The organism is Pseudomonas sp. G3-39 (genome assembly GCF_054790485.1).
Genome location: NZ_CP186497.1, coordinates 5,001 through 62,671, shown reverse-complemented (window position 1 = coordinate 62,671; position 57,671 = coordinate 5,001). Strand labels below are relative to the sequence as shown.

At 61.2% G+C, this 57,671-nt stretch carries 35 protein-coding genes and 3 rRNA genes (2 of these 38 cut by a window edge); 13 read left to right on the top strand and 25 right to left on the bottom strand.

The window, feature by feature from the left end:
- From ACOYXG_RS00205 to ACOYXG_RS00175, 7 genes are all read right to left on the bottom strand, one after another.
- Positions 1-136, bottom strand: partial view of an efflux RND transporter periplasmic adaptor subunit gene (locus tag ACOYXG_RS00205; protein WP_460355209.1) — the 5' end (the start) only. The gene continues 752 nt to the left of window position 1, outside the view; 136 of the gene's 888 nt are visible here — the first part of the coding sequence; it begins with the start codon at positions 134-136; the stop codon falls past the left edge of the window.
- Positions 133-342: a DUF1656 domain-containing protein gene (locus ACOYXG_RS00200; RefSeq protein ID WP_007957657.1), complete on the bottom strand. Its 210-nt coding sequence runs from the start codon at positions 340-342 to the stop codon at positions 133-135. The genes ACOYXG_RS00205 and ACOYXG_RS00200 overlap by 4 nt, the downstream gene beginning before the upstream one ends.
- Complete coding sequence (locus tag ACOYXG_RS00195) at positions 339-2,402, bottom strand: FUSC family protein (protein WP_460355204.1); 2,064 nt, start codon at positions 2,400-2,402, stop codon at positions 339-341. The genes ACOYXG_RS00200 and ACOYXG_RS00195 overlap by 4 nt, the downstream gene beginning before the upstream one ends.
- Positions 2,399-2,827 carry a MarR family winged helix-turn-helix transcriptional regulator gene (locus tag ACOYXG_RS00190; protein ID WP_007961473.1) on the bottom strand — a complete coding sequence of 143 codons (429 nt, stop codon included), beginning with the start codon at positions 2,825-2,827 and terminating at the stop codon, positions 2,399-2,401. The genes ACOYXG_RS00195 and ACOYXG_RS00190 overlap by 4 nt, the downstream gene beginning before the upstream one ends.
- A 122-nt stretch (positions 2,828-2,949) precedes the next feature.
- A complete protein-coding gene (locus tag ACOYXG_RS00185; protein ID WP_041070983.1) occupies positions 2,950-3,195 on the bottom strand; it encodes a hypothetical protein in 246 nt (81 codons plus the stop codon).
- 87 nt (positions 3,196-3,282) lie between these two features.
- Positions 3,283-3,528: a DUF2789 domain-containing protein gene (locus ACOYXG_RS00180; RefSeq protein ID WP_460355201.1), complete on the bottom strand. Its 246-nt coding sequence runs from the start codon at positions 3,526-3,528 to the stop codon at positions 3,283-3,285.
- A 123-nt stretch (positions 3,529-3,651) separates the two neighbouring features.
- On the bottom strand, positions 3,652-4,113 hold the full coding sequence (locus ACOYXG_RS00175) for an aminoacyl-tRNA deacylase (protein WP_047290739.1): 462 nt from the start codon (positions 4,111-4,113) through the stop codon (positions 3,652-3,654).
- Positions 4,114-4,287: 174 nt separating this feature from the next.
- On the opposite strand from ACOYXG_RS00175, the gene ACOYXG_RS00170 reads away from it, so the two are divergent.
- Entirely contained in the window at positions 4,288-4,818 is a 531-nt protein-coding gene (locus ACOYXG_RS00170) for an NfeD family protein (protein ID WP_256584907.1), read from the top strand.
- Positions 4,819-4,820: 2 nt separating this feature from the next.
- Complete coding sequence (locus tag ACOYXG_RS00165; RefSeq protein WP_003220464.1) at positions 4,821-5,579, top strand: slipin family protein; 759 nt, start codon at positions 4,821-4,823, stop codon at positions 5,577-5,579.
- An 8-nt stretch (positions 5,580-5,587) separates the two neighbouring features.
- On the opposite strand, the gene ACOYXG_RS00160 is transcribed toward ACOYXG_RS00165, so the two are convergent.
- The 12 genes from ACOYXG_RS00160 to ACOYXG_RS00105 form a co-directional block, all read right to left on the bottom strand.
- Positions 5,588-7,183: a glycosyltransferase family 39 protein gene (locus tag ACOYXG_RS00160; protein WP_330206680.1), complete on the bottom strand. Its 1,596-nt coding sequence runs from the start codon at positions 7,181-7,183 to the stop codon at positions 5,588-5,590.
- Positions 7,184-7,344: 161 nt separating this feature from the next.
- The gene (locus ACOYXG_RS00155) at positions 7,345-8,892 is read right to left on the bottom strand and encodes an efflux transporter outer membrane subunit (protein ID WP_460355196.1); all 1,548 of its coding nucleotides are present in this window, start codon (positions 8,890-8,892) and stop codon (positions 7,345-7,347) included.
- Positions 8,889-9,959 carry an HlyD family secretion protein gene (locus ACOYXG_RS00150; RefSeq protein ID WP_096796930.1) on the bottom strand — a complete coding sequence of 357 codons (1,071 nt, stop codon included), beginning with the start codon at positions 9,957-9,959 and terminating at the stop codon, positions 8,889-8,891. The genes ACOYXG_RS00155 and ACOYXG_RS00150 overlap by 4 nt, the downstream gene beginning before the upstream one ends.
- A 26-nt stretch (positions 9,960-9,985) precedes the next feature.
- Positions 9,986-11,524, bottom strand: a complete 1,539-nt coding sequence (locus ACOYXG_RS00145) for an MFS transporter (protein ID WP_336837932.1) — start codon at positions 11,522-11,524, stop codon at positions 9,986-9,988.
- Positions 11,525-11,740: 216 nt separating this feature from the next.
- Positions 11,741-12,658, bottom strand: coding sequence for a LysR family transcriptional regulator (locus ACOYXG_RS00140; protein WP_460355192.1), 918 nt, complete (start codon positions 12,656-12,658; stop codon positions 11,741-11,743).
- A 176-nt stretch (positions 12,659-12,834) separates the two neighbouring features.
- Positions 12,835-13,701 (bottom strand): ABC transporter permease, encoded by an 867-nt coding sequence (locus ACOYXG_RS00135; RefSeq protein ID WP_095137828.1) that lies wholly within the window; start codon positions 13,699-13,701, stop codon positions 12,835-12,837.
- 20 nt (positions 13,702-13,721) lie between these two features.
- On the bottom strand, positions 13,722-14,582 hold the full coding sequence (locus ACOYXG_RS00130) for an ABC transporter ATP-binding protein (RefSeq protein WP_460355189.1): 861 nt from the start codon (positions 14,580-14,582) through the stop codon (positions 13,722-13,724).
- A 5-nt stretch (positions 14,583-14,587) separates the two neighbouring features.
- Positions 14,588-15,613 (bottom strand): ABC transporter substrate-binding protein, encoded by a 1,026-nt coding sequence (locus ACOYXG_RS00125; protein ID WP_285373210.1) that lies wholly within the window; start codon positions 15,611-15,613, stop codon positions 14,588-14,590.
- Positions 15,614-15,631: 18 nt separating this feature from the next.
- Positions 15,632-16,528, bottom strand: a complete 897-nt coding sequence (locus tag ACOYXG_RS00120) for a TauD/TfdA dioxygenase family protein (RefSeq protein WP_460355185.1) — start codon at positions 16,526-16,528, stop codon at positions 15,632-15,634.
- Positions 16,529-16,901: 373 nt separating this feature from the next.
- Positions 16,902-18,269 (bottom strand): HlyD family type I secretion periplasmic adaptor subunit, encoded by a 1,368-nt coding sequence (locus ACOYXG_RS00115; protein ID WP_096796933.1) that lies wholly within the window; start codon positions 18,267-18,269, stop codon positions 16,902-16,904.
- Entirely contained in the window at positions 18,259-20,415 is a 2,157-nt protein-coding gene (locus ACOYXG_RS00110) for a type I secretion system permease/ATPase (RefSeq protein ID WP_027611114.1), read from the bottom strand. Before ACOYXG_RS00110 ends, ACOYXG_RS00115 begins: the two co-directional genes overlap by 11 nt.
- Positions 20,416-20,457: 42 nt before the next feature.
- Positions 20,458-21,810: a TolC family outer membrane protein gene (locus tag ACOYXG_RS00105; RefSeq protein WP_007961502.1), complete on the bottom strand. Its 1,353-nt coding sequence runs from the start codon at positions 21,808-21,810 to the stop codon at positions 20,458-20,460.
- Between the two features lie 357 nt (positions 21,811-22,167).
- Here ACOYXG_RS00105 and ACOYXG_RS00100 point away from each other — a divergent pair, with 357 nt between their 5' ends.
- The gene (locus tag ACOYXG_RS00100) at positions 22,168-38,406 is read left to right on the top strand and encodes a LapA family giant adhesin (RefSeq protein WP_460355182.1); all 16,239 of its coding nucleotides are present in this window, start codon (positions 22,168-22,170) and stop codon (positions 38,404-38,406) included.
- Positions 38,407-38,553: 147 nt separating this feature from the next.
- Complete coding sequence (locus ACOYXG_RS00095) at positions 38,554-38,892, top strand: hypothetical protein (RefSeq protein WP_027611112.1); 339 nt, start codon at positions 38,554-38,556, stop codon at positions 38,890-38,892.
- A gap of 126 nt (positions 38,893-39,018) precedes the next feature.
- On the opposite strand, the gene lapD is transcribed toward ACOYXG_RS00095, so the two are convergent.
- Both lapD and lapG read right to left on the bottom strand, forming a co-directional pair.
- Positions 39,019-40,965 (bottom strand): cyclic di-GMP receptor LapD, encoded by a 1,947-nt coding sequence (gene lapD, locus ACOYXG_RS00090; RefSeq protein WP_139053425.1) that lies wholly within the window; start codon positions 40,963-40,965, stop codon positions 39,019-39,021.
- A gap of 14 nt (positions 40,966-40,979) precedes the next feature.
- Positions 40,980-41,672, bottom strand: a complete 693-nt coding sequence (gene lapG / locus ACOYXG_RS00085) for a cysteine protease LapG (RefSeq protein WP_096797706.1) — start codon at positions 41,670-41,672, stop codon at positions 40,980-40,982.
- A 196-nt stretch (positions 41,673-41,868) separates the two neighbouring features.
- Between lapG and ACOYXG_RS00080 the strand changes: the two genes are divergently transcribed.
- The 5 genes from ACOYXG_RS00080 (at position 41,869) to ACOYXG_RS00060 (ending at position 48,946) form a co-directional block, all read left to right on the top strand.
- A complete protein-coding gene (locus tag ACOYXG_RS00080; RefSeq protein WP_027611110.1) occupies positions 41,869-42,579 on the top strand; it encodes a GntR family transcriptional regulator in 711 nt (236 codons plus the stop codon).
- A gap of 768 nt (positions 42,580-43,347) precedes the next feature.
- Positions 43,348-44,124: a DUF3050 domain-containing protein gene (locus ACOYXG_RS00075; protein WP_346650815.1), complete on the top strand. Its 777-nt coding sequence runs from the start codon at positions 43,348-43,350 to the stop codon at positions 44,122-44,124.
- Positions 44,121-45,050 carry a diiron oxygenase gene (locus tag ACOYXG_RS00070; protein WP_097086767.1) on the top strand — a complete coding sequence of 310 codons (930 nt, stop codon included), beginning with the start codon at positions 44,121-44,123 and terminating at the stop codon, positions 45,048-45,050. The genes ACOYXG_RS00075 and ACOYXG_RS00070 overlap by 4 nt, the downstream gene beginning before the upstream one ends.
- Before the next feature lie 13 nt (positions 45,051-45,063).
- Positions 45,064-48,456: an amino acid adenylation domain-containing protein gene (locus ACOYXG_RS00065; protein ID WP_336841520.1), complete on the top strand. Its 3,393-nt coding sequence runs from the start codon at positions 45,064-45,066 to the stop codon at positions 48,454-48,456.
- A 22-nt stretch (positions 48,457-48,478) separates the two neighbouring features.
- On the top strand, positions 48,479-48,946 hold the full coding sequence (locus ACOYXG_RS00060; protein ID WP_460355174.1) for an SRPBCC family protein: 468 nt from the start codon (positions 48,479-48,481) through the stop codon (positions 48,944-48,946).
- 146 nt (positions 48,947-49,092) lie between these two features.
- Here the strand turns inward: ACOYXG_RS00060 and ACOYXG_RS00055 are convergent, their stop codons facing one another.
- The gene (locus tag ACOYXG_RS00055) at positions 49,093-50,973 is read right to left on the bottom strand and encodes a methyl-accepting chemotaxis protein (RefSeq protein WP_096797711.1); all 1,881 of its coding nucleotides are present in this window, start codon (positions 50,971-50,973) and stop codon (positions 49,093-49,095) included.
- Positions 50,974-51,284: 311 nt separating this feature from the next.
- On the opposite strand from ACOYXG_RS00055, the gene ACOYXG_RS00050 reads away from it, so the two are divergent.
- The 4 genes from ACOYXG_RS00050 to ACOYXG_RS00035 all read left to right on the top strand — a co-directional run bounded on the left by ACOYXG_RS00050 (position 51,285) and on the right by ACOYXG_RS00035 (position 56,629).
- Positions 51,285-51,785 (top strand): sigma-70 family RNA polymerase sigma factor, encoded by a 501-nt coding sequence (locus tag ACOYXG_RS00050; protein ID WP_336841523.1) that lies wholly within the window; start codon positions 51,285-51,287, stop codon positions 51,783-51,785.
- Positions 51,785-52,786, top strand: coding sequence for a FecR domain-containing protein (locus ACOYXG_RS00045; RefSeq protein WP_460355170.1), 1,002 nt, complete (start codon positions 51,785-51,787; stop codon positions 52,784-52,786). Before ACOYXG_RS00050 ends, ACOYXG_RS00045 begins: the two co-directional genes overlap by 1 nt.
- An 87-nt stretch (positions 52,787-52,873) precedes the next feature.
- The gene (locus ACOYXG_RS00040; RefSeq protein ID WP_460355167.1) at positions 52,874-55,375 is read left to right on the top strand and encodes a TonB-dependent siderophore receptor; all 2,502 of its coding nucleotides are present in this window, start codon (positions 52,874-52,876) and stop codon (positions 55,373-55,375) included.
- A 75-nt stretch (positions 55,376-55,450) separates the two neighbouring features.
- Positions 55,451-56,629: a PepSY-associated TM helix domain-containing protein gene (locus ACOYXG_RS00035; RefSeq protein ID WP_460355164.1), complete on the top strand. Its 1,179-nt coding sequence runs from the start codon at positions 55,451-55,453 to the stop codon at positions 56,627-56,629.
- A 65-nt stretch (positions 56,630-56,694) separates the two neighbouring features.
- Here the strand turns inward: ACOYXG_RS00035 and rrf (ACOYXG_RS00030) are convergent.
- The 3 genes from rrf (ACOYXG_RS00030) to ACOYXG_RS00020 form a co-directional block, all read right to left on the bottom strand.
- Positions 56,695-56,810, bottom strand: a 5S ribosomal RNA gene (gene rrf / locus ACOYXG_RS00030).
- Between the two features lie 107 nt (positions 56,811-56,917).
- Positions 56,918-57,033: ribosomal RNA gene (gene rrf / locus ACOYXG_RS00025) — 5S ribosomal RNA — on the bottom strand.
- A 153-nt stretch (positions 57,034-57,186) separates the two neighbouring features.
- Positions 57,187-57,671 (bottom strand): 23S ribosomal RNA (locus ACOYXG_RS00020); it runs 2,407 nt beyond the window's last position.

The following is a 57,671-nucleotide window of genomic DNA, read 5'->3' as shown; positions in this document are numbered from 1 at the left end:
CAGCGCGAATGTGGCCGTCACGGGTCCACGGCGCAAACATGTAATACATCACCATGCGCCAGACGAGGACGACGGCGAAAGTCACGATCAGCAGGGTCAGGACCACGCGACCGATAGTCAGAAACGGTTTTTTCATGTCATCAGGTATCGACTGAGTGAGTCCACGCCGTACAGCATCACGGCGTAGAGGGCCACGTTGAACAATGCCCGGTGCCAGACCAGACGGTAAAAGTGCAGGCGCGTGAGCACGCCGTGCACCAGCACAAACAACACATAGGTGATGCCCATCAACACCAGCAGGGTCGGCAGGAAAATCCCGCTGATATCCAGATCACCGATCATAGGGGCGCTCCATCGGGCAGCGGTTCTTCGGCATCGCCCGTGCTGACAAATTCCACGCCGGGCAACAGCGCCAGGCGCAAACCGCTCAGGGCATGCAACAGGTTTAGCCGGGTTTCTTCGTCGCCGTGGCCTTTGAGGGCGCGGCGGGCGCGATCCATGGTCATCAATAAAGGACTCGGTGCCGGCAAGCGTTCGCCGGCCTTCAGACACGCGCGAAAATACTCGCCGACCTCAGCCACCACTTGCTGCAGCAGGGCCTTCGGCGCGCCGCTGACCCGTGGCGTGTAAGCCAGCAGATCGAGCAGGTTCAGGCCGACGCGCACTTCACGCATGGCAATCCCGGTGTCTTGGCCGGTCATGGCCAGACGCGGCAAGTGCTGCATCAAACGGTCGAGCAACTGCACGCCCAGATGCCGATGTTCGGCCAGATTGGCCGGCTCGGTCATGCGCACGATGTCTTTCCAGCTGAAGCGGGTCAGACGTTTGGCGGCCAGTTCGACGCCGAACGGGCGGGCGATCAGGGTCCAGATGAACGCGAACAACAGGCCCAGAGGGCCGGCCAGGTTGGAGTTCACAAAGGCGAAGAAGTCCGCGTCGTACGCGCCCTGAATGCTGATGAACGACGAGGTGTTGACCAACGTCAGGAGCATGCCGAGGAAGAAGCGTGGCTGCACCGTCAGGGTGCCGACACAGATGAACGGAACCGCAAACGCCAGTACCAGCATCGGGAAATCGTGCAGGTTCGGCAGAATCAGAAACAGGTAAAGGCTGGCGAACAGCACCGACATCCCGGTCCAGAAAAAGAACCGGTAGATCTGCGGTGCCGGGTCGTCCATCGAGGCGAAGAAGCTGCAGGCCACCGCCGCCAGAATCACCGCACTGCCACCGTCCGGCCAGCCGAGCAGAATCCACAGCACCGAAGCGACGATGATCGCCAGAACGGTCGAGGCCACCGAATACAGCATCATCCCGCGGTCGAGAAATGGCGTCAGCCGCCCGAGGCGCCAGTGCCGGTAAACCGCGCGCCAGCTGTCCTGGCGCTCGCAGAGAATCGCGTCCTGCAAACTGCGGCAGTCCTGCCACAGATCGATGAATTCACCGAGGCGATAAATCGCGTTGGAGAACAGCAATTGCTTGCGATCTTCCAGCTCCTCGCAACTTGGCTGCAGGGCCTGGAGTTGATCCTTGAGCACCTGCCACCGTTCGAGATCGGCGTCGTTATGGCCGAGCCATTGCTGGGTCGCGGTCAACAGCGGGGCAAACTTTTCCACCAGTTCCGGTGTGCGTCGCTCAAGGGCATAGAGCGAGTCTTCCAGCGCATCGATCACCGGCAACAGGTGGATCATCCGCCCGCGCAGTTCCTTGGTGTTGCGCACGGTTTGCGGTCGAGCGCCTTCGTGGGGCAACTGGCCGATCATCAATTCGAGGCTGTTGAAATTGGCGACCATGGCCATGCGCAGCGTGGCGATCTGTTCAGGCTGCACGTCGCGGCTGAGAAACTTCAGGCTGTAGGTGGTGGCGTCGGCGAACCACTTGCCCACTGCGTCGTTGAACACCGGCGCCAGACGCCGCGGCCAGAACATCGCGCCGACCACCGCCGCCACGGCGATGCCGAGAAAAATCTCTTCGGTGCGCGCCTCCGCCACGTCCCACACCGCCAGCGGATTATCCACCGTCGGCAAGGCAATCAGCGGCAAGGTGTAGCCGGCCAGCATCAGTGCGTAACTATTGGCGGTACGCAGGTGCAGCGACAGGAACAGCAAAGTCCCCGTCCACAAGGCAATCACCACCACCAGCACATACGGACTCTGCACGAACATCGGCACGAACAGCACTGCCGCCGCCGCGCCGAGAAAGGTGCCGATGGCGCGGTACAGCGCCTTGGAACTGGTCGGGCCGAGAAACGGGCTGGAAACGATGTACACCGTGGCCATCGCCCAGTACGGACGCGGCATTTGCATGAGCAGGGCGATGTACAGCGCGATCATCGACGCTGCAAAGGTACGGACCCCGTAGAACCAGTCCCGGGCAGGCGGGATGCCAGAGAAAAAACCGTTCAAGAATTGATCACCACAGGCGGATTGGCCGCCTCAAAAGCTCGCAGTACCCGAAGCGTAGCCTCCAGATCACTCTGGTCGATGCCTTCGAGCACTTCATGACGCAGACGCACCAGTTCGATCTCCACCGCTTGCACCAGTTCACGGCCGGTGTCGGTCAGGCTCAGGCACTTGGCCCGACGATCCTGCGCATCTTCGGTGCGGCAGACGTAGCCGGCGTGGCACAACTGATCGAGCAGACGCACCAGCGACGGACTCTCCATCCCGGCCGCCTGCGCCACCTGCACCTGACGCACACCCTCGCCCAACCGCCCGATCATCAACAACGGCACGGCGCAGGCTTCGGAGATTCCATAGTTGACCAGCGTGGTCTGGCAGATCTTCCGCCAATGCCTGGCGGCCACCACCATGGCACTACTGATGTTCATCTGGAGAGCGTCGAGGGAATTCGGCACGGGAAAATGCACACTGTTAGTTTGCTAACTATCAATATCGCATTGGCGGGGAATTTCAGTCAAGTTTTGAAACAAATCTTCTCGGCAGAGAATTTCTATAGTTCATCCAGCTCGATGGCTACCCCTACTTCGTTCCTGCGCGAATATGTGATTGACACCAAATCGAAATCATCCAGCTTATTCAGGATCGCTTCATAAATTTCTGGCGAAATCAGCACAGCCACTGTTGTGTCGTGCTTCCGAAACTCGACAGGCCCGTTGGAGATGCTTTCGATCACTGCCTCAATACAGTCCCCAAGCGCGTCAACATCAATTGTTCTGACTGGCAAAAATGATTGCATCGACGGCTCCGGATTGTTGAATTGGCAAGCTACTCCAACATCGATAGGGATCCTGCGGACATTCTGTAATAAGGTTTTACTTCAGTCCTACAAAACCCGCCCCTTGCGCAACAACACATTCAACTGATCCACCACCTCCGCCCAATCCGCATCATCAAGAATCTCATCCCGCAAAAAATCCGCCTGGCTCCTGCTCCAGAAAAACGCGTCTGCGAGGTGCAACTCGGGTTTGAGTGGTGAATGGGTGGCGATGAATTGGTCGATGCTGACCGGGTCGCTGCTCAGGCCGAGCTGCTCGAACAGGGATGGCAGGCTGTGGGTTGGCTGCTCCATGGAAGACTCCTTCAAAAATGCGGTGGGAGATTATTCGCGAGCAGGCTCGCTCCCACAGGGGAACGCGCTCAACCTGTGGGAGCGGGCTTGCTCGCGAAGGCGTCCGCGAAAGCGCTACAAAACTCAATGACTCAACTCCCGCACCTCGGCATGCGGCACCATTTTCAGAAACTCGGGCATGCTCATGTGCAGCAGGTAGTTGTGGTTGCCGGCTTCCAGGTAGATGTCTTTCTGCCGGGTCAACAGCGGGTCGATGACCATGTCCAGGCCGTAGGAATCACCGAGCGGCGGCACCGCGCCGCGTTCGCAGTCATCGAAGATATGCGCCAGGTTGCTCTCCCGGGTGATCTGCCATTCGCCGCGACTACGCACTTTACTCAAGTCCAGATGCCGACTGGCCGGCAGCACGGCCATCAGGTAATGCCCGTGGTGGTCGTCGAGAATGACTGACTTGGCCACGCGTTCGGCGGGCACCCCGGAAACCCGCGCGGTTTCCAGGCTGCTGGCCGAGTGGCGGTGGGCCACGATGTCATATTCGCAATGCGCCCGGTTCAGGCTGCTCTGCACTTTTTTTGCCATACGCATGCTGCACCTCGGTGTCCCGCTGAACGTTGTGCCTGTTCTGCTGAGTCTAGTTCGGCCAGTTGCTGATGAAGGGAAATCCGCTCATTGGACACATCCGCTTATTGATCAAAATTCAGCCGGCGCCAGTCTCAACTAGACTTGAGGAAACACCCCATGACTCTCCCGGAGGGTCACGTGAACAGCCGATGTTGCACGTTTTTCCTGATACTGCTGGCCAGCGGCTCGGCCCTCGCGGCTGATGTCCTGCCGACGGCGGTCAATCCGCTCGGCCTGTGGCTGATCACCCTCGGCATTGCCTTTCTGATCGCCGAAGCCGCGCTGCCCAACTACGGGGTGATCGGCCTCGGCGGGATCATCATGTTCGTCATCGGCGCGCTGATTCTGGGCAACGCCGAGTTGCCAGTGCCGATGATCATCGGCCTCGGCCTGGTCAGCGCCCTGCTGCTGATCGCATTGATCGTCCGCGCCTTGAAAACCCGCCCGCGCCACGCCGTCAGCGGCGATGCCGGGCTGGTCGGCAGCGTGACGGCGGTGACCACCGTACAAGCGCAAAACGCCCACAACGGCTGGGTGCAATTGCAGGGTGAACACTGGCAAGTGCAGAGCACGACACCGCTGCACGCCGGGCAATCGGTGCGCGTGGTCGGGCGAAATGGCTTATTGCTGAAAGTCGCCGCGACTGACGCGGTGCGACACGGAGAGTGATCATGGGTCTGCAAATCGGTTTCGTTGCACTGCTGCTGTTGGTCATTGCCCTCGCCGGGTCGACCTTCCGCATCCTGCGTGAGTACGAGCGCGGCGTGGTGTTCCAGCTCGGACGCTTCTGGCAGGTCAAGGGCCCGGGGCTGATCCTGCTGATTCCGGTGGTACAGCAAATGGTCCGGGTCGACCTGCGCACCGTGGTCCTCGACGTGCCGCCACAGGATGTGATCACCCGCGACAACGTCTCGGTGAAGGTCAATGCGGTGCTGTACTTCCGCGTGCTCGACCCGCAGAAGGCGATCATTCAGGTCGAAGACTTTCTCTCGGCCACCAGCCAACTGGCGCAGACCACCCTGCGCGCGGTGCTCGGCAAACATGAGCTGGATGAACTGCTGGCCGAACGCGAGCAGTTGAACATCGACATCCAGCAGGTGCTCGACGCCCAGACCGACGCCTGGGGCATCAAGGTCGCCAACGTCGAGATCAAGCACGTCGATCTCAATGAATCGATGGTGCGTGCGATTGCCAAACAGGCCGAAGCCGAACGCGAACGCCGGGCCAAGGTGATCCACGCCGAAGGCGAACTGCAGGCCTCGGAAAAACTCATGCAAGCCGCCGAAATGCTCGGCCGCCAGCCCGGTGCCATGCAATTGCGTTATATGCAGACCCTGAGTTCGATTGCCGGTGACAAGAGCTCGACGATCGTCTTTCCGTTGCCGATCGAATTGCTCAAGGGGATGGCGGATTTGTCGGGCAAATCCTGAGCCTGCGATCACCCGCCCGGTTTATCGGCGCTCGGCTCCCTCACGTACAAACGTGCAAATGCGCCGCCTGCATGGACATCGCTCTGCCGCTGCCAGCCTTCAGGCAACGCGGCAAACTCATCGGGTTCATCCAGCGTGCCGATCAACCACATCCGCGTGCTGCCCTTGGACACGTCGCCAAGCTGATCGAGGAAAACCTCCTCGCCGACCAAAGTGCCAAATCCGTAGGCATTGGGACGCGTGGAACGCCCATCCGCCGCTGGTGGCGTATACAGACGGATCTGCGCGTCAGTGCGGTTGTAGTAGATGTAGCTGAGGTACCACATCATGTCGCTGGTGACGATCCGGTCACCCTCGGTGAAGTGTCGATTGACGTAGTCGACCAGCACGCTGAACTGATCATTGCTGTCGACCGTGGCGTTGTTCTTCACACCCACCAGTTCGACCCCGACGAACAGCACCAGAATCGCCAGCGCCAGAACGCGAGAGCCTGCGTACAGCCGATCGACCGCCAGCGCCACCAGCATCGGCAACCCCAACGCATAGGCCGTCAAATACCGCTCGATGAACACCGGCGAGATGAACGACACGCCAAACACCAGCAGAATCGGCATCACGCTGTAGCACAGCAACAACAAGCTGCCGCGAAATACGCTGCGATCACGATGCAGGGCAACGGCAATCACGGCTACCAGCGCCAATGGCAAAAGCAAAAACAGCCACCCCGGCAAGGTCATGCCGTCGTCCTGGATCAGCAACGACCAGACCATCGACGGCAATGAGCTGAGGGTCACCGGATCTTCCCAGCCTATGTCATTGCTGGCCTTGAGTTCCGGGATGTGCTGCAGCAGATCAAGCAGGTTGGACACCCACGGCATGTACAGCAACGCGATGCTCACGTTGGCCAGCCACCAGGCCGGACGCTGAATATGCCGCAGCCGATACCCCGGCTGCACGCGCACCGCTGTCAGATACAGCCAGTGGCTGATCACGCACAGAACGGTGAAGTAGTGGGTGTAGAACGCTGCCGTCATCAGCAGCGCATAGGCCACCAGATAGCGATGCCGACGCGGCTGGCGCACCCAGTAGACCAGCGCGATCGTCGCGCCGATCAGCCACATGCCGAGCAGCGAATACATGCGCACTTCCTGGCTGTAGCGCACGGCCGTGGGCAACAACGCCAGCAACAGCCCGGCCAGCAACGCAGCGCGACGGGTGGCGAGCAGATCCACCAGCCACACACCGAGACCGACGGTAATGATCCCCGGCAGCGCACTCATCAAGCGAATGGACAGGATGCCGTCACCGAACAGCCCGATCCAGCCGTGCAGCAGCAGGAAATACAGCGGTGGGTGCACGTCGTGGGCCGCTAGCCCCCAGATCTCGGCCAGTGGAAACTGGCTCAGCAGGACGCTGGAGCCTTCGTCGAACCAGATCGCCGCCGCCGTCAGGTCGAAAAAACGCACCGCCGCCGCGAGCAGCATGATCGGTAACAACCAGTGCTCTCTGGCCCAGCGAAGCAGACGCAAGGCCACCAGCCATGCACCCGGGACCGCGCGCGGATCCTGCGTGTCGCCAACCGGCGTTTCTCTGTGTGCCGCCATTGCATCCTCTTGCTGTGCCGGAATATCGCGAACGGATGGAGCCGAACCTGCCCGTCACTTTAGGTCAGCCACGGGAGGGCCGTCGATGGCGGTGTGCGCTTTCACGACATCCGGCACCCCGGCCAATCCCAAACAGCCCTCGGCATTTCCAGTTCAGACCATCAGCGTTGCGCCATCTCCCCCGCCGGATACACCGACTCCCAGCCCCCGCCCAACGCTCGGTACAACCCGACCATCGCCAGCGAAACGCCGGTCGAGCTTTCCACCCACTGCTCCTGAGTCGCCAGCAACGCGCCTTGAACGGTGAGCACGTTGACGAAATCAACCACGCCTTCGACGTATTGCTGTTGTGCGGTGCGCAGGGCGATCTGGTTCTGCCGCACGGCTTCGGCGAGGCTGTCGCGGCGGCGTTGGCTGGCGTTGTAAGCCGTCAGTTGGTCGTCGATTTCATGCCAGGCGCGCAGCACGGTCTGCTGGTAGGCGATGGCCGCTTCCTGTTGCTGCGCCTCACGCAGTTGCAGCACGCCGCGCAGGCGTCCGCCGTCGAACAGCGGCAGGCTGAATTGCGGGCCGATACCGAACGCACGCGAGCCCCAGGAACCGAAATCGCTCAGTTGCATCGCTTGCGAGCCGAGGTTGCCGGACAAGGTGATGCGCGGGTAGAAATCGCCCTTGGCCACGCCGATGTTGGCGGTGGCGGCATGCAGGCGCGCCTCGGCCTGCCGGATGTCCGGCCGGCGTTCGGCCAGCTGCGACGGCAGGCCGATGGCAACTTGCAGCGGTGACTGCGGCACCGCGCCGTCTGTGGATAACTCCTTGGCCAGGGCCTGCGGCGGTTCGCCCATCAGCAGGCTTATCGCGTTGATCAATTGCGACTGACGCTGCTCAAGGGCCGGCAGGCGCGATTCGATGGCGGAAACCTGCGCGGCAGCTTCGGCGACGTCCAGATCGGTCGCCACACCGTCATTGAGGCGTAGTTGCGACAGCTTGAGGCTGTGCCGGGCGACGTCGAGGTTCTGCTCGGTGACCGCGCGGGTGTTCTGCACGCCGCGCAGCTGGATGTAGTTCTGCGCAGTGTCGGCCAGCACTGCCAGCAGCACACCGCGTCGGTCGTTTTCGGCGACTTCGAGGTTGGCATCGGCGGCTTCGGTTTCGCGGCGCACGCGGCCCCAGAAATCCAGTTCCCAAGAGGCGGAGAAACCGGCATCCCAAAGGTTGAAAGCGGAATCGCCGTTGTGTCCGGACGGGTCATTCAGGCCTTCGCCACTGTTGCGTTTACGCGCGTAGCTGCCGGTAGCGGCGGTGTTCGGGTAGCGATCCGCGGTGATCACCTGGCGCGCGGCACGGCTTTGTTGCAAGCGGCTGCTGGCCAGTTGCAGATCGAGGTTGCTGTTCATCGCCCGCTGGGTCAGGGCTGAGAGTTGCGGGTCGTGAAAAACCTCCCACCAGCGTTCGTTCAACGGTTCGCTGACGGCTTGGCTGGGGGCGGATTTGGCGGGTTTGGCCCAGTCGGCGATCTGTGTGGCTTCGGGCTTGTGGAAGTCGGGGCCGACGGTGCAGGCGCTGAGGCCAAGAGCGAGCAAGGCACCGAGTGCGAGTTGCTGCCACTGGCCTCTTCGCGAGCAAGCCCGCTCCCACATTGGGTAATGCGTTCCCCCGGTGGGAGCGGGCTTGCTCGCGAAGGCGTCAGTTCTATCAACGCTGTTCATCGCTGAGTCACCTCGCGCTCCGCCGGCGCCGAACGGCGAGTGTCGATACTCGCCTCCACCGACATGCCCACACGCAATCGCTCGGCCAATGGCTGACCCGGCTCAAGCACGATCTTCACCGGAATCCGCTGCACAACCTTGGTGAAGTTACCCGTGGCGTTATCCGGTTTCACCGCGGCGAATGTCACGCCAGTCGCCGGGGCGATACTTTCGACGCGGCCGCTCAACGCTTCGCCGCCGAGACTGTCGACGCGTACCTGCACGTCCTGCCCCGGCTGCACGTCGGTGAGTTGGGTTTCCTGAAAGTTGGCGACCACATACGCCTGACGCAACGGCACCACCGCCAGCAGCTTGCTGCCCGGCGTGACATAAGCGCCGACACGCACCGCGCGCTCGCCGACCATGCCGTCCTGCGGCGCAGTGATGCGCGTATACGACAGCTCGAAACTGGCGATTTCCAGCGCCGCCTGCGCGTGCTTCAGATTGCCTTCGGCAGCATCGCGCTGCGCCGTGAGAATCTCTACCTGCTTACGCTCGGCCGCCAGTTTCGCGCTGGCGGTATCGAGCCGAGCGGTTGCCTGATCAATACGCGTGCGGGCCTGTTGCGCGTTCTGCACCGTGCCGGCACCTACACCGGCGAGGTGGTTGTAGCGATTGAGTTCCTGCTGGGCGAAGGCCATTTCTGCCTTGGCCGAGACCACCGAGGCCTGCGCCTGAGCAATCACCGACGTCTGCCGCTCCAGCGTGGCCTTGGCGTTTTGCAGCTGAGCGCGGGCGACCAGGGTTTGCGCATCGGCCGCTTCAGCGGCGGCGCGCAAATCGCGATCATCGATCAGCGCCAGCAACTGCCCGGCCTTGACCTGCTGGTTGTCTTCCACCAGCACTTCCTTGATGAATCCGGCCACGCGCGGCACCACCAGGGTGAAGTCGGCGGAAACAAACGCATCGTTGGTGTTTTGCTGGGTGCGCTTGCCGAACAGTCCCGGCACCGCCAGGTACAGCAACACGCCGACCGCCAGTGCGGCCGCCACGGCCACCGCGAGTTTTTGCTTTGCTTGAGTCGTCATAAAAACCTTCGGTATCAGTGAAGCAATCAGGTCGGCGCACGGGGCGGAAAGATCCGCGTCGGCAGCCAGAAAATCAGCAGGATCAGCGCCACCGCGACGCCGGCCATGCACACATAGAGATCGGACGAAGTCAGCACCACGGCCTGTTCATGCAGGCGATGGGCGAGCCCCGGATCGCTGCGATCGGCCAGCGGTGAGTTGCCGAGGTTGTCGATCAACATGGTGGAATGGAAATGCAGGCGCGCGGTGGTCAGCGCCTCGATGACTCCGGTGGCGATCACCGCCGCCAGGCCTTTGACCGTGTTGAACCAGGCGGAGGCGAACGGCCCGTCCTGCGGCTGGATGCTGCCGGTCGAGAGCATCAACAGCGGCAGCACCGACATCGGCTGACCGAAAATCTGCAGCCATTGCAGGACGTAGAAATTGTCGCGGATCCACTCCGAGGTCAGCAGCGAGCCGCCCAGGCAGGACAGGGTCAACATGCTCAAACCGATGCCGAGCACCCAGCGGCAATCGACCCAGCGCAAGTTGCACAGCGCCGCCACCAGCGGCAGCGCGATCAGTTGCGGCAACGCGGCGATCAGCATGATCGGCGCGGTCTGCACCGGGCGATAACCCTGGATCTGCGCCAGATAGCTCGATGGAATCAACACCACCGCCTGCAACACCACCAGCACCCCGGCCAGAGTCATCAGTGCAAACGACAGGTTGCGGATGCCGAGCATCTGCAACTTGAAAAACGGAATCGGCTGCGACCATTCATTGATCAGAAACGCCACCAGCAACAGCGAACCGGCGCCGAGCAAACCGCAGATCAGGCTCGACTCGAACCAGTCCAGCCGATTGCCTTGCAGCAAGCCGATCACCAGCATGCAGATCGCCGGGAAGCCCAGCAGCAGGCCCTTCCAGTTGAAGGTCTTGAGGCGCTCCAGGCGCAGCGGATCCTGCGGAATCCCCCAAGCGACCATTGCCATGGCAATCAGGCACGGCACGATGATTTGCCAGAACGTCCATTGCCAGCCGACGTATTCACTCCATAAGCCAGCCAGCGGCGTGCCGAGACCCGGGCCGAACGTCGCCGTCAGCGCATAACCGGCCAGACCATAGAGTTTGAAATTGGCCGGCAGAAAGCGCAGCGCAACGGTCATCAGCATCGGCGGCAACGCGCCGCCGGCCAGCCCTTGCAGGGTGCGCATCAGCAGCAGGCTTTCGTAATTCGGGGCGAACGGGCACAGCACGCCGAGCAGCGTGAACAGGCTGATCGCGCAGAGGGTGAAACGGCGCAGCGAAAAGGTCACCGAGCACCACGGCGCGAACGCCATCGCCGCCACCGAGGTCGCGGCGTAGCAGGACACCAGCCAGGTGCCTTCGTCATAACCGATGTTCAGCGCGCCCCGAATGTCGGCCAGTGCGACTTTGGTCACCATTTCGTTGAGGCCCGAGACCAGCACCGCCAGCAGCACACCAACCAGGCCGGTGATGATCCGCGCCCCGAACACCGGTGGCGCAGCCGCCGTCGCCGGACTGGCCGCAGCAATGGGCGCCGGAACCGACAGGGATGTCATGGATACACACTCCGGAAGGAAAAATACCGGAGCATTTTAGTAAGGCTTACTGCTGACGAAAATTGACTTATTGGCAGGTTATAAGTGCGCTCAGTGCAGCAATGAATATCCAATGTGGGAGCGGGCTTGCTCGCGAAAGCGGTGGGTCATTCAACCTGTGCGGTGCCTGACACGACGCCTTCGGGAGCAAGCCCCCTCCCACAGATTTGGTGTGTATCAGGGCTGCGCGGCCAGCCACGTCTCGTCGCAACACGCCTTGAGCGTTTCGCGCAGCCAGCGGTGCGCCGGGTCCTTGTCGAAGCGCGGGTGCCAGGCCTGGGTCAGCATCAGCGTCGGCAACGGAATCGGCAGATTGAACGAGCGCAACTTCAGGCCCAGCCGGCGCACGCTGAGCAACGCTTCCTTGGGCACCGGCAGGATCAGGTCGGAATCGGGCAAGGCAAACATCGCCGCGTGGAAGCTTGGCGCAATCACCGCCACCCGCCGCTCCAGGCCCAGTGCATTCAGCGCGGTGTCAATGGGGCCGCGAGCAATGCCACGGCGCGACATGCTGATATGGGAGAAACCGGCATAGCGCTCGGCGGTGATTTCGCCGTCGAGCAGTGGATGATCCTCACGCACCAGACCGACGAAATGCGTGGAGAACAGGTTCTGCACTTTGACTTCCGGGGTTACCGGACGGGTGTTGCTGACGCTCAGATCAATCCGACCTTCGCGCAGCGCTTCGTCGTCGCCATCGCCCTCGGGGACGAAGCGCAACTCGCAGTGTGGCGCCTGCTGGTCGAGGGTATCGAACAGCTTGCCGCCATATACGCCAATGAAAAAGTCGTTGGCGCGGATGCTGAAGCGCCGGCGCAGGGTGCCCAGATCCACGCTGTCGGCGGAGCGAAACAGCAGCGCCGCCTGCTCCACCACATCGCGCACCTGCTCGCGCAATTCCAGGGCTTTGGGAGTTGGCACCAGGCCGCGACCGGCGCGTACCAGGATCGGGTCGCCGATCGCCTCGCGAATGCGCGTCAGGGTGCGGCTCATGGCGGCGGGGCTGAGGTTCATCCGCCGCGCGGCGCCGACCACACTGCCCTCGTCGAGCAGAGCGTCGAGGGCGACCAGAAGGTTCATGTCCGGGAGTTGCATGCAGAGCACTCGTGGCTGATCTGGATTGATCCGGGCACAATGCTAGCAAACATCCTTCAAATTTGGCGGCGGCTGAAAGGACGCCTTCGCGAGCAAGCCCGCTCCCACAGGGGAACGCATTCCAAAATGTGGGAGCGGGCTTGCTCGCGAAGGCGCCGGTCCTGCCAACACAAATCTCAGCGCTGCATGCCCCAACGCTTCACCGTCACTCGCTCCAGCGTATCGAACACCAGATTCTCCACCAACAACCCGATCAGGATCACCACCGCCAACCCGGCAAACACCTTGTCGGTGTACAGCTCGTTGCGATTCTGGAAGATGTACCAGCCCAACCCGCCCTTGCCACTGGTCGCACCGAACACCAGTTCGGCGGCGATCAGCGTGCGCCAGGCAAACGCCCAGCCAATTTTCAGCCCGGCGAGGATCGACGGCAGCGCTGCCGGGATCAGGATGAACAGCACAAAACGCATGCCCTTCAGCCCGTAATTACGCCCAGCCATGCGCAGGGTTTCCGAGACACCGAGAAAACCGGCGTAGGTGTTCAACGCCAGCGCCCACAGCACTGAATGCACCAGCACGAAAATCAGGCTGTTCTGCCCCAGCCCGAACCAGAGCAACGCCAGTGGCAGCAAGGCAATCGCTGGCAGCGGGTTGAACATCGAGGTCAGGGTACTCAGCAGATCGCGACCAAACTGCGTCGACACCGCCAGCGTGGTCAGGGCGAATGCCAGCACGATGCCGATCAGGTAACCCTTGATCAGCACCACCAGCGATATCCACACCTTGCCCAGCAACTCACCACTGAGCAGGCCGTCGTACAGCGCATGACTGGTCTGCAGAAAACCTGGCAGCAGCAGGTCGTTGTTCTGCACCCGGGCGATCACCTCCCAAAGGATCGCCAGCAGAATCAGGATCAGGCTTTTGCGCAGCCAGCCCTGTTGCCACAGGCGTTGGCCCAGCGGCAATTCGCGCTCGAGCGGCACGCTGGTCAGTGGTTCAAGGACGGTTTCAAACTCTTGTCGTACAGACGATGGTTGGCTCATCGGGCAATCCTCCAGAACGCTCAATAAGCGATACGAATGTCGTTGAAGTCATGGTCACGCTCGGTTTCCGGCGACTGGCCCTCATCGAACAGTAAACGGTGAATGCGCCGCGCCGATTCCTGAAACGCCACGCCGCCGAGGCTTTGCAGATCGTATTGATGGCTGTGCACTTCAGCGCGCACCCGCCCCGGATGTGGCGACAGCAGCAGGATGCGATTGCCGACCACCAGCGCTTCTTCGATCGAGTGCGTAACGAACAGCAAGGTGAAGCGCACCTCTTCCCAGAGCAGCAGCAATTCTTCCTGCATCTTGCGCCGGGTCAGAGCGTCCAGCGCGGCGAACGGCTCGTCCATCAGAAGGATTTTCGGCTGCATCGCCAACGCCCGGGCAATCGCCACCCGCGCCTTCATGCCGCCGGACAAGGTGTGGGGATAGGCGTCGGCGAATGCCGCCAGTCCGACTTTTTCCAGATAGTGCAATGCACGTTCTTCGGCGTCTTTTTTGTTCAAGGTTCGCGAGGCCAGCAGCGGAAACATCACGTTCTGTTTGACGGTTTTCCACGGCGGCAGTTGATCGAATTCCTGGAACACCACGATCCGGTCCGGACCGGGTCCATCGACCCGCTGACCTTGCAGGCGAATCTCGCCTTCGCTCGGCTCAATGAAACCGGCGGCCGCCTTGAGCAAAGTCGACTTGCCGCAGCCGGACGGGCCGAGCAGCACAAAGCGATCCGCCGGATCGATTTCGAAACTGACCTGATGGGTGGCACGCACCACCCGTTGCGGGGTGCGGTATTCGAGGCTGACGTTATCCACCGCCAGCAGCGCTTGCGTACTGGCGACCGGGTTGCTGGCCGCGTGGCCTTGCAAAGGGGCGTTCATCTCGATCAGCTCCCTTGCAGCGGTTTGGCGTCCTGGAAGAAGTAGTCCTTCCACGACTCCGGTTTGTTCTTGATCGCACCGACGCGGTAGAGGAATTCGGCCAGTGGATAAGTATTTTTCGGCGTGACGCTGAATTCGAATTGCGGGTTGTCGATGATTTTCAGCAGCTCGGCGCGGTCGATCTTGGCCTTGGTCACGCGGATGTAAGTGTCCGCCGCCGCGCCCTTATCGTTCTGCGCAAATTGCGCGGCTTCGGTCAGTGCTTCGACGAAGGCTTTGTAGGTTTTCGGGTTGTCGTTGCGGAATTTCTCGGTGGCGAACAGCACGGTTGGCGAGTTCGGGCCGAGGATGTCGTAGGAGTTGAGCACCACGTGCACGTTCGGGTTCTGCAGCGCCTGATCCTGGAACGGTGGGTTGGAGAAATGCCCGGTCAGCTCGGTGCCGCCGGCAATCAGCGCAGCGGTCGCATCCGGGTGCGGCACGGCGATGGTGTACTTGTCGAGGCGATTGAATTCCTTGTCACCCCACTGTTTGGCCGCGGCGTATTGCAGGAAACGCGACTGCACCGAAACGCCCACCGCCGGCACCGCAATGCGGTCCTTCTCGGTGAAATCGGCAATGGTTTTGACCTTGGGATTGTTGCTCACCAGGTAGTACGGGAAGTTGCCGAGCGAGGCGACTGCCTTGACGTTCTGCTTGCCGTGGGTGCGATCCCAGATGGTCAACAGCGGGCCGACGCCGGCGCCGGCAATGTCGATGGAACCGGACAACAGCGCATCGTTGACCGCCGCGCCACCCGAGAGCTGCGTCCAGTCGACCTTGATGTCGAGGCCTTGCTGCTTGCCGTACTTTTCGATCAGGCCCTGATCGCGCACCACATTGAGCAATAAATAGACAATCCCGAACTGTTCGGCGATGCGGATTTCACCTTCGGCGTGGGCCACGGTCGGCGCCACCAGGCTGCCGGCAAGCAGGCTGAAACCCAGGCCGATGGCCGCCGCCAGCGGTGCGAATGGAAGACGTTTGGACATGATCGAATCTCCGGCAAATCAGAAAGGCGCGTCGCCCTGAATGGTCGTGCGATACAGCTTGCGGCGCAGGTGCGCTGGGCAGCCGGCGGCGAGGTGGATCAGCGAACGGTTGTCCCAGAACACCATGTCGTGGGGCTGCAACTGGTGGCGGTAAATGTTTTGCGGCAGCACGCTGTGGGCGTAGAGCTCGGCGAGCAGTTGTTGGCTCTCGTCCTCCGGCAGACCGACGATGCGGGTGGTGAAGCCTTCGCTGACGAACAACGCCTTGCGGCCGTTTTCCGGGTGGGTACGGACGATCGGATGCACCACTTCGGCGACCTGCGCCAGTTGTTCCGGGGTCAGGGTCGGACGCCAGTTGCCTTCGAATTTGGTTTCGCTGTAGCGCGCGGTGTAGGAATGCGCGGCAGAGCGGCCTTCCACGGCTTTGCGCAGCGCCTCGGGCAGGTTGTCCCAGGCTTTGTGCATGTCGGCGAACAGGGTGTCGCCGCCCTCGGACGGCAACTCCTGGGCGTGCAGCATCGAGCCGAGACTCGGCAGCTCTTTATAGGAAAGGTCGGAGTGCCAGAACTTGCCGGCATCGCCGAGGCCGATGTTCTGGCCGTTCTCGACGATGTTGGAAACGATGAGGATTTCCGGGTGATTGGCCAGCAGGAACTGCTTGAGCACGTGAATCTGCAACACGCCGAAGCGACGGCTGAAATCGATCTGCTGTTGCGGGGTGATGCGCTGATCGCGGAACACCACCACGTGGTGATCCAGGTGCGCACGATGAATGCGCGCGAAGTCCTGATCGTTGACCGGCCGGGTCAGGTCCAGGCCGATGATCTCGGCACCGACGGCACCGCTGAACGGACGAATTTCAAAGGTTTGCGGCGCGGCAGTCGCGGCGCTTGGGGTGGCAGTAGCTGCGGACATCTTTCAATCTCCCACGCACGGCGCGCTCACAGGCGCGCACGTCGATCAGACACTCACGCTGGATTGCGTGTTGGTTCAGGTCGTGCGGCGCGCCGATTGGTCGGCAGGTACGCAGGTGGATGACTTTAAAGCTATAAGAACTGGAAATTAAATACCGTTAATGAATAACGATATGGCGGTTGGTGAGGAATGGACTGTTTAGTGAGTGACGATTTGTGTCACTTACTGACAGGAGTGTGGTGATGGGTCTGGCCCCTTCGCGGGCAAGCCCGCTCCCACAGTGGATCCCGGTCGAACACAGAACCTGCGTCCACTGAAGATCAACTGTGGGAGCGGGCTTGCTCGCGAAGAGGCCAGCCGCCGCGCTGAAGATCTAGCGCTCGTGCAACGCCTCGGCCCGCGCCCGAATGATCGGCTTGAGCAGATAGCTCAACACCGATTTCTTGCCGGTGATGATATCCACCGACGCGACCATCCCCGGAATGATCAGCAACGGCTTTTCATCAGTGCCCAGGTGGCTGCGCTCGGTGCGCACCTTGATGATGTAGTAGGTGGTTTTCTTGTCTTCGTCGGTGATGGTGTCGGCACCGATCTGCTCCAGTTTGGCTTTCAGCCCGCCATAAATGGTGTAGTCGTACGCGGTGAATTTGACGATCGCTTCCTGCCCCGGATGCAGGAACGCAATGTCCTGCGGACGGATCTTGGCTTCGACCAGCAAGGTGTCATCCAGCGGCACGATTTCCACCATGTCGCTGCCCGGCTGAATAACACCGCCGATGGTGTTGACCAGCAACTTGTTGACGATGCCGCGTACCGGCGAGGTGACCAGCGTCCGGCTGACCCGGTCTTCCAGCGCCTTGCCGGTGGCCTGGGCCTTGTTCAGGTCGGTGCGGGCTTCGTTGAGCTGGGTCAGCGCATCGCTGCGAAATTTGCCGCGAGTCTCGTCGATCTTGCGCTGGACTTCCTTGATGGCCGATTCGGCGCGCGGGATCGCCAACGTGGTGGCGTCGAGCTGACCACGGGTTTCGACTTCGGCACGCTTGAGCCGCAGCACTTCAACAGGTGACACCGCGCCCTGCGCCACCAGCGGCTCGGACATGTTGATTTCCTGACGTTGCAGGCCCAGTTGCTGGCGGTATTGCGCCTGTTTGGAGCTGAACTCGCGCAGCTCTTGCTGACGCTGGATCAACTGCTCCTGCAAACCACCGATCTCGTCGTGCAGTTGCTGACGCCGGCTGATGTACAACGATTCTTCGCTTTTCGCCTGACCCGGCACGGCTTTGAGCACGTCTTCCGGGAAATTCAGCGGACGGTCATCGACCTCGGCGCTCAGACGCTCGACGCGCAGCAGCATAGACAGCCGATCAGCCTCGGTTTCGCCGACGTTGGAAGCAAATCGCGTGTCGTCCAGACGAATCAGCGGTGCGCCGGCCTCGACGATCTGACCTTCCTTGACGAACATTTCCGAGACAATCCCGCCCTCAAGGTTCTGGATTTTCTGGATCTTCGACGACGGAATCGCCTTGCCGTCGCCCTTGGTCACTTCGTCGATCACGGCGAAGTTGGCCCACAGCAGCAGGAACAGGAAGAAGCCGATGATTGCCCAGATGGTCAGGCGCACGACGCGCGGGGCGTCCTCGATCAGCGCCTTATTGACCTCCGGCAGCGGCTGGCCCTGCAGCGAGGCAGAACCCTTGAAGTAGCGACGGATCGACTCTTTGACACCCGACTTAAGCAACACTGATCTGCCCCTTCTTCAACGCTTCCATCACGGCGGCTTTCGGGCCATCGGCGAGAATCTGTCCACGGTCGACCACCAGCAGGCGGTCGACCAGCGACAGCAGCGAGGCCCGGTGCGTCACCAGCACCACGGTCTTGTTTTCAACGACGGCGGCCAGACGCTGCTTGAGGCGTTCTTCGCCGGTGTTGTCCATGGCGCTGGTCGGTTCGTCGAGCAGCAGGATCGGCGGGTTGAGCAGCAGCGCCCGCGCCAGAGCAACGTTCTGCCGTTGGCCACCGGACAGGTTCTGCCCACGCTCGCCGACTTGCAGCTCATAACCCTGCGGGTGCAGGCGGGCGAATTCGTGCACGCCGGCCAGTTCGGCGGCTTGCAGTACCAGCTCGTCTTCTACATAGCGCGCGCCGGAGACCAGATTGTCACGCAGGGTGCCGGCCAGCAGCTGGATGTCTTGCGGCACGTAGCCGATGTTGTAGCGCAGCTCGCTGACGTCGATCTGGCGGATGTCCACGCCGTCCACCAGCAATGCGCCGTCGTCCGGCTGATACAGGCCCACCAGCAGTTTCGCCAGTGAGCTTTTGCCCGAACCGCTGCGACCGATGATGCCGATCTTCTCGCCGGGACGAATCACCAGGTTGATGTTCTTCAGCGCCGGGTTCTGTTGCTCCGGGTAGGTGAAGTTCAACTGACGGCACTCGATCGCGCCCTGCAACACCTTGCGGCTCAGCGGACGTTCTTCGAAATTGCGCTCCTGCGGCAGCTCCATCATCTGGTCGACGGAAGTCATGGTTACCCGTGCCTGCTGGTAGCGGGTCAACAGACCGGACAGCGACGCCAGCGGGCTGAGCGCACGGCCACTGAGCATGTAGCAGGCAATCAGACCGCCCATGCTCAGGTTGCCGGCGATGATCTGGTACACGCCGAAGACGATCATGATCACCCCGGCCAGTTGCTGGATCAGCAGGGTGATATTCATCGCCAGACCGGAGAGCATTTTCACCCGCAGTTCGAGGCGGCTGAGGGTGCCGATGGTCTGTTCCCACTGGTACTGGCGTTCGCTTTCGGCGTTGTTGACCTTGACTGCATCGAGGCCGGCGAGGGTTTCGATCAGGCTCGACTGACGCTCGGCGCCGAGCGCCATGGTGCGTTCCATGGTCGCTACCAGCGGCTTTTGCAACGCATAGCCGATCAATAGCGCAATCGGGAACGCCAGCACCGGAATCCACACCAGATGCCCGCCGAGAATCGCGATGACGATGAAGATCAGGATGGTGAACGGCAGGTCGATCAGGCTGGTCAGGGTCAGCGAGGCGAGGAAGTCGCGCAGGCTCTGAAACTCATGGATGTTCTGCGCGAAGCTGCCGACCCGCGCCGGGCGGTACTTCATGGCCATGCCGACGATCCGCTCGAACAGCGTCGCGGAGATGATCAGGTCGGTTTTCTTGCCGGCCAGATCCAGGCACAGGCTGCGCAGGCTCTTGAGAATCAGATCGAAAATGTAGGCACCGGTGATGCCCAGCGCCAGCACCCACAGGGTCGCTTCGGCCTGGTTCGGCACCACGCGGTCGTAGACGTTCATCACGAACAGCGGTGCGGCCATGGCGATGATGTTGATCAGGAAACTCGCGGCGATCGCATCGGCGTACAGCCAGCGCGAGCGCTTGAGGGTGTCGCGGAACCACGAGCGCGCACGCGGGATCAGCGTGCCGTGGTTGACGTCGAATTTGTGCTGCGGCTGGGCGAAGAACACTTTGCCGGTGTAGTCGTCAGCCAGCAGTTCGCGACTGACCACCGATTCGCCGCCGTCGCTTTCGCTGAGCAGCACCCGGGCTTCGTTGTCACCTTGCCAGCCGAGCAGGACGGCGCTGCGGCCATCCTTGAGCAGCAACAGCGCCGGCATGGCAATCGCCGGAATCTCTTCCAGCTTGCGTTGCAGCACCCGACCCTGCAGCCCGGCGCGAGCCGCTGCGCGGGGCAGCAACTCGACACTCAGGCGCTGCTTGGGCAACGGCAGGCCAGTGGTCAGCATCGCGGCACTGGCCGGCTTCTGGTGCAACATGCATAGAGCGAGCAGACCATCCAGTAACGGATCGTCGTGCATCGCGCGCGGATCATGAATGAGTTGAACTCGACTGACTTCTGATTCCACGCTCGGCACTCTTGGCTAACAATTGAACAATGAAGGTTCTGCTCAATTCATACCGGGCAGTTGGACCTTCGGCTTCACATCGTTCTGCACGACGGATGCCAATGGTGCGACCACTCCCTGGCTCTTGAGCAACTCGCCCATGGTCGCCTTGATTCGATACTGAGTAAATAACTGAATGTTCTTGATCTCGGCCAGACGGCGCGAAGCGGTGAACAACTCGTTTTCGCTGTCGAGCAAATCGAGCAGGGTGCGCTCGCCGAGGCTGAACTGACGCTGGTAGGCGGTACGCACGGCGGTGCTGTGATCAACGTACTGCTGAGCGATCGGCACCTGCGCATTGGCGTTGTTCAGGGCGTTCCAGGCCAGGCCCAGTTCTTCGTTCAACTGACGCAGGGCGTTGTTGCGGATGTCCAGCGCCTGGTTCGACAGGTACGACTTGGATTCCAGATCGGCCTTGTTGCTGCCGCCGGAGTACAGGTTGAAGCGCATGCGCAGCATCGCCTGCCACTCGTTGTTGTGGCCGTTCTGACCGTCGAGATCGTTATCGGCAGTGCGACCCAGCTCGGCGTCGAAACGTGGGTAGAACGTCGACTTGGCGGTTTCGTACTGCTTCTCGGCAGCGGCGATATCGGACTCGGCCGAGCGCAGGATCGGGCTGTTTTCCAGCATCTGCGTACGGGCTTCATTGAGGTTGGCCGGCATCATCGCCATGAACGGCGCCGGGCGCTCCAACTGGTCAGGCATCTGGCCGACGGCACTGAGGAAGTTGGTCTCGGAGTCGGCGAGGTTGGTCTGTTCGGTGATCAGGTTGTTGCGGGCCTGAGCCATCCGCGCTTCAGCCTGATCGAGGTCAGCGCCGCTGCCGACGCCGCGCTGGGTGCGTAGCTGGATCTGATCGTAAATGCGTTGGTGGCTCTTGAGGTTCTCTTCGGCCAGACGCACGAATTCGCGGCGGGTCAGCACGTCCAGGTAAACCTGGGCGACGGTCAGCGCGGTGCGCTCGGAAGTGCCGAGCAGCGAGTAGGCGCGGGAGTTGACGGTGGCTTGTTGACGCCCGACTTCGCTGGACGTGGCAAAACCGTCAAAAACCATTTGCGAGAGACGTAAACTTGACTCGCTGCGGTTCAAAGTTTCCCAGTGGTTGCCGCCACCGTTGGCGCGGGTGGTCACGCTGTCAGTGCCCTCACGGCCATAACCGCCCAGCAGATCGACCTTGGGCAGGTATCCACCTTTGGCTGCCTTTAACTGATAATCCGCGGCCAAACGACTGTTGACCCCCGCCTGGATTTCCGGATGGACATCCAGTGCCTGTTGCATGGCTTCTGGTAAGGATTGTGCTTGGACGAAAGAGGCGGCGAGGGCGAACGGTAGAGCCTTGAACAAGTGCAAACGCATGGTAAAGATTTCCCAGGACTTCTTGTCTTGAATCACAGCAAAACGTGCTGCTGCGTCGGATGATTGGCAACCGGAATGACCGTATGTCGGAAAGTTCAAAATAGGAACTGGATCACACGCTGAGGGACAGGTCGCCGCGGAAATATCAATGTGACATTAGTGGGGCGATTGTTTAGGATGGCACCCAGAAGGTCAATAGTTTGGCATAAAGTTAATAGCGAAAGAATCTAGCCAAATTATTGACGAAGAACAGCGTCAATCTTGATTCGCAAATTTTTAAAGTACGTCCAGACTGAATCGGCGCCGAAGCCATCAGGCTATGGAAGTCAACTGAACGTGACACCCGGAGAGTCTTCAATGAGCAGTGTTGTTGCCATCGTCAAAAGCATTGTCGGTCAGGTATTCGTGGTCTCCCCCGAGGGTGTACGCCGCGTGCTCGTTGAAGGCGATCGCCTGTTCGTCGGCGACCAGATCGATACCGGCCTCTCCGGCGCCGTGTCGCTGGAACTGGCGGATGGCCGCACCCTGGACCTGGGCCGTGAAACCCAGTGGAGCGCCAACGCGCCCGACTCCAGCACTGACCTGGCCGAGGCCACCGCGCAGGCCGCGCCGTCTGTAGCCGAGCTGCAGCAGGCCATCGCCGCCGGTGCCGACCCGACCACCGCCCTTGAAGCCACCGCTGCCGGCGCCACCGCCGCAGGCACTGGCGGCGCGGCAGGCGGCGGCCACAGTTTCGTGATGCTCGACGCCACCGCCGGCCGCGTCGATCCGACCATCGGCTTCCCGACCGCGGGCATCAACGCCGGTGCACAAGCGGCACAGAACATCACCGGTGGCCAGACCACCGACACCACCACCAACGCCCTGCGTGAATCGACCCTGAGCCTCAGCGCCACGCCGACCATCACCGAAGCCGGCGGCGTGCTGGTGTACACCGCGACCCTGACCCAGGCGCCGCTGACCGACCTGACCATCACCCTGTCCAACGGCTCGGTGATCGTAATTCCGGCCGGCTCCACCACCGGCACCGTCAACGTCCCGCTGGCACCGAACGACACCGTTTATAACGACCCGACCCAGATCAACGTGACCGTCACCGGCACCACCGGCGGCAACGGCATTACCGTGACCCCGCCGACCACCCCGGCGACGACTCAGGTCACCGACACCATCGACACCACCACCGTCACCCTGACTGCTGGCAACAGCGTCACCGAAGGCGGTCAGATCACCTACACCGCGACCCTGACCAACCCGGCACAGACGCCGGTCACCGTCACCCTGTCCAACGGTTCGACCATCACCATCGAAGCCGGCCAGACTACAGGCACCGTCAACGTGCCAACCGCGCCGAATGACGTCTACAACAACGGCAGCACCGTCAGCACCACTATCACCGGTGCCACTGGTGGCAACTTCGAGAATCTGGTACCAAACACGACGCCAGCCGTAACGAACATCGTCGATTCGCGCGACACCACCGGCCTGACCCTCACCGCCACCGGTACCGTGGTCGAAGGTGGCCAGATCACCTACACCGCGACCCTGACCAATCCGGCACAGACGCCGGTCACCGTCACCCTGTCCAACGGTTCGACCATCACCATCGAAGCCGGCCAGACCACTGGCACGGTCAACGTGCCGACCGCGCCGAACGACGTCTACAACAACGGCGGCACCGTCAGCACCACGATTACCGGTGCGACCGGCGGCAACTTCGAGAATCTGGTGCCGAACACCACGCCGGCGACCACCACCGTTACCGACTCCATCGACACCACCAACCTGTCGCTGAGTGCCACCGGCACCGTCGCTGAAGGCGGCTCGATCGTTTACACCGCGACCCTGACCAACCCGGCCGGCACCCCGGTGACCGTGACGTTGAGCAATGGCTCCGTCATCACCATCGAGGCTGGCAAAACCACCGGCACTGTGACCGTTCCCGCGCCTGCGGATGACGTCTACAAAGACGCCGGCAAGGTCGAAGTCAGCATCACCGGCACCACCGGCGGCAATTTCGAGAACCTGGTGCCGAGCACCGTTCCGGCTGTTACCGAAGTCACTGACACCATCGATACCTCGACCGTCAAACTGACTGCCGATACTTCGGTCGCTGAAGGCGGCACCGTCACTTACACCGCCACCGTCGGCGCGCCTGTCACCGGTTCGCCAGTGACCGTGACCCTGACCAACGGTCAGACCATCACCATCGAAGTCGGCAAAACCACCGGCACCGTGACCACCACCGCGCCGAACGACTCGCTGACCGGCAATCCACCGCTGACCAACGCCATCACCAATGTCAGTGGCGGTAACTACGAGAACCTCGTCGCCGATAAAACTCCGGTTTCGACCACCGTTACCGACACCGTCGACACCACCAACCTGTCGCTGAGCGCGACTGGTACCGTGGCTGAGGGCGGTTCGATCGTTTACACCGCGACGTTGACCAATGCTGCCGGCTCGCCGGTCACCGTGACCCTGAGCAACGGCGCCGTGATCACCATCGAAGCCGGTAAAACCACCGGCACCGTGACGGTTCCGGCGCCTGCGGATGACGTATACAAAGACGCTGGCAAAGTCGAAGTCACCATCAACGGTGCGACCGGCGGCAACTTCGAAAATCTGGTGCCAAGCACTGTCCCTGCGGTCACCGAAGTGACCGATACCATCGACACCTCGACGGTCAAACTGTCCGCTGACACCTCGGTCGCCGAGGGTGGCACCGTCACTTACACCGCGACCGTTGGTGCGCCTGTGACTGGCTCGCCGGTTGTCGTGACTCTGGCCAACGGTCAGTCCATCACCATCGAAGTGGGTAAAACCACCGGCACCGTGACCACCACCGCACCGAACGATGTGCTGAACGGCCAGGCGCCGCTGAGCAACTCGATCACTGGCGTGAGCGGTGGCAACTACGAAAATCTGGTCGCCGACAAGACGCCGGTCAGCACCACCGTGACCGACACCGTCGACACCACCAACCTGACGTTGAGCGCCACTGGCTCCGTCGCTGAAGGCGGTTCGATTGTCTACACCGCGACCCTGACCAACCCGGCCGGCACCCCGGTGACTGTGACCCTGAGCAATGGCTCCGTCATCACCATCGAAGCCGGCAAAACCACCGGAACCGTGACCGTTCCGGCGCCTGCCGATGACGTCTACAAAGATGCCGGCAAGGTTGAAGTCAGCATTACCGGAACTACCGGTGGCAATTTCGAGAACCTTGTTCCGAGCACCGTTCCAGCTGTCACCGAAGTCACTGACACCATCGATACTTCGACCGTCAAACTGACCGCTGATACCTCGGTGGCCGAGGGCGGCACCGTCACCTACACCGCGACTGTCGGGGCCCCGGTAACCGGTTCGCCAGTGACCGTCACGTTGGCAAACGGCCAGACCATCACCATCGAAGTGGGTAAAACCACCGGCACCGTCACCACCACTGCGCCAAACGATGCATTGAACGGTCACGAGCCACTGACCAACGCGATCACTGACGTGAGCGGCGGCAACTACGAGAATCTTGTAGCGGATAAAACCCCGGTTTCGACCAGCGTCACCGACACCGTCGACACCACCAACCTGTCGCTGACTGCGACCGGCACCGTGGCGGAAGGCGGTTCGATCGTCTACACCGCGACCCTGACCAATCCGGCCGGTACGCCGGTGACCGTGACCTTGTCCAACGGCTCGGTGATCACTATCGAAGCCGGTAAAACTACCGGCACCGTGACCGTTCCAGCACCAGCCGATGACGTTTACAAAGACGCTGGCAAGGTTGAAGTCACGATCAAAGACGCCGCAGGCGGCAATTTCGAGAACCTGGTGCCGAGCACCGTTCCGGCTGTTACCGAAGTTACCGATACCATCGATACGTCGACGGTCAAACTCACCGCCGACACTTCGGTAGCTGAAGGCGGGACTGTCACTTACACCGCCACCGTCGGCGCACCGGTAACCGGCTCGCCGGTTGTTGTCACCTTGGCCAATGGCCAGAACATCACCATCGAAGTCGGCAAAACCACTGGCACCGTGACCACCACCGCACCGAACGATGCGTTGACCGGTCACGAGCCACTGACCAACGCGATCACTGAAGTGAGCGGTGGCAACTACGAAAACCTGGTCGCTGACAAAACCCCGGTTTCGACCAACGTCACCGACACAGTCGACACCACCAACCTGTCGCTGACTGCGACCGGCACCGTGGCGGAAGGCGGTTCGATTGTCTACACCGCAACCCTGAGCAATCCGGCCGGTACTCCGGTGACCGTGACCTTGAGCAATGGCTCGGTCATCACCATCGAGGCCGGCAAAACCATTGGCACCGTAACGGTTCCAGCACCTGCCGATGACGTCTACAAAGACGCTGGCAAGGTTGAAGTCACGATCAAAGACGCAGCAGGCGGCAATTTCGAGAACCTGGTGCCGAGCACCGTTCCGGCTGTTACCGAAGTTACCGATACCATCGATACGTCGACGGTCAAACTCACCGCCGACACTTCGGTAGCTGAAGGCGGCACTGTCACTTACACCGCCACCGTCGGCGCACCTGTCACCGGCTCGCCAGTGACCGTGACCCTGGCGAACGGCCAGACCATCACCATCGAAGTGGGTAAAACCACCGGCACTGTCACCACCACCGCGCCAAACGATGCGCTGAATGGTCACGAACCACTGACCAACTCGATCACCGGCGTCACCGGTGGCAACTACGAGAATCTGGTTGCCGACCAAACCCCGGTCAGCACCACCGTCACTGACACTGTAGACACGACGAATCTGTCGCTCAGCGCCACCAACTCGGTCGCCGAGGGCGGTTCGATCACGTACACCGCGACCCTGACCAACGCTGCTGGCTCGCCAGTCACCGTGACCCTGTCCAACGGTTCGGTGATCACCATCGAAGCGGGCAAAACCACTGGCACCGTGACCGTTCCGGCGCCTGCCGATGACGTCTACAAAGATGCCGGCAAAGTCGAAGTCACCATCAACGGTGCAACCGGCGGCAACTTCGAGAACCTCGTTCCGAGCACTGTTCCGGCAGTGACTGAAGTTACTGACACCATTGACACAACCACGGTCAAACTGACCGCGACCGAGTCTGCTGCTGAAGGTGGCACGGTTACCTACACCGCTACCGTTGGCGCACCCGTTACTGGTTCGCCAGTCGTGGTGACCTTGGCCAATGGTCAGAACATCACCATCGAAGTCGGCAAAACCACCGGCACCGTGACCACCACCGCGCCAAACGATGCGCTGAATGGTCACGAACCACTGACCAACTCGATCACCGGCGTCACCGGTGGCAACTACGAGAATCTGGTCGCTGACAATACCCCGGTCAGCACCACCGTCACTGACACCGTAGACACGACGAATCTGTCGCTCAGCGCCACCAACTCGGTCGCCGAGGGCGGTTCGATCACCTACACCGCGACCCTGACCAACGCTGCAGGCTCGCCAGTCACCGTGACCCTGTCCAACGGTTCGGTGATTACCATCGACGCGGGCAAGACCACCGGCACCGTGACCGTTCCAGCACCAGCCGATGACGTCTACAAAGATGCCGGCAAGGTTGAAGTCACCATCAACGGTGCAACCGGCGGCAACTTCGAGAACCTCGTTCCGAGCACTGTTCCGGCAGTGACTGAAGTCACTGACACCATCGACACCACGTCGGTGAAACTGACCGCAACCGAGTCCGCTGCTGAAGGTGGCACCGTCACCTACACCGCCACTGTCGGTGCTCCGGTAACCGGCTCGCCTGTGGTCGTGACCCTGGCCAACGGTCAGAACATCACCATCGAAGTCGGCAAGACCACCGGCACCGTGACCACCACCGCACCGAACGATGCGTTGAACGGTCATGCGCCGCTGACTAACGCCATCACCGACGTGAGCGGCGGCAACTACGAGAATCTGGTTGCCGACAAAACCCCGGTCAGCACCACCGTGACCGATACCGTCGACACCACCAACCTGTCGCTGAGCGCGACCGGTACCGTGGCTGAGGGCGGTTCGATCGTTTACACCGCGACGTTGACCAATGCTGCCGGCTCGCCGGTCACCGTGACCCTGAGCAACGGCGCCGTGATCACCATCGACGCGGGTAAAACCACCGGCACCGTGACCGTTCCAGCACCTGCCGATGACGTCTACAAAGACGCCGGCAAGGTCGAAGTCACGATCAAGGATGCTGCGGGCGGCAACTTCGAGAACCTGGTGCCGAGCACCGTTCCGGCCGTCACCGAAGTCACCGACACCATCGATACCTCGACCGTGAAGCTGACCGCCGATACTTCGGTGGCTGAAGGCGGCACTGTCACTTACACCGCGACTGTTGGCGCTCCAGTGACTGGCGCACCTGTTGTTGTGACCCTGGCCAACGGTCAGACCATCACCATCGACATCGGCAAGACCACCGGCACCGTGACGACCACCGCTCCGAACGATGCGCTGAACGGTCATGAGCCGCTGAACAACTCGATCACCAATGTCAGCGGCGGCAACTACGAAAACCTCGTCGCCGACAAAACGCCGGTCAGCACCACCGTGACCGACACCGTCGACACCACCAACCTGTCGCTGAGCGCGACCCCGGCGGTGAACGAAGGCGGGCAGATCACCTACACCGCCACCCTGAGCAACGCCGCCGGCACTCCGGTGACCGTGACCTTGAGCAATGGCGCGGTGATCACCATCGACGCCGGCAAAACTACCGGCACCGTGACCGTCGATGCGCCGAAGGATGACGTCTACAAGGACGCCGGCACCGTTGAAGCGACCATCAAGGGCGCGACCGGTGGCGACTTCGAAAACCTGGTGACCAGCAACACTCCGGCGGTGACCACCGTCAACGACACCATCGACACCTCCACCGTGTCGTTGACCGCCACCGCCAACGTCGCCGAAGGCGAGACCGTGGTCTACACCGCGAGCGTGACCGCACCGGTAACCGGCTCGCCAGTTGTGGTCACTCTGTCCAACGGCCAGACCATCACCATCGCCGTCGGTGAGACCACCGGCAGCGTGAATTTCGTTGCGCCGAACAGCCCATTGGCGGGCGGCAGCTCGCTGAGCGTCGCCATCGACAAGGTTGCCGGCGGCAACTATGAGAACCTGGTGGCCGACAAGACACCGGCGAACACCTCGGTGTCGGACACCGTCGACACCACCAACCTGAACCTGACCGCCAGCGACTCGGTGGCCGAGGGTGGTTCGATTGTTTACACCGCGACCCTGACCAATCCGGCCGGGACGCCGGTGACCGTGACCCTGTCCAACGGCGCGGTGATCACCATCGAAGCCGGTAAAACGTCGGGCACCGTAACCGTTCCAGCTCCGGCTGACGACGTGTACAAAGACGCGGGTAAAGTCGAAGCAACCATTTCCAGCGCTACCGGTGGCAACTTCGAGAACCTGGTGCCTAGCACCGTTCCGGCCGTCACCAACGTGACCGACACCATCGATACCACCACGGTCAAACTGACCGCGACCGAATCGGCTGCGGAAGGTGGCACCGTCACTTACACCGCGACTGTCGGCGCGCCAGTGACTGGCTCGCCGGTCGTGGTGACCTTGGCCAATGGTCAGAACATCACCATCGAAGTGGGTAAAACCACTGGCACCGTGACTACCACTGCGCCGAACGATGCGTTGACCGGCCACGCGCCGCTGACCAACGCCATCACCGACGTGAGCGGCGGTAACTACGAAAACCTCGTGGCGGATAAAACGCCGGTTTCGACCAATGTCACCGACACCGTCGACACCACCAATCTGTCGCTCAGTGCGACCGGCACCGTGGCCGAGGGTGGCTCGATCGTCTACACCGCAACCCTGACCAACGCCGCTGGTTCGCCAGTCACCGTGACCCTGTCCAACGGCGCGGTGATCACCATCGAGGCCGGTAAAACCTCTGGCACCGTGACCGTTCCGGCGCCAGCCGATGACGTGTACAAAGATGCCGGCAAAGTCGAAGCGACCATCTCCAGCGCTACCGGTGGCAACTTTGAAAATCTGGTACCGAGCACTGTGCCGGCCGTCACCAACGTTACCGACACCATCGACACCACCACGGTCAAACTGACGGCGACTGAATCCGCTGCGGAAGGTGGCACCGTCACCTACACCGCCACCGTCGGTGCTCCGGTAACCGGCTCGCCTGTGGTCGTAACCTTGGCCAACGGTCAGAACATCACCATCGAAGTCGGCAAGACCACAGGCACCGTGACCACCACCGCGCCGAACGATGCGTTGACCGGCCACGCGCCGTTGACCAACGCAATCACCGACGTGAGCGGCGGTAACTACGAAAACCTCGTGGCGGATAAAACGCCGGTTTCGACCAATGTCACCGATACCGTCGACACCACCAACCTGTCGCTCAGTGCCACTGGCACCGTCGCTGAAGGCGGCTCGATCGTTTACACCGCAACCCTGACCAACGCTGCAGGCTCACCTGTCACCGTGACATTGAGCAACGGCGCCGTGATCACCATCGAAGCGGGCAAAACCACGGGCACCGTAACCGTTCCGGCGCCTGCCGATGACGTCTACAAAGACGCGGGCAAAGTCGAAGCAACCATTTCCACCGCCACCGGCGGCAACTTCGAAAACCTGGTGCCGAGCACCGTGCCGGCTGTCACCGAAGTCACCGACACCATCGACACTTCGACCGTCAAACTGACTGCCGATACCTCGGTAGCCGAAGGCGGCACCGTCACCTATACCGCCACTGTTGGCGCACCAGTCACCGGTTCGCCGGTCGTGGTGACCCTGGCCAACGGCCAGAACATCACCATCGACGTCGGCAAAACCACCGGCACCGTGACCACCACCGCACCGAACGACGCGCTGACCGGTCATGCGCCTCTGACCAACTCGATCACCGGTGTGACCGGTGGCAACTACGAAAACCTCGTGGCTGACAAAACCCCGGTCAGCACTAACGTCACCGACACCGTCGACACCACCAACCTGTCGCTGTCCGCGACCGGTACCGTGGCTGAAGGCGGTTCGATCGTTTACACCGCAACCCTGACCAACGCCGCTGGTTCGCCAGTCACCGTGACCCTGTCCAACGGCGCTGTGATCACCATCGAAGCCGGTAAAACCACTGGCACCGTGACTGTTCCAGCTCCGGCGGACGACGTGTACAAAGACGCCGGTAAAGTCGAAGCAACCATTTCGACTGCCACCGGCGGCAACTTCGAGAACCTGGTGCCGAGCACCGCTCCAGCCGTCACCAACGTTACCGATACCATCGACACCACCACGGTCAAGCTGACCGCGACCGAGTCTGCTGCGGAAGATGGCACCGTCACTTACATCGCCACTGTCGGTGCGCCGGTGACCGGTTCGCCTGTCGTTGTGACACTGGCCAACGGTCAGAACATCACTATCGAAGTGGGTAAAACCACCGGCACCGTAACCACCATCGCACCGAACGATGCGCTGACCGGTCATGCGCCTTTGACCAACGCGATCACCAATGTGAGCGGCGGTAACTACGAAAACCTGGTCGCCGACAAAACGCCGGTCAGCACAACCGTTACCGACACTGTCGACACCACCAACCTGTCGCTGAGCGCAACCAACTCGGTCGCCGAGGGTGGTTCGATCATCTACACCGCGACCTTGACCAACGCGGCTGGTTCGCCAGTCACCGTGACCCTGTCGAACGGCGCTGTGATCACCATCGAAGCCGGTAAAACCACTGGCACCGTGACCGTGCCGGCTCCGGCGGATGACGTCTACAAAGACGCCGGCACCGTTCAGGCAACGATCACCAACGCTACCGGTGGCAACTTTGAAAACCTGGTGCCGAGCACCGTGCCGGCTGTGACTCAGGTCACAGACACCATCGATACCACCACTGTAAAACTCACCGCGACCGAGTCTGCTGCCGAAGGTGGCACCGTCACCTACACCGCGACTGTCGGTGCTCCGGTAACCGGTTCGCCTGTGGTCGTGACCCTGGCTAATGGTCAGAACATCACCATCGAAGTCGGCAAAACCACCGGCACCGTAACTACCACCGCACCGAACGATGCGCTGACCGGCCACGCGCCGCTGACCAACGCGATCACCAACGTCAGTGGTGGCAACTACGAAAACCTCGTTGCCGACAAGACCCCGGTCAATACCACAGTCACCGATACCGTCGACACCACCAACCTGTCGCTGTCCGCGACCGGTACCGTGGCCGAAGGCGGCTCGATCGTTTACACCGCGACGCTGACCAACGCTGCCGGTTCGCCAGTTACCGTGACGTTGAGCAACGGCGCCGTGATCACCATCGACGCGGGCAAAACCACCGGCACCGTGACCGTTCCGGCTCCAGCGGATGACGTCTACAAAGACGCCGGCACCGTTGAGGCCACGATCAAGACCGCGACTGGCGGCAATTTCGAAAACCTGGTGACCAGCAACACCCCTGCCGTGACCAGCGTCACCGACACCATCGACACCACCACGGTCAAACTGACCGCGACCGAGTCTGCTGCTGAAGGTGGTACCGTCACCTACACCGCGACCGTTGGTGCACCGGTAACCGGTTCGCCAGTGACCGTGACTCTGGCCAACGGCCAGAACATCACCATCGAAGTCGGCAAAACCACCGGCACCGTGACCACCACCGCACCGAACGACGTGTTGACCGGTCATGCGCCACTGACCAACGCCATCACCAACGTCAGCGGCGGCAACTACGAGAACCTCGTCGCCGACAAGACTCCGGTCAGCACCACCGTGACCGACACCATCGACACCACCAACCTGTCCCTGAGCGCGACCGGCACCGTGGCCGAGGGTGGCTCGATTGTTTACACCGCAACGCTGACCAACGCCGCTGGTTCGCCAGTGACCGTGACGCTGAGCAACGGTGCAGTCATCACCATCGACGCCGGTAAAACCACCGGTACCGTCACCGTCCCTGCCCCGGCCGACGACGTCTACAAAGACGCCGGCACTGTTCAGGCAACGATCAAAACCGCGACCGGTGGCAGCTTCGAGAACCTGGTACCAAGCACCACGCCAGCAGTGACCAACGTCACCGACACCATCGATACCACTGGCGTGAAACTCACCGCCACGGGCACCGTGGCCGAAGGTGGCACAGTCACTTACACCGCTACCGTTGGTGCGCCAGTTACCGGCTCGCCTGTCATCGTGACCCTGGCCAACGGTCAGACCATCACCATCGACATCGGCAAAACCACCGGCACCGTGACCAGCATCGCACCGAACGATGCGCTGACCGGCCACGCGCCGTTGACCAACTCGATCACTAACGTGACCGGCGGCAACTACGAAAACCTTGTGGCCGACAAGACCCCGGTCAGCACCACCGTGACCGACACTGTCGACACCACCAACCTGTCCCTGAGCGCCACTAATACGGTCGCCGAGGGCGGTTCGATCATTTACACCGCCACCCTGACCAACGCCGCTGGTTCGCCAGTGACCGTGACCCTGAGCAACGGCGCAGTGATCACCATCGACGCCGGTAAAACCACTGGCACCGTGACCGTTCCTGCCCCGGCTGATGACGTCTACAAAGACGCCGGCACCGTGCAGGCAACCATCACCAATGCCAGCGGCGGCAACTTCGAAAACCTGGTACCAAGCACCGTACCGGCCGTGACCAGCGTCACCGATACCATCGACACCACTACCGTGAAGTTGTCTGCCACCGGTACAGCGGCTGAAGGCGGCAACGTCGTCTACACCGCCACCGTCGGCGCGCCAGTCACTGGTTCGCCAGTCGTGGTGACTCTGTCCAATGGCCAGACCATCACCATCGACATCGGCAAAACCACCGGCACCGTAACCACCACCGCACCGAACGATGCGCTGACCGGTCACGCGCCGTTGACCAACGCCATCACTAACGTGACCGGCGGCAACTACGAAAACCTGGTGGCCGACAAAACCCCGGTCAGCACCACCGTGACCGACACCGTCGACACCACCAATCTGTCGTTGTCCGCGACCGGCACCGTGGCCGAAGGTGGCTCGATCGTTTACACCGCAACCCTGACCAACGCCGCGGGTTCGCCAGTGACCGTAACGTTGAGCAACGGCGCCGTGATCACCATCGACGCCGGTAAAACCACCGGCACCGTGACCGTTCCGGCTCCAGCGGACGACGTCTACAAAGACGCCGGCACCGTGCAGGCGACCATCAAGTCGGCGACAGGTGGCAGCTTCGAAAACCTGGTGCCAAGCACCACGCCAGCCGTAACCAGCGTCACCGACACCATCGACACCACTGGCGTGAAACTTACCGCCACTGGCACCGTGGCCGAGGGTGGCACTGTCACCTACACCGCCACTGTCGGCGCTCCGGTCACCGGTTCGCCAGTGACCGTAAGCCTGTCCAACGGCCAGACCATCACCATCGACATCGGCAAAACCACCGGCACCGTGACCACCACTGCGCCGAACGACGTGTTGACCGGCCACGCACCGTTGACCAATGCGATCACCAACGTCAGCGGCGGCAACTACGAAAACCTCGTAGCCGACAAAACCCCGGTCAGCACCACCGTGACCGACACTGTCGATACCACCAGCCTGTCGCTGAGCGCGACCCCGGCGGTGAACGAGGGTGGCCAGATCACCTACACCGCAACCCTGAGCAACGCTGCCGGTTCCCCGGTAACCGTGACTTTGAGCAACGGCTCGGTGATCACCATCGACGCCGGCAAAACCACTGGCACCGTGACCGTTCCGGCTCCGGCTGACGACGTCTACAAAGACGCCGGCAGCGTGCAGGCGACCATCACCAACGCCAGCGGTGGCAACTTCGAGAACCTGGTACCGAGCACGACACCGGCCGTGACCAACGTCGCCGATACCATCGACACCACCACTGTCAGCATCACCGGCAGCACCTCGGTGACCGAAGGCCAGACCGCCAGCTACACCGTCAGCCTGACGCAACCGGCACAAACCGACGTGACCCTGAAGATCGTCTACAGCGGCACCGCTGCCGACGGTTCGGACTTCACCGGTGTTTACACCGTGAAGATCCCGGCGGGCGCCAGCAGCGCACAGTTCAACGTCGCGACCATCGATGACAAGATCACCGAAGGCACCGAGAACTTCGTGGTCAAGATCGACTCGGCCACCGGCGGCAACTTCGAGAACCTGGCCGTCAGCAGCACCAACGGCAGCGTCAGCACCTCGATCATCGACAACGATGCGCCACCGGTCATCGACCTGGATGCCAACAACTCCAGCGGCGCCACCGGTGCCGACTACAAGGTGACGTTCACCGAAAACACCCCGGGCGCCGGCGTGTCGATTGCCGACACTGACCTGACGATCACCGACCCGGACAGCACCATGCTGACAGGCGCGACCATCGTGCTGACCAACCGTCAGGACGGCGATGCGCTGAACCTCGGCAACAGCGTCAACGGCATCACCATCAATGCCAACAGCACCAACGGCACCGTGACCTTGACCCTGTCGGGTAACGCAACGCTCGCCGACTACATGCAGGCGATCAAGAACATCAGTTTCACCAACAGCAGTGAAAACCCGAGCACCGTGCCACGGATCATCACCGTGACCGTGACCGATGGCGGTAACTACTCCAACACCGCGACCACCACGGTCAACGTGGTGGCGGTCAACGATGCGCCAGTCGCCGCGCCAGTCAACGTCACCGGCACCGAAGACACCCCGCTGATCCTCGGCTGGTCGACCTTCGGTGTGACCGACGTCGACAGCCCGGCCAGCAGCCTGGGCATCAAAATCACCCAGCTGCCGGGCGAAGGCAAACTGCAGTATCTGGACGGTTCGACCTGGAAAGACGTCGCCAACAACCAGACCTTCAGCAAGGCTGACATCGACGCTGGCAAATTGCGCTTCATGCCGGATGCCAACGAGTCGGGGGTCAACGGTTACGGCGGCACCGGTATGGGCAACAACCAGGCCGACTACGCACAGATCAAGTTCCAGCCAACCGACGGCCAACTGCTGGGCAACACCGGCACCGTGAAGATCGACATCACGCCAGTGGCGGATGCGCCGACCGTGAGCGTGGCCGACAACAGCGTGAAGTCCACCGGGCTGGTCAAGGAAGTCTGGACCGGCCTGTCGGGCCTGGGCACCAGCGGCAACGGCGCTGACTCGACCACGTTGAAAAACGTGATCGACGGCGCCGGCACCCCGAACTCCAGCACCAACGTGACCAACGTGCAGTCCGACGGCAGTGTGACCGCCGGCACTGCGTCGAAAACCTCGGGCCTGATCTATCTGGAAGCCGGCAAGACCTACAGCTTCAGCGGCGTGGCTGACGACAGCCTGCTGATCACCATTGGCGGCAAGAGCGTGGCGTCGGGTACCTGGGGCGCGGGCGGCGCGATCAGTGGTTCGTTCACCCCGACCACCAGCGGCTACTACACCCTGGACATCTACCACCACAACCAGAGCGGCCCGGGCAGCTATGACGTGAACCTGTCGGTCAACGGCAGCACGCCGATCGACCTGAGCAGCGCCGGCGTGCCGATCTACACCGGGGTGCAGGATCTGGTGAATTCCGGTGTGACCGTCTCCGACCTGCACGGCACCAACGGCGAAGGCTATTACGACGGCTACAAGCTCAACACTGGCGCCGAAGGCACCACGGTGAAACTGTCGGCGATCAACACTGCGCTGACCGATACCGACGGTTCGGAAACCCTGAGCGTGAAGATCAGCGGCGCGCCGGTCGGCTCGGTTCTCTCCGACGGCAACGGTCACACCTTCACAGTCACCGCAAGCAACGGCGAAGCCAACGTCACCGGCTGGAACCTGGGCAGCCTGACCGTAACCCCGCCGACCTACTACAACGGCCAGTTCAACCTGACCGTGACCTCGACCTCCACTGAAATGGTCGGCGGTTCGGCCAGCAGCACCGCTACGATTCCGGTCACCGTGGTGCCCGCGGTGTACAACGCGGTGGTTGGTACCTCTGGCGACGACACCTTCAACGGTACCGATGGCAACGACATCATGGTCGCCGACATCGGTGGTCTGACCGTGGTGCCGGGCACCAACTACAACATCGCGTTCATGGTCGACAGCTCGGGCAGCATGAGCACCTCGTCGATCAACGCGGCCAAGGACTCGCTGACATCGGTGTTCAACACCCTCAAGCAGAGCCTGGGCGGCAGCAACTCGGGCACGGTGAACATCTTCCTGGCGGACTTCGATACCCAGGTCAACAAGTCGGTGTCGGTGAACCTCAACGACCCGAACGCGCTGACCAAGCTCAAAGCCGTGCTCGACTCGATGGCGTCCGGCGGCGGCACCAACTACGAGGACGTGTTCAAGACCACGGCCAACTTCTTCCAGAGCACGGAAGCGCTGGCCAACACCGGGGCGAAGAACCTCACCTACTTCATCACCGACGGCCAGCCGACCTACTACCAGAGCGGCGAGCAGACCAACCCGACGCTGTACGGCAACGTGAAGTTCGACAGTGTGGTGACAACCAGCAACTACAAGCTGGGCGACACTTTCAGCACGTACATCGACAACACGCATTACCTGAGCATCACCGCCAGCGGTTATGCCCAGTTGCAGACTTACACTGCCCGTTATGGCTGGAGCACCACCAACCTGGGCACTGTTCACGCTCAGGGTGACGGCACTTACGAGTTGTCGAGCCTGGCCGGTAGCGGTAGCAGTACGGATTCGGCGACAACCTCCAACTCCAACAGCAGCTTCGCCCTGCTCAGCAGTCTGTCGAACGTCGAGGCGATCGGTATCAACAGCGGTGTCAGCCTCAACGACCTGAAACCGTATGACTCGGATCACTCGCCGCAGACCAACATCGATCCGAAGGATCTGGCCAACTCGATCATCGGCCACACCGAAGCGACGATGCCGGGCAACGACACCGTCAGCGGTGGCGACGGCAACGACATCCTGTTCGGCGACCTGGTGAGCTTCAACGGCATTGCCGGCGAGGGTTATCAGGCGATGCAGGCGTTCGTGGCGCAGCAGACCGGGGTCGACGTCAGCAAGGTCACCACCAGCAACGTGCACCAGTACATCACCGAGCACTATCAGGCGTTCGATGTGTCCGGCGCACATGACGGCAACGACACGCTGCTGGGTGGCGCAGGCAATGACATCCTGTTCGGCTCGGGCGGCAACGACCTGCTCGACGGCGGCAAGGGCAATGACATCCTGCTCGGCGGCACCGGCAACGACACGCTGATCGGCGGCCAGGGCAACGACATCCTGATCGGTGGTTCCGGTGCCGACACCTTCGTCTGGAAAGCAGGCGACACCGGCAATGACGTGATCAAGGACTTCAACGCCAACGAAGGTGACCGCATCGACCTGCGCGATCTGTTGCAGGGTGAAACCGGCAGCACCATCGACAACTTCCTGAAGATCACCACGGTTGATGGCACGTCGTCGCTGCAAGTCAGCTCGGCGGGCAAGTTCAACTCCGGCGACGCGGCAGCCGCCACGCCGGACGTGACGATCAAACTGGAAGGCAACAACTGGTCGAGCGCCAACATTCACAACCTGATTGCCGGCAGCGATCCGACCATCAAGGTCGACCACAACAACAGCTGATGCGTGAACAAAACGGCCGCCCCTTGGGGCGGCCGTCACGTTTGCGGCTAACTCGGCGGTGACGATTTCGTCGCCACCCCGCATACTCGCGCGCAGTTGGCCTATGCTGCTGACAGCATGACGCTGGATCTTTCTGAGGGATGCTCAATGTTTTACGTGCAACGCGATGCGCAAGGTCTGTTGATTCGCGTGGAAGCCGCGGCCTACGCCGAGGCCACGGAAACGCTGCCGGCCGACAGCCATGAAATCCAGGCCTGGTTCGCCAATGAAGTGGTGGAAACCAGCCTGAAACAGCTCAAGCAGAGCGACCTGGAAATGATTCGGGTACTCGACGACCTGATTCAGGTGCTGACCCAGAAGGGCGTGATCCGCGTCACCGACCTGCCGCCGGCGGCGCAGGCCAAGTTGATGGACCGCACCCAGGCGCGTGAGGCATTGGGCGGGTTGAGCCAGTTGATCGATGATGATGAAGGTGGGCTGATCTGATCCCGCATATTCGTTGAATGATCTGGCCCCTTCGCGAGCAGGCTCGCTCCCACATTTGAAATGCATTCCAATGTGGGAGCGAGCCTGCTCGCGAAGACGGCATCACTGACACCGCCTTACCAAGATTCACTTCCAGGGCGTGGGCTCACCAAACAACTGCCCCTGCACCCCATACAAGCCCATCTCGCGAATCACCGACAACTCCCCTTCGGTCTCCACCCGCTCGGCAATCAATGGCAGGTCGATGCTGTGCGCCGCACGCTGGATCGCCTCGATGAACAGGCGCTTGTCGCTCTCCTGATCGATCGCGCGAATGTAACTGCCATCGATCTTCAGGTACGCCAGCCCCAGCCGCGCCAGGTTGCCGATCATGCTGAAGCGTCCACCAAAGCGCTGCAGACTCAGAGAGAAACCGAGTTCACGCAGGCGCCGGGTCAACTGCTCCAGCACCGCTTGCTCCGGCAATTGCTCCTCGCCGATCTCCAGCGTCAGGCGCTCGCCGAGGTCGGAGTGTGCGCGCAGAATCTCGAACACTTTGTTCAGCGCTTGTGGATCGGCCAGGGTTGCCGAAGACAGGTTCAGCGCCAGCGAATCTTCGTGCCCTTTCATCTGCTCCAGCACGCGTTCGAGCATCAGACGGTCCAGTCGCGCGGTCCAGCCAAAACGCTCGAGCCACGGCAGGAAACGCCCGGCCGGGATGGTCTGGCCCTGTTCATCCAGCAAGCGCGAAAGCACTTTGTAATGCAGCACCAATTGCGTGTCCTGAGCGGCCACCACCGGTTGGAAGTACAGCTCGAAACGCTGCTGATTCAGTGCCTGATCGAGCAAGCGATGCCAGGCATGGTGATCGTCACCGACGTCCGCCACCAGGCTCTGATCGATGCACGCCCAGTTCTGCTCGCCCTGTCCCTCGGCCTGCGCCAGCGCCTGATCGCCCAGGGTCAGTACCGCTTGCGGTGAATCGCCGTGAGCAAACGGAGCGAGGCCGATGGAGGCCACGGCCGGCACATCGGTTGCGCCAGTGGCATGCAGGCTGCTCAATGCGCTGTCGAGATTCTGCGCCAGTTGCAGCGCTTCTTCGCGCACCAGTCCCGGTGCCAGCACGGCGAATTCACCGCCGCGAATCCGGGTGACGAGGTTTTGGGTTTCCGGGTATTTGGCGCATTCGCGGGACAGTTGCTCGCCGACGGCTTTCAACAATTCATCGGTGCGCTGACCGCCCAGACGCTGATTGAGCCCGGCCAGATCCTTGACCCGCAACAGCAGCAGGTAACCGGAACTGGCCTGCTCCGGGTTGCTCACGCGGTTGTGCAGTTGCATCTCGAAATAGCGCCGGTTGGCCAGCCCCGTGAGGTTGTCCTGATAAGACTCGGCACGCAGTTTTTCACTGCGCTCGGCCTGCTCCTGGAACAGCGCCTTGAGCTTCTCGACCATCTGGTTCATCGCCTGCACCACGCGCCGCAGTTCCGGGGTACGCGGCAACTCCGGCAGGCTGAGGAATTCGCGGCGGGCGATGGCGTGGGACTGTTTGACCATGTAATCCAGCGGGCGCAATTGCCGGCGCAGCAGCAACGCGCCGAGCACTGCACTGACCGCGCCGCACAGCAGCAGCCAGCCGAGGCTGCCCAACGCGCTCTGCCACAGCTTGGCCACGGCAAACATCGGGTGACTGACCACCTCGACCCGCGCCGCCTGCTCCCAGCCACGGCTGACCAGCGCGTCGCCACCGGCCGGCTCCAGGCCGATCAGTTTGACGAACCAGTCAGGCACATTGCTGACTGCCGGAATCCCGCTGCGCTCGACAATGGTCTGGTCGGTCTTGAGATCGACCACGCGGATGCTCGCGTAATAGCCGCTGTCGAAAATCGAGCTGACCAGCAGCTCGACCATCGCCGGGTCGTCGATATTCGGCGTCAGCGACAACGCCAGCGCCGTGGCGGCGTCCTGGGCATGTGAGCGCAGCTGGTTGACGTACTGGGTGCGCGAGCTCTCCAGACTGACCATGAAGCTGCCGGTGAAGGCGACCACCAGGAACAGACAGATAGCGATCAACAGCTGTTTGAACAAAGACATCTGAGCGCGTGCTCCTAGTTAGTCGTTTCGACCGGGAAACCTTCGGCCTGCATTTTCTTCAGCACATCCTGCCAGCGCGACAGGCGTTTGGTGTCACCGACCTTTTTGTTGCCCTTGGCTCCCGGCAGGTACAGACCTTCAGCATTGAAAGAGTAGACCGGCAGCAAATCGGTTCGCTGGGACGCAGGCTGAATCGGATCGATCAGGCTGTCGAGCACCAGCGGCATGGCATCGGGGGTGGCGTAGTAAGTCAGCACCATGTGTGCGCGATTCTGGCGCAGTGCCTTGACGTAGGTGATGCGCAGCTTGTCACTGGAGACCCCGAGATGGCGCAGGCTGAAATACTTGGCGATCGCGTAGTCTTCGCAATCGCCGGCGCCTTTCCACAACGCTTCGATGGGCGTCTCCCAATAATCGACCTGCCCCCACAGATCGATATCTTCTACATAACGCACCTGTTTGTTGAAAAACAGGTTCACCACTTTCAGCTTTTCCATCTCGCTGACCTGTTTCTGCGTGGCCAGCAGGTTTTGCCAGGCATCGATCCGCTGCTGCCCGGCACCCAACGGGCCGTAGAGCGCCGTAGCCTTGCGGCTGATCGCGGAAAAATCCCAATCGGCATGCAGGCCGCCCAGCATGACGCCGGCCAGCAACAGTGCGCAGCCTAGCCAGCGCAGAGTCCGGGGGATCGTGAAACGTACCGCCACAGCAGGTTTCCAGGGGGCAGGAAGGAAAGCGTTTGATGGTGAAGCTTAGCCCGGCAAAAAACAATGGCACCATGAGATCATCGCCATCGCGCTAAACTTCATTCAGGACAGCAATCCTTTACATGGTTTGACAACCTGTAGAGCAATCACTAGTGTCTTTGGATCCAAATTCCGTCGTCATTCAGGGTGAGTAGTTGTGACACAGAAGCCCAAACCGCTGCACAGCATCAAAGTCGATGGGCCGATTCCCGCACACCTTGCCCGCTCGATCATCGAAGAAACCCTGCGCTCGGCGATCCTTGACGGTCGCTTGCCGTGCGGCACCGCCCTGCGCCAGCAGGATCTGGCCGACCTGTTCGGGGTCAGCCGCATGCCGGTGCGCGAGGCTCTGCGCCAGCTCGAAGCGCAGGAACTGCTGAGCGTCACCACCCACAAGGGCGCCGTTGTAGCGCCGCTGATCCAGGGCGACGCCACCGAAACCTACGAGTTGCGGATCCTCCTCGAATCCGAAGCCATGCGCCAGTCGATCCCGTTGCTGACCAGCGCCGATCACGCGCTTGCCGCCGGCTATATCGAAGAACTCGAAACCCAGCACGACTACAGCGAAATCGGTCGGCTCAACCGTCTGTTCCACATGGCCCTGTACAGCAAGGCACCGAATAAGCGTCTGCTGCGGCTGGTCGAAGACGGCCTCAACGAGGAGGAGCGCTTCCTGCGTTTCAATCTCGAAGCCATGGGCCTGGGCAAACTCTCCCAGGAAGATCACCGCGCCATGCTCCAGGCCGTGATCGAGCGCGATGTCGAGCTGTCGGTGAAGTTGCTCACACATCACCTCAACCGTGGCGTCGACGTGATCACCCGGTTCCTCGCCAGTCCCGCCGGACAAAACCGCAAGGCCGTGCGCTGACACCCTTCACGCCGGTCTCAGGCCTTCGCGCCTGACCGGCGAATAACCCGCTTACAAATCCTCTCCCCGATCCTCCGCAAACCTGGTGGCGGATCCGCGTGTTCGCTCTAACCTCCCAGCGCTCGCAAGCCCGCCATTGCGGCTCGGCGCGGACGAATCGGTCATAGCCGTCCCGCCAATTTACCCGCACTCTTTAACGGCCACCCCATGAAGAACGGGCGACGCGCCGCACCGCCGGCGCAGTCCCCGCACCAGGAACCTACGGAAGGAGCCTTGCCACGGGAAAAAGGGAAGTTACGGCGCCGTTTCCGGCCCACTTTCATTCCTATACATCACATTCAATTTCCGCTTCTTGAAGTTGCTTTGAGTGAGGCATTCACTCTTGTCTTCAATTTTGGCCATTATTTGCCGAAAGGAGCAACTACGCCCAAGTAAAACTTAAACAAAAAGTTTTACCGGGCCGACTCATACTTGAAAAACATACAACTAAAAATAATTCAAAATAAACTTGTTAAGTTATTTGACGATGTATTAGCTTTTCCTCGCCGAGCAGGGTTACCCCCGCAAACACGGCGCAGCTCTGCAGTCAGCCAATAGCCTTGGTAAATATTCACCAACGCCTGGCCGAGAGCCTTTCATGCACTTTGCAAACTTTCATTAATCCGAATGAGGCCCGCGTTCGCGAATAGAAAACATTTCAAACTTATCAAGTCCGTGTTGATGCACTGAACGAGCAATCCCTCTATTCCAATAACACCGAGGTTCGCCATGATGCCAACTAAAGAACAACTCGCCCTGAAAAAAGCGCAATTGAGCGTTCACCCGATCTTTACCGAGATCGATTCGTTATCGGTACTGCGCCGGTTCATGGAATCCCACGTCTTCGCCGTGTGGGATTTCATGTCGTTGACCAAGCGCCTGCAACAGGAACTGACCTGTACACGGCTGCCATGGTTACCGCCACGCGATCCGCATGCTGCGCGGCTGATCAACGAGATCGTGCTTGGCGAAGAGTCGGATGATCGTCCCGCCCACGGCCATTACAGCCATTTCGAACTGTACCTGGACGCGATGCGCGAAGTCGGTGCGAGCACCACGGCGGTCGAACGGTTTGTCGCGCTGCAACAGGAAGGCGTGAGTTACGACGTCGCCCTGCAAAGCGTTGAGGTTGATCCGGCAGCGGCGAAATTTGTGCGCGAGACGCTGAACACAGCGCTGCATGCGCCAGGCCACAGCGTCGCCGCCGCGTTCCTGCATGGCCGTGAGAGCGTGATCCCGACGATGTTCCAGCGCATCCTCGATGACTGGGGGATCGGCATCGAACAGGCACCCACCTTTCGCTATTACCTGGAGCGCCACATCGAGGTCGACTCCGAAGATCACGGCCCGGCGGCAGAGCAACTGCTGGAGCGCCTGGTCGACGGTGATCCGCAGCGTGAGGCCGAAGTCTACGCCAGCGCCATCGCGGCGGTGGATAGCCGCATCGCCCTGTGGGACGGCCTGCGTCTGAGCATGCGCGAGCCCTTGGCGGAGGTGGCCCGATGAACGCCGCCGACTACCAATCCTTCGCCGACGCCTGGGAAACCCGCGCCACTATCCGCACCCGGCCACGGCGTGTTCTGGAAGACGATGAGCGCCTGATCTATCCGCTGAGCCGCCAGCCCCTGGTGCTCAGCGAAACCTTCCTGCGCGAATGCCCGCAGCAGCGTGATTTCGCCCTGGTGCAGACGCTGTACAAATTCATCAACGACGTGGTGATTTTCGAGACCGAGATCGTCGACAAGACCGCGCGCAGCATCGCCAAGAATCGCTTCGCCGTGGCCTTCCCGTTCGCCTGTCGCTACGACGCCATGACCGTGGTGGTGGACGAGGATTACCACGCGCTGGTAGCGATGGATTTCATGCAGCAGACCGTGGCCATGACCGGCATCGAGCCGATCGAACTGCCCACTGAAATCGAATTGAGCCGGGCAATTCCTGCCGCTGTGGCACTGGCGCCCGAACACCTGCGCAGCGCCGTGGAACTGATCTGCGTGGCCATCGCCGAGAACACCGTGACTGGTGACGTCGCCGCATTCGCCCGGGACGACACGGTCAAGCCGTCGATCAAAGGGCTGATGGCCGATCACCTGCTCGACGAGGGCCGGCACTCCAGTTTCTGGGCGCGCATGGTGCGCATCTATTGGCACACCGCCAATGACGCGGACCGGGAAACCATCGCGCAGATCCTGCCGGTGTTCATCGGCCATTACCTGACCAACGACATCCAGAAGTCCTTCGATCTGCGCCTGATCGACGCCTTGCCGGTCAGCGAGGCAGTGCGCCGCTCGCTCAAGGATGAGATGGCCGGGCTGGCGTTCCCGATCAATCGCCACCATCCGCTGGTGGGCAACATCGTGCGCTTTTTCCACAACAGCTCGCTGCTCGACACGCCCTGCGTGCAGCACGCCCTGCGTGACTATCTGGTTTGATGAGGAGGCCGACATGAGACGTCTCGACATTTTATTGATTGGCGCCAGCCAGGCCATGACCGACCTGGCGCAGGAACTCGAACAACACGGTCACTCCTTACGGCGCAGCGGCGCGGCGCAATCGCCAGTAGACCTGATCATCGACGATGGCTTCATCGGCGCCGGTGATTTCTGCGCCATCCCGCACTTGCATCTGCGCCTCGGTATCGCTGCGCAGCGCCTTGGCGGTTTACCGACGATCGACCTGTTGTGCTTCCTCGGCTCGTCACTGATCAGCCGTGTGCCGATTGGCGATGAGCCGTCCGGCAATGGTCAAGCTCTGCGCCAGCGAGTGCTGACGCAGGTGGTCGACGAAGTCGCGCTGCTGGTCAGCCGTTTCTCCCGCGATGCCGAGTATTTCCAGCAGGCAATGCCCGCCACGGCGCCGGACTTTGAACAGGTGGAGGACCTGTCGTTTCTCGACAGTCTGGCTTACGTCCATCGCCTCAACGCCACGACGCATCCGGCATTGTTGCAACAGGCGCAGACGCCGTTGATCGAACGCCTGCAACGCAGCCTGATCGAACACGCCGAGCGACCGGCGCTGCACCTGGCCGAGCAGTCGCTCAGCTACCGCCAGTTGCACGCCCACAGCCGTGCGATCCAGCAACGCCTGCAATCACTGCTAGAGCAGCATCCGCAGCCGTGGGTCGTGGGCATTTGCCAGCCGAAAAGCCCGGCGCTGTTCGCCTCGATTCTGGCGGTGCTCGGCAGTGGCGCGGTGTATCTGCCGCTGGAGCCGAGCCATCCGTTGCAGCGCCAGCAATACATCCTGCAAAACGCCGGCGCGGTGTTGTTGCTGCACGACGGCGAGCATCCGCTCGGTGAGTCGATGCCGGGGCTGGATGTCAGTCATATCGACAGTGCCGACGCGGATCTCAGCCAACCGTTGATGCGTCAACGGCCGACGCTTGAAGCACCGTGCATGGCGCTCTACACCTCCGGCACCACCGGGCATCCGAAGGGTGTACTGCTGAGCCAGGCGAACCTCGCGCATTTTACCGCGTGGTACGCCGATTACGTGCAATTGCGCGCCGAAAGCCGGGTGTTGCAGTTCTCTTCGCTGAGCTTCGACTCATCGCTGATCGATATCTTTCCGACGCTGCTCGAAGGCGCCGAACTGGTGGTGCCCGATGACACTCAACGCCGCGATCCGCTGCAACTGGTGGCGTTGATCCGCCGCCGGCAACTGACCCACGCGTTCCTGCCGCCGGCACTGCTGAGCATCCTGCCGCTGGAGCAACTGCAAGGCGTGGAGGTGATGACCGGTGGCGACGTCTGCGAGCCCTTCGTCATCGAGCAATTGACCCGCCAGGGGAAGCTGCACAACCTCTACGGCCCCACCGAAGCGACGGTGCTGATTACCGCCCGGCAACTGCATCCGGGTGACAGCAACCGCACTCTTGGCGCACCGATTGCCAACAGTCAGGTGCTGATTCTCGATGACGACTTGCAACCGGTGCCGGAGAACACCGTCGGCGAATTGTTCATCGTCGGTCCCGGCGTTTGCCTCGGCTACTTGAACAATCCGCAGCAGACCGCCGAGCGCTATCTGACCCTGCAACTGCCGCACGGCGAAACCTTGCGGGCCTATCGCAGTGGCGACATGGCCAAGTGGGGCGAACACGGTATCGAGCTGTGCGGACGGCGCGACAATCAGGTGAAGATTCGCGGTTTCCGGGTCGAGCCGGAAGAGATCGAACGCTGCCTGCGCGAGAGCCAGTTGTACCGTCAGGTGGCGGTGGTGATCGACAGTCAGCGGCGGATTCTGGCGTTCCTTGCGCAGCCGCAGTCGGACGCTGCCCGCGATCTGTTGAAGGCGCATGCCCAGCAGTTTCTGCCGGACTACATGCAACCGGTGGCATGGACTGAACTGGCACGGATGCCGTTCGCCAGCAACGGCAAGGTCGATCGCAAGGCATTGCTGGAGCTGCCGGTGAGCGTGCAGGACAGCGGTCCGAAATGCCTGCCGGCCAACGCTGACGAAGCGTTGCTGCTGGAGATCTGGGCGGAACTGCTGGAGCTGCCGAGCAGCGATATTTCCACCGACGAAAGCTTCTTCAATCTCGGTGGGCATTCGATTCTGCTGTCGCGGATGTTACTGCGCTTGCGTGAGGAGTTCGGGCGCAGCATCTCGATCAACCGCTTCATCGAATTGCCGACCATCATCAAACTCGCAACGCTGGTGCGCGGTACCGATGACAGCGCAGTGCTCAGCGCCCAGGCCATGGCCGACGCCGAGCGCCCGCTGAACATCGAACCGCTGCCGATCAGTCGCCTGGGCGATGTGCACAAGGTGATCGTCACCGGCGCCAACAGCTTTGTCGGCGTGCACATCGTCGAAGCGCTGCTCGGTTGGGGCGCCAGCGAAGTGGCGTGTCTGGTGCGCGACGGTGGCGGGCAAACGGCGGCGCAGCGTTTTGCTCAGGCGCTGCGTGAGAACCGTCTCGAGCATCTCGATTTGAGCCGGGTGCGGATCTACTCCGCGGACCTCACCCGCCCGCAACTCGGCCTGGCCGACGACGATTATCAGCGCCTGGATCGCGAGTTCGGCGCACTGGTGCACAACGCCGCCAACGTCAATCACGTGCTCGATTACGAGTCGCTTGCCGCTGATAACGTCGAGCCGATTTTCGAGCTGCTGCGTCTGTGTGAAGGACGCAGCAAAAAGGTCTTCAACTTTGTCTCGACGCTGTCCGCTTCCAGCACCGTCGACGGCGAAGGCCGAGTGCTCGAACTGCCCGCCGCGCCGACGCCGCCGATCTACATTCGCAACGGCTACAACCTGTCGAAGTGGGTCGGCGAGCGCGTCCTCGAACGGGCTCGCGAGCGTGGGGTGTGGGTCAACCTGTATCGCCCCGGCAACATCAGCTTCAACAGCCTGAGCGGCGTCTGTCAGCCGCACAAAAACCGTTTGATGCTGATGCTCAAGGGCTCGATCCAGCTCGGTCAGGTGCCGGCCTTTGCGCTGAATTTCGACCTGATGCCGGTGGACTTTCTAGCGCGTTTCATCGCCTTCCACGCCAGCCGTTATTCGACCGAGCGCGCGGTGTTCAACCTGCACAACCCCGAGCCGCTGAGTTGGGACGCCTACGTCGCTTCGTTCCGCGAAACCGGCAGCGAGTTCTCGCTGGTCAGCGTCGCCGACTGGCAGCAGCAACTGGGCCGGGTCGACGCCGACAACGCGCTGTTCGGCGTGCTCGGTTTCTACCTCAACGGCTTCGAGGAAGACATCGGCGACATCTCCCTGATCGGCCACGCCAACGCTGAAGCCGGCGTGCAACAGATGGGCGCGCACTACCCGGAAAAATCCCCGGCGCTGCTGCGTCGCGGCTGCGACTACCTGAAACAGATCAACTTCATCTAACTCATCAAAAAGGAGCAACACCATGAGCAATCTGCAACCCGACACCCTGATCAAAAACCCGCACGGCTGCCACGTTGTGTCGTCGGTGGAAGTGCCGGCGGACGCGGCGCAGGTCTGGGCGGTGGTCGGCAATTTCGCTGGCTTCGACCGCTTCATCCCGGCGCTGTCGCACATCGAAATGACCGGCGACGGCGTGTCGTCGCTGCGCAAGAAGTTCTTCAAGGACGGCAACGTGGTGGTCGAGCAACTCAACTCACGCGATGAGCAGGCACGGGCCATGACCTGGACCACGATCTACAACACCTTGGGTGTGGCCAATCTGTGGGCGGCGATGAACGTGGAATCATTGGGAGCGGGGAAGTCGAGGGCGACCTGGACGATCATTGCCGAGCCGGCCAGCGGAGGTACCGAGGCACTGCCGGGGTTCAAGGATTTCGTGCAGGGGTTTGCCGATGATGCGATGGGGAATGTGCTGAAGCTGTTTGAATAAGGCTTCAGTTTGGCGGTGACTGAACTACCGCCTTCGCGAGCAAGCCCGCTCCCACATTTTGATCGCACTCCTTCTGTAGGAACGCGGTCAATTTGTGGGAGCGAGCCTGCTCGCGAAGAACGATAACGCGGTCTCGAATCTGAAAATCAGATCTTGAAGCTGTCGACCAACTGCTTCAACCGATTGGCCTGCTGCGACAGCGCATCACAATCCTTCAACGTTTCATTGAGGTTGGCGACGCTCTGCTGGTTCAGCAGGTTGATCTGATTGACGTCGACGTTGAGGGTTTCCACCACCGCCGTCTGCTCTTCGGTTGCAGCGGCCACCGACTGGTTCATGCCGTCGATTTCGCCGATGCGCTGGGTCACGCTGACCAGGCGCAGACCGGCCTGATTGGCCACTTCCACGCTCTCTTCGCTGGACGCCTGACTGGCGTTCATGGTGGTCACCGCTTCACGCGAACCGACCTGCAACGAAGTGATCATCTTGTGGATCTCTTCCGCCGACTCCTGGGTGCGGTGGGCGAGGTTACGCACTTCGTCCGCCACCACCGCAAAACCGCGTCCGGCTTCACCGGCACGGGCCGCTTCGATGGCCGCGTTGAGCGCCAGCAGGTTGGTCTGCTGCGAGATACCTTTGATCACATCGAGGATGTGGCCGATGTTGTCGGTGCTGGCATTCAGGGTTTCGATCTGGGTGCACGACAGGCTGATCTTCTGCGACAGCTCGGTCATCGCCTGAATGGTCTGCTCGACCACCTGACGACCGTCATCGGCCTGCTCGCTGGCGCCGCTGGCGTGCTGCGACGCATCGGCGGCGTTGCGGGCGATTTCCTGAGTGGCGGCGCCCAACTGGTTGATCGCGGCGGCCACGCTGTTGGTGCGCGCACTTTGTTCGTCGGAGCCGATGATCGAGGCGTTGGACGAGGCCATTACCCGTTGCGACAGGTCGTGCACATGACGGGTAGCCGACGACACTTCGGAAATCGACGCGTGAATGCGCTCGACGAACTGGTTGAACGCGCTGCCCAGTTCGGCGAACTCATCCTTGCCTGCCACGACCAGACGCCGGGTCAGGTCGCCTTCACCCTGGGCGATGTCCTGCATCGCGCGGCCCATGGTGGTCAGCGGACGCATCAGGACGTTGATCAGCAGGCTCAGCAGCAGCGCAATCGCCGCGACCGCGACGAACATCGCGATCAGCGCCGAAGTACGGAACTGGCTGAGGGCGGCGTAGGCCTTGTCACGATCGATCGACAGCCCGATGTACCAGTCGGCATTCGGCAAACCGCTGACCGGGGTGAACGACAGGATGCGCTCCTGGCCGTTGAGCACCACGTTCTGGTTGCCCTTCTCGATGCGCACACCGGAATTCGGGTAGATGTCCTTGAGGTTCTTCATCACCTGGTCTTTGTCCGGGCTGACGATCACCTGACCGTCACCGCTGACCAGGAACGCGTGACCGAGGCCACCGAAGTCCACCGAGTTGATGATCTTCACCAGGGTTTCCAGGCTCAGGTCACCGCCGACCACACCCAGCAGTTCGCCATTCTTTTTCACCGGCATGGCGATGGTCACGACCAGACCACCGACCGCCGCCATGTATGGCGGCGTCAGCATGGTTTTGTCGGCGACCACGGCCTGCTTGTACCAAGGGCGCTGACGCGGGTCGTAGCCGTCGGGCATCTTCGCGTCAGGGCGCTGGGTGAAAACACCGTTGGCCTGACCGACGTAGGTGAACTGGAAGTTCGAGGTGAAGGCCGGTTGATCGACCAGCCCCGGGAAGTCGGCGTCTTTGCCCTGATGGGCAACGTTCTGCGCGAGGTTTTCCAGCACCAGGATCCGCCCGCTCATCCAGTTCTGCACGCTGCTGGCGGTCAGATCGCCGGCCTGCTGCACGGACGACTGGAGATTCTGGGCAATGGTGTTGCGCTGCAGATAGTCGTTGTAGAGGGTGAACAAAGCGAAAGCCAGGACCACGACGCCCGAGGCGGCCAACAGGATTTTATGGCTGAACTTGAGATTCATTTCATGGGACTTCTTATGCAAAAGTGGGGATGCGTTCCGGGATGCAACATTCCATGTACAGCGCAGGCGGCGTTCTGACGGCCGCTCTACTTTGGTGCACGCATGTCTCACCAGTCTGTCGGCACCATTCGCGGAAATCTTAGGGCTGCGTGGGAAATGCCCGGCATTTCTGTCAGATTCCCGCCGAACGGCGTGCCAGAGCGTCCGCCACGAAGTTTTTTTGCTGGATCTCCGAGCAGAGGTTGCAAAATTCGCAGCCCCTGATAAAAATGCGACTAATTATCATTTGTGACGTTCGGGCTGTCGCGTTCATGTCCTCACCTGAGTTTGCAGTGCAGGCGCTTTACAGGAGTCATCACGGCTGGCTCAACGCCTGGCTGCGGGCGCGGCTGGGCAATGCCGCGGATGCCGCAGATCTGGCCCAGGACACTTTCGTGCGCCTGTTGCAGCGCAGCGAACGCCTGGAACTCAAGGCACCTCGCGCATTTTTACGCACCATCGCCCGTGGCTTGGTGATCGATCATTGGCGTCGTGAAGAAATCGAACGCGCCTATCTCGAAACCATCGCCCATTTGCCCGAAGCCGAAACCCCAAGCGCCGAAACCCGCGCCTTGGTAATCGAGTTGCTCGAGAGCATCGCGCGCATGCTTGAAGGCTTGCGACCGAAAGTGCGTCAGGCGTTTCTGCTGGCGCAGTGCGAAGGTTTGACCCACAGGCAGATTGCCGCGCAGATGGGCTTGTCGCTGCGCTCAGTCGAACGTTACGTCGCCGATGGGCTGTATCACTGTTACGTGTTGCGGTACGAAGCCTGATGCCTGTGGATAACAACTCAGTCGGGCGCCGCGCCGAGCCGCAGCAACAGGTGGTCAAGCAAGCCATCCACTGGTTGCTGCGGCTGCGCAACAACCATGGCAATGCGCGCCTGAGTCATCAGTGCGACGCGTGGCGCGCCGAACATCATGAACATGAACTGGCCTGGCAGCGCGTGCAGTCGCTGCAGGCCGAACTGAGCCATAACCTGCGCGCCGTGCCCGGCGCCCAGGTGGCGTTCAATACGCTGGAAAACAGTGCGCAAGGGCTGGGGCGGCGACAAGCCTTGAAGCTGCTGTCTGGCGCGGTGCTGATGGGCTCCGCGGCGTGGCTGGCCAAGGACACCTCCGTCTGGCAGCAGTGGCGCGCTGATTACGCGACGGCGACCGGCGAGCGTCGCGGGTTCCAGTTGCCCGACGGCACGCGGATCGAGCTGAACACTGCCAGCGCAGTGGATCTGGACTACACCGCGCAACAACGGCTGATCAAACTCACTCGCGGGGAAATCATCGTTACCTGCGGCGGTAACGATGAAGGCGCGACGTTCAACCGGCCACTTCGCGTGCAAAGTCGTCATGGCATTTATGAACCGATAAAAGCCCGCTTCATCCTGCGTCAGGACAGCGATTGCACAAGGCTTACCGTCAGCTCAGGGAGCGTCGCCATCCGCAGCGGCGCAACCTCCGTCGAGGCACTCGCGGGGCAGACCTATCTGATCGATCATCATCAGGTGCGCCCGGCAGCGCCACTGGATATGGACGTGGGCTCGTGGGCCGATGGTTTGATTGTGACCCGCAATATGCGCCTGGGCGATTTCCTCAATGAAGTCGGGCGTTATCGTCAGGGCTTTGTGACGTGCGCGCCGCAGGTGGCGGACTTGCGCCTGTCCGGAGTGTTCCGCCTGGAGGACACCGACAAGCTGCTGGCCATCCTGCCGCAGACCCTGCCGGTGCAATTGCGTTATCGCACCCGATGGTGGGTCACACTCGAGGCGGTGGCCTGAAATTATTTTGGCGGGTTTTCGCGACAAGTCCGGCTTGGTCAGTAAGCACTTCAACTCAGCCTTTGCGACTTGCCACGGAAACCGACAATGACTGTCCGCCTCACCTGTAAGAAACCGCTGAATTTCACTGCCGAATCGGGCCTGCTGCGCCACGCCGTTCGCGCCGCCCTGCTGTCCACCGTGCTGGGTGCCGGTGCGCTGCCCGGCCTGAGCCTCGCCGCCCCTGCCAGTGAAGCGAGCAGTCATCGCTACAGCATCGGCGCCGGCCCGCTGGGCGAAGCGCTGAACCAGTTTGCCCGTCAGGCAGGCATTACCCTGGCGATGACTCCGCAGCAAACACAGGGACAACAGTCTCCGGGCGTACAGGGCGAATATTCAACTGATCAGGCGTTGAGCCATTTGCTCAGCGGTTCGGGCCTGGAAGCAGTCAGCCAGGACGGCAGCAGCTACGTCCTGCGTCCTGTCAGTGAAACCGATGCGCTGGCACTGCCAACCACCGATATCAAAGGTTTCGCCCTCGGCAACGCACTCGGCAGCATGGAAGGCTACAACGCCACCCACAGCCAGATCGCCACCAAGACCAGTACCGCGTTGCTGGAAACTTCGCAAAGCGTGTCCGTGGTCACCCGCGAGCAAATGGACGATCAAGGCTCGCAGACCGTCTCCCAGGCGATGCGTTATACCCCCGGCGTGCTGACCAACCCTTACGGGGCGACCCATCGCTACGACTATGTGGCGATGCGCGGCTTCAACGATGGCTCGGTGGATAACATCTACCTCGACGGCCTCAAGTCGATGGGCGACAGCGGGACCTACAGCACCATGCAGGTCGATCCGTATTTCCTCGAGCGCGTGGATATTCTCAAAGGCCCGTCGTCGGTCTTGTATGGCCGCAGTTCGCCCGGTGGCCTGGTGGCGCTGACCAGCAAAAAGCCGTTGTACGAGGCCTATCATCAGGTTCAGGCCACGGTCGGTACCCAAGGTCAGCGCGGGGTCGGGTTTGACTTCAGCGGCCCAGTCGATGACGACAAGCGCATTGCCTATCGTCTGACCGGTTTGACGGATCAGTCCGATACACAATTCGACCACAACAAGGAAAAACGCTTCGCCCTCGCCCCGACCCTGAGCATTGATTTCACTGAAGACACCTCGCTGACGCTGCAGGCGTATCTGCAGCACGATCCGGATGGCGGCTACCACGGTGGCGTGCCGGCGGACGGGACGATTCATCAGCGCAACGGCAATCGCATCTCGCCGCACTTCTTCGAGGGCGAGCCGGGGATTGATGGCTACTCGCGGGATCAGCAATCGTTCGGCTATCAGTTCGAACATCGCTTCAACGATGTCTTCACAGCGCGACAGAATTTCCGTTACCTCGACTCCAAAGTGAACATGGATCAGGTCTACGCCTACGGCTGGACGACACCAACCAGCAACGAACTGAACCGCTATTACACCGGCGGCGATGAACGTCTGCATGCGTTCATCGTCGACAACATGCTGCAGGCCGAATTCTTCACCGGAGCTACCAAGCACACCGTGTTGATGGGTGCGGACTATCAGCGGCGCAAAACCGTGGTCGACTGGACCAGCGGCGGTCTGGCGCCGATCAATGCGTTCAACCCGGTCTATGGCAACTCAGCGATCGATATGTACGGCGACACCAGTTACCTGCGGCGCCTGGAGCAGACCGGGATCTACCTGCAAGACCTGATCGAGATGGATCAATGGCGGTTTTCGCTGGGTCTGCGTCAGGACTGGGTCGAGACGTCGGATGAGAACCGTATCGCCGAAGCGGGCCGTCCGGTGGGCACGGAAATCAACGACCGCCGCACCAAACTGACCGGCCGCGCTGGTGCGTTGTATCTGTTCGATAACGGCCTGGCGCCGTACATCAGCTACTCCGAGTCGTTTAACCCGAACTCGTATGCCGACAGCGCCGGTAATCCTCTGCCTCCGACCGATGGCACACAGTGGGAAGTCGGCCTGAAGTATCAACCGCCGGGTACCGACAACCTGTTCACCGCCTCGCTGTTCCGCATTGATCAAGAAAATCTGGCGACCAAACTGCCGCAGGAAAACTTCTACCGCGCGGTAGGCGCTGTCCGTTCGCAAGGGCTGGAACTGGAAGCGCACATGCAGTTGACCGACAACCTGAAAGTACTCGGCAGCTATACCTTCACCGATATCGAGTACTCGAAGTCGATGGTCAGCACCTTGAGCACGCCGACCGATGTGATCGAGAACAAAGGCAACTCGCCGACTCAGGCACCGCGGCACATGGCGTCGTTGTGGGCGGACTACAAATTCGACAGTGCGGCACTCGACGGCCTGCGCCTGGGCGGTGGTGTGCGTTATGTCGGTTACAGCTGGGCGGATGCGGAAAACACGCTGAAGGTGCCTTCCTACACCTTGTTCGACGCATCCATCGGTTATGACCTGGGCAAGGTCGGCTTGAAGGGCGTCGACGTGCGCCTGAACGCGAACAACCTGACCAATGAATCCTACGTAGCCTCCTGCGCGAGTCTGAACTTCTGCTACATGGGCGAAGAGCGCAACGTCGCCGCCACGGTCAGCTACCAGTTCTAAACCTTTGCCTTGTGCATAAAAAAGCCAGCCCCTGTTTTCAGGGGCTGGCTTTGTCGCTTCTGTGGGGAAATTCTCATGCGCGCATTGTTGGTGTTGTTGCATCGCTATATCGGGCTGGCAACAGCGGTGTTTTTGCTGCTGGCCGGGATCACCGGAAGCATTCTTGCGTTCAATCATGAGTTGGATGAGTGGCTGAATTCGCACTTCTACGCAGCCTCATTTGAGGGGCAACGATTGCCTCCCGGGGCCTTGGTCGACGTGGTGCAAACCACGCATCCGAAGTTGCAGGTCTGGTACATGGAGTATCCGCAGGAGACGGGGCATACCGCCATGTTGGCGGCGGTACCGCGTAATGATCCGGCGACCGGCAAACCGTTCGATGAGCGCAATCAGGTGTTCTATCTGGACCCGGTGAGTGCCGAGCAGAAAGGCCAACGTTACTGGGGCGAGTGCTGCTTTTCCCGGGAGAACTTCATTCCGTTCATTCTTGAGTTTCATTACAACCTGACGCTGCCCGGAAACTGGGGTTTGTGGTTGATGGGGCTGGTTGCCAGCGCCTGGGTGATCGATTGTTTCATCGCGCTGTGGCTGACGTTTCCTCGTGGCAAGCCGTTCTGGAAAAAGTGGTCGGCGGCCTGGAAGATCAAGGGCGGCCACGTTTATCGACTCAACTTCGATCTGCATCGGGCCAGTGGATTGTGGCTGTGGTTGTTGTTGCTACCGATTGCGGTCAGCAGTGTCGCGATGAACTTGCCCAGTCAGGTCTTCAAACCGGCGGTGTCGCTGCTTTCACCGATCGAGCCGAGCGTTTATGAGGCTCGAGGGCGAATGCCTCCATCTGAGTTGGGGGTGACACAGTTGAGTTATCAACAGGCGTACGAAAGGGCATTGGTCGAGGGGAAGAGGTTAGGACTGACAGCGGCGATCGGGGAGTTGTATTACAGCTTTGAGTACAACTTCTACGGCGCAGGATTCGGGCAACATGACACTCAAGCGCATGGAAAATCCTGGTTGTTCTTTCACGGCACGGACGGACGATTATTAGGACAGGAAATAGCTGGAGAAGGGACATTGGGGGAGCGGTTTTATCGATTGCAGTTACCGATACATGGTGGACGGATCATCGGCTTCACCGGGCAAGTGATCATCGCGGTATTGGGTGTTGTGATTGCGGGGCTGTCAGGGACTGGCGTCTACATCTGGTGGCGCAAGTGGCAGGCCCGGCGCATCAGCAAGGCTCGCAAAGTGGCCTGAGTTTTGGGAGCCCTGAAACGACAAAACCCCTGTCTGCGTTAGCAGACAGGGGTTCTGGAATTTAATCTTGACGATGACCTACTCTCACATGGGGAAACCCCACACTACCATCGGCGATGCATCGTTTCACTTCTGAGTTCGGGATGGGATCAGGTGGTTCCAACGCTCTATGGTCGTCAAGAAATTCTGTATCTGGCCCGTCAACACGGTAACGTGCCAGCAAAATCGGTGACTTCTACTAAAAAACAAAACCCCAACTGCTTTCGCAATTGGGGTTTCGGAATTTAATCTTGACGATGACCTACTCTCACATGGGGAAACCCCACACTACCATCGGCGATGCATCGTTTCACTTCTGAGTTCGGGATGGGATCAGGTGGTTCCAACGCTCTATGGTCGTCAAGAAATTCGGGTACTGACTCGTGACCGGTTGGCCTCGCTTCAGCAAATCGGGTATGTGATACAGGTGTTTGTGAGCATCGCGAACTTTCGGTTCATTGCGTCTTCACACACCGCAATCTGGTCTCTTTCGAGCATTCAGATTGCTTGGGTGTTATATGGTCAAGCCTCACGGGCAATTAGTATTGGTTAGCTCAACGCCTCACAGCGCTTACACACCCAACCTATCAACGTCGTAGTCTTCGACGGCCCTTCAGGGAACTCAAGGTTCCAGTGAGATCTCATCTTGAGGCAAGTTTCCCGCTTAGATGCTTTCAGCGGTTATCTTTCCCGAACATAGCTACCCGGCAATACCACTGGCGTGACAACCGGAACACCAGAGGTTCGTCCACTCCGGTCCTCTCGTACTAGGAGCAGCCCCTCTCAAATCTCAAACGTCCACGGCAGATAGGGACCGAACTGTCTCACGACGTTCTAAACCCAGCTCGCGTACCACTTTAAATGGCGAACAGCCATACCCTTGGGACCGGCTTCAGCCCCAGGATGTGATGAGCCGACATCGAGGTGCCAAACACCGCCGTCGATATGAACTCTTGGGCGGTATCAGCCTGTTATCCCCGGAGTACCTTTTATCCGTTGAGCG

Bases quoted from the DNA above. Each gene is read 5' to 3' on its own strand.
- ACOYXG_RS00105 (WP_007961502.1), bottom strand. From the start codon at position 21,810: ATGCGTTTGCACTTGTTCAAGGCTCTACCGTTCGCCCTCGCCGCCTCT.
- ACOYXG_RS00165 (WP_003220464.1), top strand. From the start codon at position 4,821: ATGGGTCTGCAAATCGGTTTCGTTGCACTGCTGCTGTTGGTCATTGCC.
- ACOYXG_RS00100 (WP_460355182.1), top strand. From the start codon at position 22,168: ATGAGCAGTGTTGTTGCCATCGTCAAAAGCATTGTCGGTCAGGTATTC.
- ACOYXG_RS00120 (WP_460355185.1), bottom strand. From the start codon at position 16,528: ATGTCCGCAGCTACTGCCACCCCAAGCGCCGCGACTGCCGCGCCGCAA.
- ACOYXG_RS00150 (WP_096796930.1), bottom strand. From the start codon at position 9,959: ATGACGACTCAAGCAAAGCAAAAACTCGCGGTGGCCGTGGCGGCCGCA.
- ACOYXG_RS00200 (WP_007957657.1), bottom strand. From the start codon at position 342: ATGATCGGTGATCTGGATATCAGCGGGATTTTCCTGCCGACCCTGCTG.
- ACOYXG_RS00040 (WP_460355167.1), top strand. From the start codon at position 52,874: ATGACTGTCCGCCTCACCTGTAAGAAACCGCTGAATTTCACTGCCGAA.
- ACOYXG_RS00160 (WP_330206680.1), bottom strand. From the start codon at position 7,183: ATGGCGGCACACAGAGAAACGCCGGTTGGCGACACGCAGGATCCGCGC.
- ACOYXG_RS00145 (WP_336837932.1), bottom strand. From the start codon at position 11,524: ATGACATCCCTGTCGGTTCCGGCGCCCATTGCTGCGGCCAGTCCGGCG.
- lapD (WP_139053425.1), bottom strand. From the start codon at position 40,965: ATGTCTTTGTTCAAACAGCTGTTGATCGCTATCTGTCTGTTCCTGGTG.
- ACOYXG_RS00135 (WP_095137828.1), bottom strand. From the start codon at position 13,701: ATGAGCCAACCATCGTCTGTACGACAAGAGTTTGAAACCGTCCTTGAA.
- ACOYXG_RS00065 (WP_336841520.1), top strand. From the start codon at position 45,064: ATGAGACGTCTCGACATTTTATTGATTGGCGCCAGCCAGGCCATGACC.
- ACOYXG_RS00190 (WP_007961473.1), bottom strand. From the start codon at position 2,827: ATGAACATCAGTAGTGCCATGGTGGTGGCCGCCAGGCATTGGCGGAAG.
- ACOYXG_RS00095 (WP_027611112.1), top strand. From the start codon at position 38,554: ATGTTTTACGTGCAACGCGATGCGCAAGGTCTGTTGATTCGCGTGGAA.
- ACOYXG_RS00045 (WP_460355170.1), top strand. From the start codon at position 51,785: ATGCCTGTGGATAACAACTCAGTCGGGCGCCGCGCCGAGCCGCAGCAA.
- ACOYXG_RS00055 (WP_096797711.1), bottom strand. From the start codon at position 50,973: ATGAATCTCAAGTTCAGCCATAAAATCCTGTTGGCCGCCTCGGGCGTC.
- ACOYXG_RS00185 (WP_041070983.1), bottom strand. From the start codon at position 3,195: ATGCAATCATTTTTGCCAGTCAGAACAATTGATGTTGACGCGCTTGGG.
- ACOYXG_RS00125 (WP_285373210.1), bottom strand. From the start codon at position 15,613: ATGTCCAAACGTCTTCCATTCGCACCGCTGGCGGCGGCCATCGGCCTG.
- ACOYXG_RS00060 (WP_460355174.1), top strand. From the start codon at position 48,479: ATGAGCAATCTGCAACCCGACACCCTGATCAAAAACCCGCACGGCTGC.
- ACOYXG_RS00155 (WP_460355196.1), bottom strand. From the start codon at position 8,892: ATGAACAGCGTTGATAGAACTGACGCCTTCGCGAGCAAGCCCGCTCCC.
- ACOYXG_RS00175 (WP_047290739.1), bottom strand. From the start codon at position 4,113: ATGCGTATGGCAAAAAAAGTGCAGAGCAGCCTGAACCGGGCGCATTGC.
- ACOYXG_RS00035 (WP_460355164.1), top strand. From the start codon at position 55,451: ATGCGCGCATTGTTGGTGTTGTTGCATCGCTATATCGGGCTGGCAACA.
- ACOYXG_RS00050 (WP_336841523.1), top strand. From the start codon at position 51,285: ATGTCCTCACCTGAGTTTGCAGTGCAGGCGCTTTACAGGAGTCATCAC.
- ACOYXG_RS00075 (WP_346650815.1), top strand. From the start codon at position 43,348: ATGATGCCAACTAAAGAACAACTCGCCCTGAAAAAAGCGCAATTGAGC.
- ACOYXG_RS00140 (WP_460355192.1), bottom strand. From the start codon at position 12,658: ATGCAACTCCCGGACATGAACCTTCTGGTCGCCCTCGACGCTCTGCTC.
- ACOYXG_RS00070 (WP_097086767.1), top strand. From the start codon at position 44,121: ATGAACGCCGCCGACTACCAATCCTTCGCCGACGCCTGGGAAACCCGC.
- ACOYXG_RS00180 (WP_460355201.1), bottom strand. From the start codon at position 3,528: ATGGAGCAGCCAACCCACAGCCTGCCATCCCTGTTCGAGCAGCTCGGC.
- ACOYXG_RS00130 (WP_460355189.1), bottom strand. From the start codon at position 14,582: ATGAACGCCCCTTTGCAAGGCCACGCGGCCAGCAACCCGGTCGCCAGT.